Annotated in this window: 54 protein-coding genes (1 of these 54 only partly in view); 35 read left to right on the top strand and 19 right to left on the bottom strand. The window is 53.4% G+C overall.

Annotated features, from left to right (window positions below):
* Window positions 1-2,002, top strand: the 3' portion of a protein-coding gene (locus NTH01S_RS06160) for a heavy metal translocating P-type ATPase (protein ID WP_068171085.1). Its footprint begins 392 nt before the window's first position; the window shows 2,002 of its 2,394 coding nt (coding positions 393-2,394); the start codon falls outside the window, past its left edge; the stop codon is at window positions 2,000-2,002.
* Here NTH01S_RS06160 and NTH01S_RS06155 read toward each other — a convergent pair.
* Together NTH01S_RS06155 and cysK are read right to left on the bottom strand one after the other, a co-directional pair.
* Window positions 1,953-2,675 carry an RBBP9/YdeN family alpha/beta hydrolase gene (locus NTH01S_RS06155; protein ID WP_084367061.1) on the bottom strand — a complete coding sequence of 241 codons (723 nt, stop codon included), beginning with the start codon at window positions 2,673-2,675 and terminating at the stop codon, window positions 1,953-1,955. The genes NTH01S_RS06160 and NTH01S_RS06155 overlap by 50 nt on opposite strands.
* A gap of 93 nt (window positions 2,676-2,768) precedes the next feature.
* Window positions 2,769-3,782: a cysteine synthase A gene (cysK, locus tag NTH01S_RS06150; RefSeq protein ID WP_068171079.1), complete on the bottom strand. Its 1,014-nt coding sequence runs from the start codon at window positions 3,780-3,782 to the stop codon at window positions 2,769-2,771.
* Window positions 3,783-4,073: 291 nt separating this feature from the next.
* Here cysK and NTH01S_RS06145 point away from each other — a divergent pair, with 291 nt between their 5' ends.
* The 3 genes from NTH01S_RS06145 (at window position 4,074) to NTH01S_RS06135 (ending at window position 5,623) form a co-directional block, all read left to right on the top strand.
* The gene (locus NTH01S_RS06145; RefSeq protein WP_068171077.1) at window positions 4,074-4,268 is read left to right on the top strand and encodes a hypothetical protein; all 195 of its coding nucleotides are present in this window, start codon (window positions 4,074-4,076) and stop codon (window positions 4,266-4,268) included.
* 73 nt (window positions 4,269-4,341) lie between these two features.
* Window positions 4,342-4,860 (top strand): Fur family transcriptional regulator, encoded by a 519-nt coding sequence (locus NTH01S_RS06140; RefSeq protein ID WP_068171074.1) that lies wholly within the window; start codon window positions 4,342-4,344, stop codon window positions 4,858-4,860.
* Window positions 4,861-5,041: 181 nt separating this feature from the next.
* Entirely contained in the window at window positions 5,042-5,623 is a 582-nt protein-coding gene (locus NTH01S_RS06135; protein WP_245642223.1) for a glycine zipper family protein, read from the top strand.
* A 78-nt stretch (window positions 5,624-5,701) separates the two neighbouring features.
* Here NTH01S_RS06135 and NTH01S_RS06130 read toward each other — a convergent pair whose 3' ends face one another.
* The 3 genes from NTH01S_RS06130 to NTH01S_RS06120 form a co-directional block, all read right to left on the bottom strand.
* Window positions 5,702-6,835, bottom strand: a complete 1,134-nt coding sequence (locus tag NTH01S_RS06130; protein ID WP_157070885.1) for a hypothetical protein — start codon at window positions 6,833-6,835, stop codon at window positions 5,702-5,704.
* 71 nt (window positions 6,836-6,906) lie between these two features.
* On the bottom strand, window positions 6,907-7,245 hold the full coding sequence (locus tag NTH01S_RS06125; protein ID WP_068171068.1) for a DUF4282 domain-containing protein: 339 nt from the start codon (window positions 7,243-7,245) through the stop codon (window positions 6,907-6,909).
* 29 nt (window positions 7,246-7,274) lie between these two features.
* On the bottom strand, window positions 7,275-8,822 hold the full coding sequence (locus NTH01S_RS06120) for a DUF4852 domain-containing protein (RefSeq protein WP_157070884.1): 1,548 nt from the start codon (window positions 8,820-8,822) through the stop codon (window positions 7,275-7,277).
* A 244-nt stretch (window positions 8,823-9,066) separates the two neighbouring features.
* Here NTH01S_RS06120 and NTH01S_RS06115 point away from each other — a divergent pair, with 244 nt between their 5' ends.
* From NTH01S_RS06115 to NTH01S_RS06105, 3 genes are all read left to right on the top strand, one after another.
* On the top strand, window positions 9,067-10,152 hold the full coding sequence (locus NTH01S_RS06115) for an asparaginase (RefSeq protein ID WP_370664306.1): 1,086 nt from the start codon (window positions 9,067-9,069) through the stop codon (window positions 10,150-10,152).
* Window positions 10,149-11,573, top strand: a complete 1,425-nt coding sequence (locus NTH01S_RS06110) for a sugar porter family MFS transporter (RefSeq protein ID WP_068171061.1) — start codon at window positions 10,149-10,151, stop codon at window positions 11,571-11,573. The genes NTH01S_RS06115 and NTH01S_RS06110 overlap by 4 nt, the downstream gene beginning before the upstream one ends.
* A gap of 64 nt (window positions 11,574-11,637) precedes the next feature.
* A complete protein-coding gene (locus NTH01S_RS06105) occupies window positions 11,638-12,069 on the top strand; it encodes a hypothetical protein (RefSeq protein ID WP_157070883.1) in 432 nt (143 codons plus the stop codon).
* Window positions 12,070-12,279: 210 nt separating this feature from the next.
* Here NTH01S_RS06105 and NTH01S_RS06100 read toward each other — a convergent pair whose 3' ends face one another.
* The 5 genes from NTH01S_RS06100 to NTH01S_RS06080 all read right to left on the bottom strand — a co-directional run bounded on the left by NTH01S_RS06100 (window position 12,280) and on the right by NTH01S_RS06080 (window position 17,939).
* Entirely contained in the window at window positions 12,280-12,981 is a 702-nt protein-coding gene (locus tag NTH01S_RS06100; protein ID WP_084367059.1) for an RluA family pseudouridine synthase, read from the bottom strand.
* Window positions 12,971-15,706, bottom strand: a complete 2,736-nt coding sequence (locus tag NTH01S_RS06095; RefSeq protein WP_068171055.1) for a DNA translocase FtsK — start codon at window positions 15,704-15,706, stop codon at window positions 12,971-12,973. Before NTH01S_RS06095 ends, NTH01S_RS06100 begins: the two co-directional genes overlap by 11 nt.
* A gap of 122 nt (window positions 15,707-15,828) precedes the next feature.
* Complete coding sequence (gene rsmD, locus NTH01S_RS06090; RefSeq protein WP_068171052.1) at window positions 15,829-16,461, bottom strand: 16S rRNA (guanine(966)-N(2))-methyltransferase RsmD; 633 nt, start codon at window positions 16,459-16,461, stop codon at window positions 15,829-15,831.
* Window positions 16,462-16,464: 3 nt separating this feature from the next.
* Window positions 16,465-17,247, bottom strand: coding sequence for a pseudouridine synthase (locus NTH01S_RS06085; RefSeq protein WP_068171049.1), 783 nt, complete (start codon window positions 17,245-17,247; stop codon window positions 16,465-16,467).
* Window positions 17,244-17,939, bottom strand: coding sequence for a gamma-glutamyl-gamma-aminobutyrate hydrolase family protein (locus tag NTH01S_RS06080; RefSeq protein WP_068171045.1), 696 nt, complete (start codon window positions 17,937-17,939; stop codon window positions 17,244-17,246). The genes NTH01S_RS06085 and NTH01S_RS06080 overlap by 4 nt, the downstream gene beginning before the upstream one ends.
* 99 nt (window positions 17,940-18,038) lie before the next feature.
* Here NTH01S_RS06080 and NTH01S_RS06075 point away from each other — a divergent pair, with 99 nt between their 5' ends.
* Both NTH01S_RS06075 and NTH01S_RS06070 read left to right on the top strand, forming a co-directional pair.
* Window positions 18,039-18,536 (top strand): nucleoside deaminase, encoded by a 498-nt coding sequence (locus NTH01S_RS06075; protein WP_370664305.1) that lies wholly within the window; start codon window positions 18,039-18,041, stop codon window positions 18,534-18,536.
* A gap of 147 nt (window positions 18,537-18,683) precedes the next feature.
* Window positions 18,684-20,222 carry a Do family serine endopeptidase gene (locus NTH01S_RS06070; protein ID WP_068171042.1) on the top strand — a complete coding sequence of 513 codons (1,539 nt, stop codon included), beginning with the start codon at window positions 18,684-18,686 and terminating at the stop codon, window positions 20,220-20,222.
* A 122-nt stretch (window positions 20,223-20,344) separates the two neighbouring features.
* Here NTH01S_RS06070 and NTH01S_RS06065 read toward each other — a convergent pair whose 3' ends face one another.
* Window positions 20,345-22,696 carry a TonB-dependent receptor gene (locus tag NTH01S_RS06065; RefSeq protein WP_068171040.1) on the bottom strand — a complete coding sequence of 784 codons (2,352 nt, stop codon included), beginning with the start codon at window positions 22,694-22,696 and terminating at the stop codon, window positions 20,345-20,347.
* A gap of 233 nt (window positions 22,697-22,929) precedes the next feature.
* Here NTH01S_RS06065 and NTH01S_RS06060 point away from each other — a divergent pair, with 233 nt between their 5' ends.
* From NTH01S_RS06060 to NTH01S_RS06035, 6 genes are all read left to right on the top strand, one after another.
* Entirely contained in the window at window positions 22,930-24,099 is a 1,170-nt protein-coding gene (locus tag NTH01S_RS06060; RefSeq protein WP_068171039.1) for a phosphatidylinositol-specific phospholipase C1-like protein, read from the top strand.
* A gap of 186 nt (window positions 24,100-24,285) precedes the next feature.
* Complete coding sequence (locus tag NTH01S_RS06055; protein WP_068171037.1) at window positions 24,286-24,732, top strand: RrF2 family transcriptional regulator; 447 nt, start codon at window positions 24,286-24,288, stop codon at window positions 24,730-24,732.
* A 14-nt stretch (window positions 24,733-24,746) separates the two neighbouring features.
* A complete protein-coding gene (locus NTH01S_RS06050) occupies window positions 24,747-25,169 on the top strand; it encodes a GNAT family N-acetyltransferase (protein ID WP_068171035.1) in 423 nt (140 codons plus the stop codon).
* Between the two features lie 163 nt (window positions 25,170-25,332).
* Window positions 25,333-25,665, top strand: coding sequence for a DUF2849 domain-containing protein (locus NTH01S_RS06045; protein WP_068171033.1), 333 nt, complete (start codon window positions 25,333-25,335; stop codon window positions 25,663-25,665).
* Entirely contained in the window at window positions 25,662-27,335 is a 1,674-nt protein-coding gene (locus tag NTH01S_RS06040; protein WP_068171031.1) for a nitrite/sulfite reductase, read from the top strand. The genes NTH01S_RS06045 and NTH01S_RS06040 overlap by 4 nt, the downstream gene beginning before the upstream one ends.
* Complete coding sequence (locus tag NTH01S_RS06035; protein ID WP_068171029.1) at window positions 27,322-27,756, top strand: DUF934 domain-containing protein; 435 nt, start codon at window positions 27,322-27,324, stop codon at window positions 27,754-27,756. The genes NTH01S_RS06040 and NTH01S_RS06035 overlap by 14 nt, the downstream gene beginning before the upstream one ends.
* Before the next feature lie 221 nt (window positions 27,757-27,977).
* Here NTH01S_RS06035 and NTH01S_RS06030 read toward each other — a convergent pair whose 3' ends face one another.
* A complete protein-coding gene (locus tag NTH01S_RS06030; RefSeq protein WP_068171026.1) occupies window positions 27,978-29,003 on the bottom strand; it encodes a magnesium transporter CorA family protein in 1,026 nt (341 codons plus the stop codon).
* A 31-nt stretch (window positions 29,004-29,034) separates the two neighbouring features.
* Window positions 29,035-30,144, bottom strand: coding sequence for a glycosyltransferase family 61 protein (locus tag NTH01S_RS06025; RefSeq protein ID WP_068171020.1), 1,110 nt, complete (start codon window positions 30,142-30,144; stop codon window positions 29,035-29,037).
* A 257-nt stretch (window positions 30,145-30,401) separates the two neighbouring features.
* On the opposite strand from NTH01S_RS06025, the gene trpB reads away from it, so the two are divergent.
* Window positions 30,402-31,646: a tryptophan synthase subunit beta gene (trpB, locus tag NTH01S_RS06020; RefSeq protein WP_068171016.1), complete on the top strand. Its 1,245-nt coding sequence runs from the start codon at window positions 30,402-30,404 to the stop codon at window positions 31,644-31,646.
* Entirely contained in the window at window positions 31,643-32,458 is an 816-nt protein-coding gene (gene trpA, locus NTH01S_RS06015; protein ID WP_068171014.1) for a tryptophan synthase subunit alpha, read from the top strand. The genes trpB and trpA overlap by 4 nt, the downstream gene beginning before the upstream one ends.
* A 10-nt stretch (window positions 32,459-32,468) precedes the next feature.
* Here trpA and NTH01S_RS06010 read toward each other — a convergent pair whose 3' ends face one another.
* Window positions 32,469-33,023: an HdeD family acid-resistance protein gene (locus NTH01S_RS06010; RefSeq protein ID WP_157070882.1), complete on the bottom strand. Its 555-nt coding sequence runs from the start codon at window positions 33,021-33,023 to the stop codon at window positions 32,469-32,471.
* Between the two features lie 258 nt (window positions 33,024-33,281).
* Here NTH01S_RS06010 and accD point away from each other — a divergent pair, with 258 nt between their 5' ends.
* The 3 genes from accD to NTH01S_RS05995 all read left to right on the top strand — a co-directional run bounded on the left by accD (window position 33,282) and on the right by NTH01S_RS05995 (window position 37,120).
* Window positions 33,282-34,154, top strand: a complete 873-nt coding sequence (gene accD / locus NTH01S_RS06005) for an acetyl-CoA carboxylase, carboxyltransferase subunit beta (protein WP_068171009.1) — start codon at window positions 33,282-33,284, stop codon at window positions 34,152-34,154.
* A 6-nt stretch (window positions 34,155-34,160) separates the two neighbouring features.
* The gene (locus tag NTH01S_RS06000) at window positions 34,161-35,504 is read left to right on the top strand and encodes a bifunctional folylpolyglutamate synthase/dihydrofolate synthase (RefSeq protein ID WP_068171006.1); all 1,344 of its coding nucleotides are present in this window, start codon (window positions 34,161-34,163) and stop codon (window positions 35,502-35,504) included.
* 107 nt (window positions 35,505-35,611) lie between these two features.
* A complete protein-coding gene (locus NTH01S_RS05995) occupies window positions 35,612-37,120 on the top strand; it encodes a replicative DNA helicase (protein WP_068171003.1) in 1,509 nt (502 codons plus the stop codon).
* A gap of 140 nt (window positions 37,121-37,260) precedes the next feature.
* Here NTH01S_RS05995 and arfB read toward each other — a convergent pair whose 3' ends face one another.
* Complete coding sequence (gene arfB / locus NTH01S_RS05990; RefSeq protein WP_068171000.1) at window positions 37,261-37,686, bottom strand: alternative ribosome rescue aminoacyl-tRNA hydrolase ArfB; 426 nt, start codon at window positions 37,684-37,686, stop codon at window positions 37,261-37,263.
* 112 nt (window positions 37,687-37,798) lie between these two features.
* On the opposite strand from arfB, the gene NTH01S_RS05985 reads away from it, so the two are divergent.
* Window positions 37,799-37,981, top strand: coding sequence for a hypothetical protein (locus NTH01S_RS05985; protein WP_157070881.1), 183 nt, complete (start codon window positions 37,799-37,801; stop codon window positions 37,979-37,981).
* 98 nt (window positions 37,982-38,079) lie between these two features.
* Here the strand turns inward: NTH01S_RS05985 and NTH01S_RS05980 are convergent, their stop codons facing one another.
* The 4 genes from NTH01S_RS05980 to NTH01S_RS05965 all read right to left on the bottom strand — a co-directional run bounded on the left by NTH01S_RS05980 (window position 38,080) and on the right by NTH01S_RS05965 (window position 44,900).
* On the bottom strand, window positions 38,080-39,702 hold the full coding sequence (locus NTH01S_RS05980; RefSeq protein ID WP_068170995.1) for an efflux transporter outer membrane subunit: 1,623 nt from the start codon (window positions 39,700-39,702) through the stop codon (window positions 38,080-38,082).
* Complete coding sequence (locus NTH01S_RS05975) at window positions 39,699-40,880, bottom strand: efflux RND transporter periplasmic adaptor subunit (RefSeq protein WP_068170991.1); 1,182 nt, start codon at window positions 40,878-40,880, stop codon at window positions 39,699-39,701. Before NTH01S_RS05975 ends, NTH01S_RS05980 begins: the two co-directional genes overlap by 4 nt.
* Entirely contained in the window at window positions 40,880-44,044 is a 3,165-nt protein-coding gene (locus NTH01S_RS05970) for an efflux RND transporter permease subunit (RefSeq protein WP_068170988.1), read from the bottom strand. The genes NTH01S_RS05975 and NTH01S_RS05970 overlap by 1 nt, the downstream gene beginning before the upstream one ends.
* Window positions 44,045-44,507: 463 nt before the next feature.
* Window positions 44,508-44,900: a helix-turn-helix domain-containing protein gene (locus NTH01S_RS05965; protein ID WP_068170985.1), complete on the bottom strand. Its 393-nt coding sequence runs from the start codon at window positions 44,898-44,900 to the stop codon at window positions 44,508-44,510.
* A gap of 100 nt (window positions 44,901-45,000) precedes the next feature.
* Here NTH01S_RS05965 and NTH01S_RS05960 point away from each other — a divergent pair, with 100 nt between their 5' ends.
* The 14 genes from NTH01S_RS05960 (at window position 45,001) to NTH01S_RS05895 (ending at window position 55,986) form a co-directional block, all read left to right on the top strand.
* Window positions 45,001-45,306, top strand: coding sequence for a hypothetical protein (locus tag NTH01S_RS05960; RefSeq protein WP_068170982.1), 306 nt, complete (start codon window positions 45,001-45,003; stop codon window positions 45,304-45,306).
* A 35-nt stretch (window positions 45,307-45,341) separates the two neighbouring features.
* Window positions 45,342-45,851, top strand: a complete 510-nt coding sequence (locus NTH01S_RS05955) for a hypothetical protein (protein ID WP_245642221.1) — start codon at window positions 45,342-45,344, stop codon at window positions 45,849-45,851.
* 123 nt (window positions 45,852-45,974) lie between these two features.
* Entirely contained in the window at window positions 45,975-46,415 is a 441-nt protein-coding gene (locus tag NTH01S_RS05950) for a hypothetical protein (protein ID WP_157070880.1), read from the top strand.
* Between the two features lie 36 nt (window positions 46,416-46,451).
* Window positions 46,452-46,904 (top strand): hypothetical protein, encoded by a 453-nt coding sequence (locus NTH01S_RS05945; protein ID WP_084367057.1) that lies wholly within the window; start codon window positions 46,452-46,454, stop codon window positions 46,902-46,904.
* Complete coding sequence (locus NTH01S_RS05940; RefSeq protein ID WP_068170976.1) at window positions 46,885-48,201, top strand: phage terminase large subunit; 1,317 nt, start codon at window positions 46,885-46,887, stop codon at window positions 48,199-48,201. The genes NTH01S_RS05945 and NTH01S_RS05940 overlap by 20 nt, the downstream gene beginning before the upstream one ends.
* A 42-nt stretch (window positions 48,202-48,243) precedes the next feature.
* Window positions 48,244-49,680 carry a phage portal protein gene (locus NTH01S_RS05935; protein WP_068170973.1) on the top strand — a complete coding sequence of 479 codons (1,437 nt, stop codon included), beginning with the start codon at window positions 48,244-48,246 and terminating at the stop codon, window positions 49,678-49,680.
* On the top strand, window positions 49,677-50,174 hold the full coding sequence (locus NTH01S_RS05930) for a phage scaffolding protein (protein ID WP_245642219.1): 498 nt from the start codon (window positions 49,677-49,679) through the stop codon (window positions 50,172-50,174). The genes NTH01S_RS05935 and NTH01S_RS05930 overlap by 4 nt, the downstream gene beginning before the upstream one ends.
* Window positions 50,175-50,239: 65 nt before the next feature.
* The gene (locus tag NTH01S_RS05925) at window positions 50,240-51,619 is read left to right on the top strand and encodes a hypothetical protein (RefSeq protein ID WP_068170968.1); all 1,380 of its coding nucleotides are present in this window, start codon (window positions 50,240-50,242) and stop codon (window positions 51,617-51,619) included.
* A 54-nt stretch (window positions 51,620-51,673) separates the two neighbouring features.
* A complete protein-coding gene (locus NTH01S_RS05920; RefSeq protein ID WP_068170964.1) occupies window positions 51,674-52,075 on the top strand; it encodes a hypothetical protein in 402 nt (133 codons plus the stop codon).
* An 11-nt stretch (window positions 52,076-52,086) separates the two neighbouring features.
* A complete protein-coding gene (locus tag NTH01S_RS05915; RefSeq protein WP_068170961.1) occupies window positions 52,087-52,686 on the top strand; it encodes a hypothetical protein in 600 nt (199 codons plus the stop codon).
* A 9-nt stretch (window positions 52,687-52,695) separates the two neighbouring features.
* Window positions 52,696-53,676, top strand: a complete 981-nt coding sequence (locus NTH01S_RS05910) for a hypothetical protein (protein ID WP_068170958.1) — start codon at window positions 52,696-52,698, stop codon at window positions 53,674-53,676.
* A gap of 81 nt (window positions 53,677-53,757) precedes the next feature.
* Window positions 53,758-55,242 carry a phage tail protein gene (locus tag NTH01S_RS05905; RefSeq protein ID WP_068170956.1) on the top strand — a complete coding sequence of 495 codons (1,485 nt, stop codon included), beginning with the start codon at window positions 53,758-53,760 and terminating at the stop codon, window positions 55,240-55,242.
* Between the two features lie 2 nt (window positions 55,243-55,244).
* Window positions 55,245-55,670 (top strand): hypothetical protein, encoded by a 426-nt coding sequence (locus NTH01S_RS05900; protein WP_068170954.1) that lies wholly within the window; start codon window positions 55,245-55,247, stop codon window positions 55,668-55,670.
* A 1-nt stretch (window position 55,671) separates the two neighbouring features.
* Window positions 55,672-55,986, top strand: a complete 315-nt coding sequence (locus NTH01S_RS05895; RefSeq protein WP_068170951.1) for a hypothetical protein — start codon at window positions 55,672-55,674, stop codon at window positions 55,984-55,986.
* Window positions 55,987-56,277: the final 291 nt, after the last annotated feature.

Genomic DNA, 56,277 nt, shown 5'->3' with positions numbered 1-56,277 from the left:
AGCAATCGAGAAAGCCGGGTTTGGGGCTATGACGCTCGGTGCAGGGGAAGAGCGTGCTGCGGGGGCGGTGCGTGATGATGAGTGGCAGAGGGAGTTACGGCGCTTTGGTATCATGAGCGTGCTAGCGCTGCCGCTTATTGTGTCCATGTTGGTAATGCTGGTGACGGGGCGCATGGTTGTGCCGGTTATGGCGCAGTTGGTGAGTGCTGTGCTGGTGATCGGCTGTGCGTTTCCGGTGTTTCGGCGGGCGTATCAGGCATTACGTGCGGCGGCACCGAATATGGATGTTTTGGTGGCGCTGGGGTCTGGTGTAGCGCTGATTTACAGTGTGGCTGTCGTGGTTTTGGGCTTACATACTCCGGTTTATTTTGAAGCCAGTGGGATGATTTTAGTCCTGATTTCGCTTGGTAAGCTTCTGGAGTTCCGGGCGAAGCAACGTACATCGGCGGGGTTGGAGAGTTTGTTAAAGCTTCAGCCGAGTGTTGCGCATGTGGAGCGCGATGGGGTGGTGGTCGATTGTGCTGTGGCCGATTTGAGTGTGGGAGATGTGTTTACGGTACGACCGGGGGAGAGTGTTCCCGTTGATGGTGTTGTCCGAGATGGCGCGTCAGATGTGGATGAAGCGCTGCTGACGGGAGAAAGTGTGCCGGTGCGTAAGGCTGAAGGTGCTGCTGTGAGTGCGGGCACCGTCAATGGGCATGGTGTGTTGCGGGTGCGGGCAACGGGTGTTGGTGCTGATACGGCGTTGGCTCGTATTGTCACGATGGTGGAGCAGGCGCAGGGATCACGCGCACCGGTGCAGAGGATTGCGGATCGGGTTTCGGCGGTATTTGTACCGGTGGTTCTGAGCTTGGCTGTGGTGACGTTATTGGTGAATGGCCTGATAACGCAGAGCTGGGTATCGGGCTTGATTGCGGCGGTATCGGTTTTGGTGATTGCTTGCCCGTGTGCTTTGGGTTTGGCGACCCCTGCGGCCATCATGGTAGGAACGGGCCGTGGGGCGCATCATGGGATTGTGTTTCGTTCTGCTGAGGCTTTGGAACAGGCTGGGCGTTTGACACATATTGTTTTTGATAAGACTGGGACGCTGACGGAAGGGCACCCTGATGTGGTTGGGGTGTATCCTGCGGCGGGTGTGACACATGATCGCTTATTGGCGGTGGCGTCTTCGTTGGAGCAAGGCTCTGAACATCCGTTGGCTCGGGCTATTGTGGCTGCTGCGACCGGTGTTTCCCATGATAACGTGCAGGAGTTTCAGGCCGTTCCGGGGCGTGGCGTGCAGGGTATTCTGCGTGGGGAGCAGGCTGTTTTAGGTACGGAAACATTTTTGAAGGAGAGCGGGTGTGTTTTAGGGGCGGAGATGCCCGGTTTTGATGTGCGTTTAGAAGAGGCACGAGGCCGTACGGTCGTTTTGGTGGCGCATGGTGGCGTTATACTCGGCGCGATTGCGCTGTCTGATACGGTGCGGGCTGATGCGGCGCAGGCATTGGCTGCGTTGAAGGCGCGTGGTGTGCGCTTGAGTATGTTGACGGGGGATAATGAGCGTGTTGCGGCGCTTGTTGGTCACGCTTTGGGCGTGGATGATATTCGGGCCGGTGTATTGCCAGAGCATAAAGCGTTGATTCTGGAGGCGTATAAAGCGGATGGCGGGCGTGTTGGTATGGTGGGGGATGGGGTGAATGATGCCCCTGCTTTGGCTACGGCAGATGTCGGGTTTGCTTTGGGGGCTGGATCTGCTGTAGCGGGAGAGACGGCAGGCGTAGTGTTGATGCGGAACACGCTGTGCTCTGTGGTGGATGCGATGGCGTTGTCACAAGCGACGTTGCGCAAGATACGTCAAAATCTTTTCTTTGCCTTTGTGTATAATATGTTGGGTATTCCACTGGCTGCTTTCGGGTTTTTGAGCCCGGTTTTAGCAGCAATGGCAATGGCGCTGAGTTCAGTGTCCGTGATTACGAATGCGTTGTTGTTAAATCGTTGGCGCCCGATGTGGAGTGAGTGAGGCGTGTTTGGGCGAATGTAAATAAGGCCTGAGCGCCTTCTTCCCAGAGGCCGAGGGGCTCATTCGATCCGATATGGCCACGTGGGCCGATACATCTGAGGTTAGCCTTCCAGAGTGCTGCGAGTGTTTGTGCGCGGTCACGATGAAGCCAAGGGTCATTTTCACTCGCGATGATGGTTGTTGGTGTGTTGAGAGGCGCATTGGGTAAGGGGGCGAAGGCACGAATACGGTCGCTCTCGGGTGTTTGGGCCTGTTCGGCATCGGCCGGAGCAACGAGAAAAGCACCCGCGACTGGGGTGGCAGCTTTTTGTGTTTGGTTTTGGTGCAGCCAACGGGCGCAGAGAATGGCTCCCAAGCTATGACCAATGAGGAGAATGGGTTTATCCGCCCGCTCGGGGGCGTTGATGGCACGTGACAAGGATTGGTCCCATGCTGCGGGGGCTGGGTTATTCCAATCATGTTGTGTTAGGCGATCAAGAGCGAAGGCATGGGACCATTCACTTTGCCAGTGTAAGGGGCCTGAGCCAAACAGGCCGGGGACCAGCAAGAGGTGAAAGCGTTGTTTCAGGGCGATGAATTCTTGACGCAATGCTGTGCGCCCATGAAGTTCCAAGGATGGCGCTGGGGCAGAAAGAGGGGGAAGCCCCTTCTGTGGTGTAGCGATTCTTCTCATGGCTTTTCGCCTTCCAATTAACCACGAAACAAATAGAGGTTAATTGGAAACAACGAAAAATGAAAGTTTTATTTCTCAGCTTTCCGTGAAGTCTTAGGATAAGCCATCAAAAAGTGGGGTAGACAGGTAGCGCTCAGCGAAAGAGGGCGCGATGACGACGATGGTCTTGCCTCGGTTCGTCGGTTGTTTGGCGAGTTCGAGGCCTGCATGGAGGGCAGCACCTGAAGAAATGCCAATGGGAATGCCTTCGACTGCAGCGCAAAGGCGTGCCGTTGCTAAGGAATCATGCTCTGACACTTCGATTATGCTGTCCATGGCACGAAGATCGAGGGTATCTGGCTGAAATCCCGGGCCAATGCCTTGAATACCGTGTGGGCCGGGTTCATCGCCGTGGAGAACTGCGCTTTCGCGGGGCTCGACGCCGTGAATTTTAATGGATTTTTTGTGCTTTCGGAGGCCGTGTGCGATGCCTGAAGCGGTGCCGCCTGTACCGAGTCCTGCGATCACGATATCGACATTGCCTTGTGTATCTGTCCAGATTTCTTGTGCGGTGGTGATTTCGTGGACGGAGGGGTTTGCGTCATTTTCGAACTGCGCGGGCATCCATGCGTCAGGCAGGGTTTCGAGTAATTCGTGGGCACGGTTAATGGCGCCTGCCATGCCTTCTTGGGCTGAGGTGAGTTCTGTTTCCCCACCGATGAGGCGAATCATTTTCCGGCGTTCGGTTGAGGCGTTTTCTGGCATAGTCACGATGAGGCGATAGCCAAGGGCTACGGCGGCGAAAGCGAGAGAGATGCCTGTATTGCCGGAGGTCGGCTCGACCAAGATGGTGCGCCCTGGTGTGATAAGGCCGCGCTCTTCTGCATCACGCAGCATTGCAACGCCGATACGGTCTTTGACAGAGCCGAGTGGGTTGAAGAACTCTAGCTTGATTAAGAGGCGGGCATGCAAGCTCTCTCGATCTGTTAACCGTGGGAGCGCAACGAGCGGGGTGCCGCCGACAGTCTCTAGGAATGAGTTATAAACGCGGCCACGAGGTGCAGCGTAACACTCAAACGGAGCAGGAGGGGCGAGCGGGGCGGTGGGTGAAGGAGCCTTTTTCTTCATGGTGTAATGATAGCATAAAAAACGATGTAGAGGGCAGAAGAATGATGGAAATGAAAAATAACTATATAAAAAAGTAATTACAAATAAAAACCATGCTTTTTAATATAATTGTTGACTCACCTTTTGTGGTGCGTATTATGTTGAGTGTTATCTCTTCATACAAAGGTGCAGATCGTGATGATCCGAATGTGTAGGCGATGTTTGAGCGGTGCGATGCCGAAGAGAAATTTTAGTTTTTTATAATTGCCCGGTGAGAATGATGGCCGGGCGTGATGACGGAATGATACGATCATGCTTGGTTCAACAATTATCGAAAATAATGGTGTTTTTCTTGGGGTGGCTATCCTCATGAGCCAATCAGGGCTACGTCGTTTTTATGCGGCACATGATAGTGTGCGTGCGTTGCATAATGAAACAGTGGATGATTTGGCTACGCTACAAAAGCGGGTTTTACCACTGGCCCGCCGAGGGGCAGCACAGGCGTAATTGAGGCGTCGCACTTAGACGCGGTGCGAACATTTTGTAGCCTGATGCTGGAGAATATCATAAAAACCGTTCCATGGTGGATTCGATATATTCTTCAGTTTCAGGTCTTGGCTTTACGCGTGCCGTTGATGAGCAATTGGAGCGCGCGGTACAGCGTTGCCGTTCTCGTGGTGCGCGTTTAACGGATACACGCCGTTTAGTTCTGGGACTGATTTTGTCTGCCGAGCGTCCAACTGGGGCGTATGATATATTAGCGCAGCTTCGTCCTGTGCAGCCCAATGCGGCTCCGCCGACTGTGTATCGTGCCTTAGACTTCCTGTTGGAGCAGGGGCTTATTCATAAGCTGGAGCGTTTGGCGGCGTTTGTAGGGTGTACGCACGCGATGCTGTGTGATGATGGATGTCATCATCATGACGCTTGGGGGGTGCATCGTGCGCAGTTTCTGATTTGCCATAGCTGCGGCAAGGCATGGGAATTGGAGCAAGAGAAAATTGTTCCTGTTTTAATGGATGCAGCACAGCAAGTAGGGTTTGCGGCAGAAACAGCAACAATTGAAATTGAAGGCGTTTGTGCTCAGTGCAGTGCGGTATGAAGTGAAATTAATAAGGTTCTTTGGGCGACGGGAACGTAATTTTACAGTTTTAGTGTGAGGTTCCCCTCTGATGAAGGGGGGTGCTAAAGGGGTAAAGTAGAATATACGAAAAGCGTTTAATATGTTTTTTTTAAAAGACCGCTATGGTTATAATGCCATATGACTTTATGGAGATTCGTAGATGCTTAATCGTACATGCGTAACGGCTGTGACATTATGTTTAGCTCTGGCTGGTTGTGCCGAAACTCCTATGGGGCCGACAGTACAAGTGTATCCTGCACCGGGTAAAAATTATCAAACCTTCTTGCAGGAGCAGCAATTCTGTAAGACGCAGGCAGAAAGTGCGGTTGCGGGGCAGGCATCACACGAAAATCAACGTGCCCTTCTGGGAGCGGTTGCAACGACGGCTTTGGGTACGGGGTTGGGTGCTGCTCTTGGTGGCGGTGCTGGTGCTGGTATTGGTGCGGCTTCTGGTGCATTGGGGTCAGGTTTGGGTGGCGGGATATACTCGCGTGACCAGCAGGGTGGTATTCAAACGCAGTATAATAATGCTTTCGCGCAATGCATGCTGACCTATCATAATATCCTGCCGGGCTATAATACGCCTGTAAGACCACAAAGCGTGACGATTATTACACGGGAGCATGAGACGTACCGTACATCAGCGCCGCGTCATGGTCTGTCTAAGACGACAACGGATAAAACTGCCGTGACGACGGCAGCGCCAGCGTCATCCGGAACGGCACCGATTAATTTAGACTGAAGATATTATACGGTCTGTAATGATAAAAAAGGCGGCCTTAGAATGGCCGCCTTTTTTGTGGTGATTTTCAGTAAAGAATTAATCTGTAGAGATGTCGGCGTGTATGGCCTGAAAGAATTGATTAGGTGATTCAAAGAGTTCCTGAAATTCAGGGTTGGGAGTGGGAACCCCAAATATTGTGCGTATCAGTGGGATGCCACTGTCCATGTTGCTCTTAATGTTGAGGCGGCCACCGTTTTGTTCCCACCGACCTAAGGGTGTATCGGGCGTATTCGAAGTATCCGTTATTGGGAGCGGGGTATCAGGAACGGCTTTGAGGCGTTTGGTAATATCGCTCGTGTCAATGTTGATTGTGATATTTGACAGTTCGGCGTTCTGCATTTGGTTGAAGAAACGCATAACTTGCAGGGGGGCTTGCATGTTTATGAGTGTAGGCACCGTTTCTAGGACATCATCCGGAACGCCGGAGAAAGATGCATTGAAGTTCCAAGAGAAGCCGTGTTTTAGTTCACCATGGGTTTCGAGGCTGAAATGCCCATTATGGAGGTGATATGACGCGCTCATATCACCCGTGAGTGAGGTGTATCCAAGGGCGAGCAAGGAGGCTCTGTCTCGTGGTGCTATGATAGGACATGATGTCGCTGTCGTGAGGGAGCACTCAATGCCTGAAGCAGCGATCTGTATGTTTGCCGGGAGGGTGCTGCCTATATCTGCGTGTGTAATGGAGAGGCGTGAAATCCCGACTTTGTCATGTGTTGGGGTGAGGATCGTGACGTCGTGCAACGTGACGTGCCCCCATGGAGACGCTGATACAGAAGCATATTGAAGACGGGATGATAATCCGTTTTGCACTAAGAAGCTGTGTATTTTTTGATCCGCGATTCGACTTGCCTCATGTGAGACACCCCAATAGGCGATCACTCCGATAGCCAGAATTGCTGCGGCGCCAATTTTAAAGGTTTTTCCATACCGTTCTAGGAATTCACGTCGCTTTTCAGGGTTGGAAAGCGTTTTTTGTGCCCCTTGCGCGGCTGTGCTGCCCTGTTGGTAAATATGGGTGGCGATGTTGTTGAGTTGCGCGCCTTTTTCTCTCCCCAAATCGGCCAAGCGGCTGGTTTGTTCAGCCCAATCAATATCGGGCTGTGTAGAGCTGGAGGGTGCAGAGTGTGATTTGTGTGATGTGCTGTCAGTGACCTCTGAGGGTATAAGCAAGGAAGAACAGGGAGAGCCTTTAGCAAGGGGAGACGTGTTTTTTTTGGGATGCTCTGTCATCGCTTTGGGCCTTAGTCACCAGATGGTGTGATATGATCGCGGTGGTGTTCACGCTGCCATGCAAGTTCGTCACGGATCATGAAAATGACGAGCGTGAGTTCGCTGGAAATACGTGTGAGGATAACACCGATAATAGTCACTAGCGTGCCACTGATGAGGCCAAGGAAGACGCCAAGAAGTGCAGCGAGGATGGTTGAACGGCCAGTGGCTTCTGCGCCGCCGATCATGGCGGTGATGACGGAGGCGAAGGTGACGAGGCCACTCAAGCAGCAGAAAATAACGCCGACATAGAACAGAAACTTAATAAACTTTGGTGTGATGAGTGTATCGAAGGTTAAAAGTGCACGCATGATGTTTATGTCCTTATAAATAGAATGGTTTATTGAGAGGATACATGGTTATTTTGCAAATACTCACAGAGGGCTTGCACGTTCGCTGCATCTTCACAGGTGGAAGATGTGCATGTGTGCAGGTTGGTCACTGTCATTTCAGCCGGTGGAAATGTGTCTTTTGAAGAGACGCTGACAGTACCATGCACGATATACCATGTATCGTTCTTGAGAGCTTCATGCCCTTTGGGGAGCGTGAGGTTCAAGTGTCCCGGCCATGCGGTGGACACGTGTTGTGTGCCACTGTCATCTGTATGGACGAGTAAAATAGCGGGTACGGGTTGTTGGTTGCGTAAGGCATTCGCTCTTACGTTGCGCATGGTATCGAGTGCGGGAAGAGAAAAGCCATTACTCTGCGTGACCCATGCGGCTAATTTTTGGGATTTTGACGCGTATTGTAAGGAGTTTGTGAGGCGCTCTAGTTTTTCGGCGCGTTCTGCTGCGGCAGCGTGAGCGGCTTCGGAGGCTTTTTCTTCTACTTGCTTTTGCAAAATAGCAGCAATCGCAGAGTGGTTGACCTCTGATAAAAGCGCCGTTTTTTGGTCATCACGATAAAATTTTACGTCATCCAAAGGGGCATCAAGGGTGGGGTCTTGGTTGTTATTGAGTGTGGTGAGGTCTTGAGGGTTAATGGTGAAAGTAAACGTAGTCACGACATCACGGTTTACATATCCATAATGCGTACGGCTTTTGATGAATTGGGCGGCATCTTCGGCAGAAATGGGGGCTTGTAGGGTCAGGGGAGTCTGGGAAAAATTGAGTGAGATGCTGTTGGGGAGTGAGGTATTGTAGGTCGAGCAGGTGGGGCGGAGTGTTAAATGTGTTCCGTTAAGCTCTACGGGAAAGGATTGGGTATTAAAATTATACTCTCCGAATGTCGTGCTGAGAGTAATGCTGATGTGCCCTTGGGGCATGTTGGATGCTGTGTTCGCGAGTGAAGCGCGGGCCGTATTTAAAAGGCCATGCAGGCGGAATTCATCTTCATGCGTGTCGTTCCACTCGTGCCGGAAGAAGATATAAGCCCAGCATTTTTGAGCGTTCTGATCATCAAGTAAGGCTGGGTTTGCGCGTGCCATAAGCGCGAGAACGGCCATATACCCTTCGGGAACGGGTGTGTAAGGGGGCGAGGCGAGGGGTTGCGTCGGCGTAGGCGGTGTGCTCGCCGTTGGTGTTGGTGTTGGTGTTGGTGTTGGTGTTGGTGTTGGTGTTGGTGTTGGTGTTGGTGTTGGTGTTGGTTGGGGGGAGCTGTCAGAAAGGGTGAATTGCCAGCCCGTGGCACTGGTTGCGTTGAGATGTCGTGGGATTGTGCCGTTTTGAACAACGGCAATATCAATGGTCTGGACGTCGTGACAGTTTGGGTCTGCTGCGAGGCGACGCCCTAATTTTTGCGCGAGGGTTAATTGCTGCTCTGGGCTGCTGATGTCACGGCTGTCGGGTGTAATTAGCATGGTGAGGTGTAATGTCGAAACACGACAACGTGTTGTTGGGTCTATATAATTAATGTCGATATTATGTTGAGCCGAATGCGCAAATGTCATGTCGTCTGCCGCAGCAGGAAATGCGCTTAGGCAGTAAATACTGGATCCAATAAGGCTAAAAACAAGAAATTTATTAATTTTTTTGTAAAAGCGATGTGACATTAATAACCCCGCATCAGTGCAAATATCATAATTTTCTTATCTAATTTTTATATGGTTTCATATTGTATGAAGCAATCATTATTTTTCCAAATAGAGAGATTTAAGTGGAGGTGGTATTCTGTCTGGGTATTGAAACTGTGCTATGGGCGCAGTTCAGTACGAATGTGCAGCAGGGTATAAGGTGATGGTGATGGAGAGTGTCGGTCTTCTTGCGGAAGTAACGCGCGGTAACCGCGTTGAATCCCAGCATTTTGGTCGTGCTGTTGTGGTGGACGCGCATGGTCAGGTGGTGTGGTCCTGTGGTGACCATGATGCTGTGACGTATCCACGTTCTACGGTGAAAGCTCTTTTAGGCTTGGAACTGGTGGAGAGTGGCGCTGCGGAGCGTTTACAATTGTCTGATGCGGAGTTGGCTCTGACCTGTGCGTCTCATGGTGGTGAGGCGGCGCATGCGGAGGTTGCTTTACGCCTTTTGCAGCGCGTTGGGCGCGGGGTGGAGGCGTTAGAATGTGGAGCGCATTGGCCGACTTATGAACCTGCGGGGCGTGCATTGGCTCAAGCGGGGCAGCAGGCTTGCCCACTGCATAATAACTGTTCTGGTAAGCATGCGGGGTTGATCTGTCTGGCGTGTGATTCGGGGGTAGATCCAGAGGGGTATATTGAGCCCGACCATCAGATCCAAAAACGGGTGACGCGTGTTTTGGAAGAGGTGACAGGTGCTGCGCATCGTGAAGAAGAGCGCGGAACAGATGGATGCTCTATGCCGACTTATGCGATCCCGTTACGGGCTTTGGCGCATGGTTTTGCTCGTTTTGGAAGTGGCGTCGGTTTAACGGCAGATCGGGCGCGTGCGGCGAAGGTTCTGCGGGAGGCTGTCGCAAAAGAGCCTTTCATGGTCGCGGGAACGGGACGGTATGATACTGCGTTGATGAAGGAACTCGGCTTGGGGGCGTTTATCAAAATGGGGGCAGAAGGCGTCATGGTTGCGGCTTTGCCTGATGAAGGCCTCGGAATCGCGATTAAGATCAATGATGGTGCTAATCGGGCTGCTGAAGTGGCCATGTCTGCGTTAATGGCACGTTTTGGTGGTTCAGCTTTGCTGGGTAAGGCCGCTTCTAGTGGTGTGTTAGAGCAGACGGCGCATCAGTCTTTGCGGAATTGGCAAGGGCGAGATGTCGGTATCATTCGGGCAGCGTCAATTTTACGGAGGAGTGATAGTTCAAAATGACAGAACAAACTGAGACGACCCCTATCAGTCCGGTGACGGATGAGGATGCGTCCTTATTTGATGCAACGCGCTTTAAAATTATTGCCATTGGCGTGATTGCGGCTTTGGCAGGGCTTATGTCTGGCCTAGACATCGGCGTTGTCGCTGGGGCTTTGGATTTGTTCGGGAAAGAGTATCACGCCTCGACCATTGCTCTGGAATGGGTGGTGAGTGCGATGATGGCGGGGGCGGCTGTCGGCGCGTTGAGTGCGGGTCGTATGTCTCATAGCTTAGGTCGTAAGCGCTCTTTGATCTTGGGGGCTGCGATTTTTGTGGGGGGTACAGTTGGCTGTGCGGTGTCATGGTCTGTGCCGTCTATGATTGTTTTTCGCGTGATTATGGGCGTTGCTGTCGGTATTTCAGCCTTCACGGCACCTTTGTACTTGTCTGAAATTGCGAGTGAAGAATCGCGCGGTGCGATGGTGTCGACCTACCAGCTAATGGTGACGGTTGGGATCTTCATTGCTTTTTTGTCCGATACGTATTTTTCATATTCTGGGAGCTGGCGTTGGATGTTCGGTGTGGCTGGTATTCCGGCTATACTCTTTCTGGTCGGCGTGTTGTTTCTGCCGTATAGCCCACGTTGGTTGGTGATGCAGGGGCGGCATAAAGAAGCACGGCAAATTCTTTTGGATTTGCGGAATGATCCGTTGGAAGCGTCTAAAGAGATCCGCGCTATTCGTGAGCAGCTTGAAACGAAGCAGGAGGGGTTCAAGCTTTTTCGGACGAACCCAAATTTTCGCCGTTCGGTCGCTCTAGGGGTAATGTTGCAGGCGATGCAGCAACTCGCAGGCATTAACATCGTGATGTATTATGCGCCAAACATTTTGGCGGCTGCGCATTTTGATCAGCATGCACAAATGTGGTGCACGGCGATTATCGGTTTGGTCAATATGTTAGCCACGTTTGTTGCTGTGGGGCTTGTTGATCGCTGGGGCCGTAAGCCTATTTTGTATTGTGGTTTCTCGGTGATGGCTGTGGGTATGGCTGTGCTGGCTGTGCTGCTGAGTGGCGGGATGCATACGCAGTCCTCACAGATTGCGGCTGTTTTCTTGCTGATGATTTTCTGTGCTGGGTTTGCGATGTCCGCAGGGCCGTTGATGTGGGTTCTATGTTCTGAAATTCAGCCTCTTGGCGGGCGTGATTTTGGTATTGCCGTGTCCACCTTCACAAATTGGATGACCAACCTTGTCGTTGGTGTGAGCTTTCTTTCCCTTATGGAAACTTTTGGAACGGCTGGCACGTTTTGGCTCTTTGCCGGCCTTAACGCGTTGTTCCTCTTGCTGACTATTCTTTTTGTTCCTGAAACCAAGGGGATGTCACTGCATAGGATTGAAGATCGTTTGATGAAGGGAGTTAAGCTTCGTCGCCTTGGACGTTGAGCGCCGGATATGGAGTGCAGTGCATGCTGCACTCCGATGACGGTCTTTGTCGGAGGACATTCAGGTGAAATGGATTAATGCGCTTCTGGATCGTTTAGGTTCGTTATTGAATGCATACAGAAATCAGTGTGTTTATTTACTTTATTATTTATTTTTATTGAGATTTTTGACATTATTTACATCTGTAATTGTTTTTTTTATAGCCCTTATTTTAAAGAGGAGGGCTGTTGATTCTGCTTTGTTTCATATCGAGCGCTTGTTGAATTTTTTTTATATTGATGTGATTATTTCTTGCACGACCCTAGGGGTTTTTGGGTTGTGTTATTATATTGCTCCGCCAAGTGAGCCGGGTATGTGGGAATTGGTGTATATTCTGCCCGTAGGTCTTTTCTTGGCGTGGAATGTTGTGCTTTTAGTCTCACTGGTGAATGGTATCTGCGCGTTTTCAGCGCGGCCCTCGGAGAGGCCGGCGAGCATGCGTACAGTACGTCTCTGATCTCATCGGGGATATGTCCTAAGGTGGTGTTAGCGGGTTTCGGCTTGTGCTGCCACATGATCTGAGCACCTTGAACAATGTGGTGTTATTGCGATCTTCAGGCGGAAGAGGCATGCGCTTGCAGTGGATTTTGAGCATAAGAGCTGGTCGTATCTTCGGTGAGGTGGTCACCTAGTGATCCGCACGAGATCTGGTATCGTGGCAGGTGTTTCACGCGTGAAGCGTATGATCAAAAATGGCTAAAAAGTGCTCAGGCAGGGGAGCTTGTGCAGTTAAATTTTCCTCTGGAAGGGTGACAGTGAGGCCGCGCGCGAGAAGGTGGAGGCCATGTGAGTGCTGCTGGCCATAGACGTTGTCTCCGAGGATGGGGGTGCCAAGGATGGCGCAGTGAATACGCGCTTGGTGGGTGCGTCCTGTTTTTAGGTCAAGCTCCAGAAGGCTTTTGCCGTCTTTATGTGTGAGCACGCGCCAATGTGTTTCAGCATGATCTCCCTCGGGGTCACTGATCATGCGCCAGCCTGTTGGTGTTGTATGTTTTTTGAGGGGTACTGTGAGGGTGCCTTCTTCGTTGGGAGGGCGTCCGTTGACAATGGCCCAGTAGGTTTTGTGTACATGGCGTTGTGTGAAGGCATTTTGGGCCGCGATAAGCGCAGTTTTCCGCCGTGCGATCAAGAGGCAGCCTGATGTATCTCGGTCAAGCCGATGGACGAGCCACGGCCCCCCGCGAGGATGCGGGACGAGGCGGGTTTCAACGCTATCTGGTGTGCGGGGGCCGGGATGTACGGCAAGGCCACTGGGTTTGTTGATGATCAGGTAGTGTGGACTGGTGTAGAGAAGAGGGAGGTCTTGTCCTGCCCGGAAGAGGGCAGGGCTTTTCTTGATGCCTGTTAAGGAAGGGGGTTTAGTCTTCATCAGTTTGGCGGCGGACTAGAATTTCGCGCTTCCCGACGTGGTTTGCGGGACCGATGATGCCTTCTTTTTCCATTTGTTCAATCAGCTTGGCAGCGCGGTTATAGCCGATTGAAAGATGGCGCTGGATGAAGCTTGTGGAGGCGCGGCCTTCACGTGTAACGATCTCAACAGCTTGGTCGAAGAGGTTATTCTCACCATCACCGCCACTGGACGCACCACTGCTTGCGCGTGGGGCTTCTTCTTCCTCTCCAGAGACGACGTCATCATTATAGATTGGATCGCCCTTGGTACGGAGATCGGCCACGACGGCTTCAACTTCATCATCAGCGACGAAGGGGCCATGGACACGGGTGATGCGGCCGCCGCCTTGCATGAAGAGCATATCGCCTTGTCCCAGCAGTTGTTCAGCGCCTTGTTCTTGTAGAATGGTACGACTGTCGAACTTACTGATGACTTGGAAAGAGATACGGGTTGGGAAGTTGGCCTTAATCGTGCCGGTAATGACGTCAACTGACGGGCGTTGTGTGGCCATGATGACGTGGATACCGGCAGCACGGGCTTTTTGAGCAAGGCGCTGTACAGCAGTTTCAATTTCCTTGCCTGCGACCATCATGAGGTCTGCCATTTCGTCAATAACAACCACGATATAGGGGAGGTTTTCGAGCGGGACTTGCTGTTCGTCAAAGACGGGTTTGCCGGTTTCAGGGTCAAAGCCGGTTTGGACGCGGCGTGTGACCATTTCGCCGGTGCCGCGGAGTTGTGCAACGCGGTCGTTGTAGCCCCCGATATTACGCACTTGTAGATGCGCCATAAGGCGGTAACGGCGGTCCATTTCCTGCACGGTCCATTTGAGCGCACTAACGGCTTTTGTGGGTTCTGTTACGACGGGCGTGAGGAGATGCGGGATGCCGTCATAAATCGACAATTCGAGGATCTTGGGGTCAATCATGATCAGGCGGCACTCTTCCGGGCTAAGGCGGTAGAGGAGTGACAAGATCATAGCGTTCACGCCGACGGATTTACCAGAACCTGTCGTACCAGCCACCAGAAGGTGCGGCATTTTTGCGAGGTCTGTATAAATCGGTGCGCCGGAAATGTCTTTGCCGAGAGCGATTTTGAGGCGGCCTGGTGCGTTCTCCCATTCGGCTGAACGGAGGAGCTCTGAGAAATAGACGGTTTGGCGCTTCGCATTTGGCACTTCGATGCCAATGACGTTACGGCCGGGGACGGTGGCGATACGCACGCTCAAGACGGAGAGAGAGCGTGCGATATCATCGGCCAAGCCAATGACGCGTGATGAACGAATACCCGGCGCAGGTGTGAGTTCGTATAGTGTAACGACGGGGCCTGCGTGGATGTCACCAATCTCACCTTGGACGCCGTAATCAGACAACACGCCTTCGAGCATGCGGGCTTTGCGTTGTAGATCTTCGTCTGACGGGGCGTTGTTGGCGGCATGTGGAGGTGGTGGGTTTAGGAGTGCCATGGGGGGGTGTTCCCAGCCGCTAGACACGGGCGTGCGGGTGGTTGCGGCGGCTGGCGTGGGTGATGGTGCTTGGGTCTGATGTTGTGGTGTCACAGGTGCAGGGCGCTCTGGGCGTAGGCGTTCCAGAAAGCTGCGCTTAGGCTGTGTGGTAGGGGAGGGGGCACCAAGTGGGGTTGGGGGTGCTTCATCTTCTCCCTCATCAATGGGAGAGCGGGTCTCTGGAGGTGTTGCGCGGTGCCGTTCAATTTCTGCCAAGCGTTCAGCGTAACGGTTGGCGGGTGCTTCCACGATAATGGGTTCTGAGGGCGGTTGATGTGTGGCTTCGGGCGTGGGGGGGAGGTCATGTGGTGTGGTGTCTGCTGGTGGGTGCATCCAGCCTGTATTCTGCGGCACGAAGGGTTCTGGGGCGTTGACGGGCGCTGCGCGGTTGAGATTACGCTTTAAGAATGACAGGGGGGCTGTGTTGGGGGCTGGTGTTGAGCCGTCAGCATTTTTGCGTGTGGGGGTATTGGGTGAGTTATAATACTCATAATCACGCGGATTAGGGGGGGCGGGTGTTGTGTCCGGCGCTGTATGTTCTCCGCTTATGCGGCGTGCGAGGAGGATGGGTTGACGTGCGAGGGTGAGAATACCGTTGCCGAGGGCGCGCCATTCACGCCATTGAAGGCCCATGGCGAGGGGTAGTAGCATGCCCATCAGTAAGAACACTAAGAAGAGTGCGATGGTGCTACCGGCGCTGCCGGCTTCTGCACGGGCGGCATCGAGTAAATGTGTTGCACAGGAGTGCCCGAGTTCTCCGCCGAGGCGCGATTCTGTTGGCCATGGGATGTCGAGACCGGGAATGAGTTCGGCTAAGGTACCGATAAAGGCGGCACCTGCAGGGAGAAGGGCAAGAGCGGCAAAAATACGGATGACGGCCATGCCAAGGTGGTGGTGGCGGACCATGCGCCATGCCCATGCCAGCAGTACGATAATCGGGAGACCACTGCCAAGGCCGAACCATTGGATCAGAGCGTCCGAAATGGTGGCGCCAGTTCGGCCCAAAAGATTGGTTGGGCTTGTGCCGGTGGATGTGTTGAAAGATGGATCGAGTGGATTAAAGCTCCACAGTGCCAGTGCAATGCCGACGGCCAATATGAGGAATACGAGGCCTAGAAGCTCAAGTAAGCGGGCATTGACTGCAGTACGAAGGCCGGGTGGCATGGAGCGTTTGCGGGCTTCGTTCAGTGTTTCACGCATCGCGTTGGTCGATCGGCTGAACACGGCCAAGTTTTTCACCCCGTCTTTTAGAATGTATCCGTCATCTGTACGGCCACACCGCTCATGATGAGCCTGTGTAGCCTCTGCATACAGAACGTATCTTAAGAAACAATGCTTGAATATTTCCAGATTGTCACTTTTGCAGCCCCAAAGCGACGTTCTGCCAAAATTTCAGGTTTGTTTGTCTCATCTGGCTCGGCATTTCCCTGCACTTTGGCCAAAATATTGTGTCGAGTTAATGGCGTAGGGGGAACGAAGTCCTCTTTCGCGCCGGTTTCGGCGACGATGAGTGCACCCTCAGCAAGCCAGCCGGTACGGCGCAGTGCGGCGATACCCGATTCGACTAAGTTTTTCCCGTAAGGAGGGTCAAGAAACACAAGGTCGTAGGGGCGTTCAGCGCGTGGAGGGTGCGTGGTGCTGCATGATAGGACGCGGCTGCGGTCCCGGAGTTGGAAGGCGGTTAGGTTTGCGCGGAGGGCATTGAGTGCGTTGCGGTCCCGCTCAATGAATGCAGCATGTTCAACGCCGCGTGATAGGGCTTCAATACCCAGTGCGCCCGTGCCAGCATAAGTGTCCAGGACGGTCGCGTTTTCGAGGGCTTCGCGGCCATACCATGGGGCATGAACCAGCATGTCAAAAATAGCCTGACGTGCACGGTCTGATGTGGGGCGTGTGGTGTTGCCTGAGGGCGCAATGAGTGCGCGCCCTTTGAGTGAGCCGCCGACAATCCGCATAGATTAGTGGCTCCCTTTTGAGGTGTGGAGTTCGGGGATTTGTTCACGCAGCGTTTTACCCGCAACTTCAGTCAGCTCACGCGCTTTTAATGAACCGAGCTGGAAGGGGCCGTAGGAAAGGCGGATCAGGCGGCTGACATGGAGGTTGAGACCGCGCATCACGTTACGAATTTCACGGTTTTTGCCCTCACGGAGGCTGACCGTGAGCCATGAATTATCGCCCTTACTGGAATCGAGTTCAGCTTCGATGGAGCCGTAGCGGATGCCTTCAAACTCAAAGCCATCGATCAGGGATGCAAGGCGCTTTTCGTCCACAACACCGAAGACACGTACGCGGTAGCGGCGGATCCACGCATTGCCGGGCAGTTCTAGGCGGCGGGCCAGTTCACCGTCATTGGTGAGGAGCAAAAGACCTTCCGAATTAATATCCAGACGCCCGACGCTAATGACGCGTGGTAGGCCGGGGGGCAGAGATTCGAAGACGGTCGGGCGGCCTTGTGGGTCTTTATGCGTGGTCATCAGGCCGTCTGGCTTGTGGTAACGCCACAGGCGGGTGCGGTCTGGGTGGTCAATGGGTTTGCCATCAACGATGACGATGTCGCCGCGCTGCACAAAGGTCGCGGGATGCTCAATGGTTTTTCCGCCAATGCGGATGCGGCGCTCGGTGATCATACGCTCAACATCACGGCGGCTGGCGACGCCGGCGCGGGCGAGATATTTGGCAATACGTTCGCCACGAGGTTCGTTAGTGTTTGAGTCGGTGTTTGGATTGGTGTCTTCGGTCATCGGCTTGCCTCCACGAGGGCCGCATACAAGCGTTGGTCCCCGGGGTCGAGAGAGAATTCAGGATGCCATTGTACACCAATGGCAAAACGGGCGTGTGTTAACTCGATTGCTTCAATAACACCATCAGGGGCATGGGCGGAAATGCGGGCTGTTCCGGCATGGTGTACTGCTTGATGATGGGCAGAGTTAACGTTCATCGTTGTGTTGCCAACGATGGATGCGAGGAGGGTATTTGGCACGAGCGTGACGGTATGTCCTGGCTCATGGCGTGGGTTAGGTTGTTCGTGTCCAGCCTCGGGCGGGAGGTGTTGAATGAGTGTGCCGCCAGCTTCAACGGCGAGAAGCTGCATGCCGCCGCAAATGCCGAGGATAGGGATGTCACGCTTGAGCGCTGCTTTGAGCAAGGCGTGTTCTGCACGTGTACGCTCAGGGCGCGGGCTTGTTTCGGGGGCTGGTGGTGCGTTGTAAAGCGCGGGATCCACATCGAACGCGCCGCCTGTGATGACGAGTGCGTCGAGGCGCTCCACCATCGCGTCTGCAGGGGCATCGTATCCGAGGCAGACGGGGAGTGCACCAGCATGGGAGAGGGCCGTTAGGTAGTTTTCACGGATGGCATGAAATGGATAGCGGGAAAAAGAGTTTTCGCCACCGCTTTCATGATCAAGTGTCAGGCCGATAAGGGGTCTGTGCATGGTGTTCTTTTGAACTGTTTGTGCCGGAATGTCTGTTCTTTTTTGTAAAAAATGCTCAAAAAATCATCGTGTCGTGATGTGTAGAAGGCTGGTGTGGGGATGAAAAGGGAGCGCTTGGACGTTGAGGGGGTAGTTTGCTCTGATGTTGGGGCCGTGATGGACCATGCTTTGGTGTATGCGCATGAAGCGGCTTTGGTTGGTGAAGTGCCAGTGGGGGCGGTGGTTTTGGGGCCAGATGGGACGGTTGTGGCCGTTGGGCGGAATGAAGTGGAAGCGTGCCATGATGCGTCTGCACATGCGGAGCTTTTGGCGATGCGCCGTGCGGCCCAGCGTTTGGGGACGCCGCGTTTATTGGGTTGTACGGTTGTGGTGACGTTAGAGCCATGTGCGATGTGTGCTGCGGCGATGGTGCATTTTCGGTGTGAGCGTGTGGTGTTTGGGGCTTATGATCCGAAAGGTGGTGGGGTGGAACATGGTGCGCGTGTGTTTGAGCGGCCGGGGTGTTTGCATGTGCCGGAAGTGATTGGTGGTGTGCGGGAGCGTGCTTCAGCGCAGATATTGCGCGATTTTTTTCGTCAATTACGTGCGAGGTCGTAATAGCTTACGGAGTTTTCACGCAGCGGCCAGCTTGCAGAATGGTGTGTGTCTTCATAACTGTAGGGAAGGATACGGCTGAGTGTCTGTAAGCGCTTTGTCGGCGGTTTACGACTTTCACTGTTATGTAAAAGGACAATCGGAACAGCTATGACCCAACGTTTCCGTTCTTCTCTTGCTGCTTTTGCTGTGAGCACGGCGCTTTTGGCCACGACGGCTATGGGTGGTGTGTCCAGTGCTTATGCGGATACAGGGGCCATTAAGCCGCAATCAACGGTGCAGGCGCTGCCGAATTTTGTGAACCTCGTAAAGGAAGTGAAGCCTGCTGTTGTGTCGATTACGGCGCATATCAAAGCAGATGTGGCTGAGCAGGAAGAGGGTGGCCCAATGGGGCAAGGTGGCGGCGGTGGCATGCAGGAAATGCCTTTCCCCTTCCCTTTTCCGTTCCAAATGATGCCTCAGCAGCAACAGCCAAACCGTACGGTTGAAGCGCGAGGGTCAGGGTTTATCATTTCCTCTGATGGTTATGTCGTGACGAATAACCATGTGGTGAATGGTGCGACGAAGGTAAGCGTAACGCTGGATGATGGCACCACGCTGCCTGCTAAGGTTATTGGGCGTGACCCTAAGACCGATGTGGCGTTGTTGCGCGTGAAGCCAACGGGCAAGTTGCCGTTCATTGAACTGGGTGACTCGGACGATGTTCAGCCGGGTGAATGGGTGATTGCTGTTGGGAACCCTTATGGGCTGGGCGGTACGGTGACGGCTGGTATCGTGTCGGCTCTGGGACGTGACCTGCATTCTGGTGCATATAACGACTTTATTCAGGTTGATGCGCCGATCAATCACGGGAACTCGGGTGGTCCGCTCTTTACGCAGGATGGAAAGGTTGTGGGGATTAACTCCATGATCATTTCACCGAATGGCGGCGGCTCGATTGGTATTGGCTTTGCTATTCCGTCCAACACGGTGAAGTCTGTGGTCGACCAGTTGGAAAAGACTGGTCATGTGATCCGTGGATATCTGGGTGTTGAAGGCCAAGACATTAGCCCGACGATGGCGCAAGCACTGAACTTGAAGCCTTCTGAGCCGGGCGCTCCGCCGCATGGTACGCTCGTGGCGTCGGTTATGAAGGGTAGCCCTGCGGAAAAGGCGGGCGTTAAGAGCGGTGATGTGATTTTGACGCTGAATGGCCATGATGTGAAGAATGGTCATGACTTGGCTGTGCGCGTTGTGGGTATTGTGCCGGGTGCGAAAGCGACGCTGGGTATTCTGCGTGATGGTAAGACGGTGGATGTGCCGTTTACGGTCGGTAATATGGCCGCGCAGGACCATGCGCATGGTGACAGTGAGTCTTCTGCATCAGAAGGGACGGGTAAACTTGGGGTTGCTCTGGCGGCATTGACGCCGCGTGCGCGCCAAGAGCTTGGGCTGGATGAAAGTGTGCAAGGCGCTGTGGTGGCGGACGTGACCCAAGGTTCACCCGCGGATCAGTCCGGTATTCGTCCGGGTGATATTATTGTAGCAGTTGGTAATCATGTGACGCCGACGCCGAAATCGGTTGTGGCGCAAGTGCATGATGCTCTGGGGCATAAGCAGCCGCCGCTGTTGCGTATTTTGCGTGATGGGCAGCAGTTGTTTGTTGCTGTGTCCCCCAATGGCAGTGGGGATGATGATTCTGGCGAATAAAACGCTGGTTTTAGAAACGTAGAAAGGGAAGCCTTGTGGCTTCCCTTTTTTTGTTGGGTTCTGATTCTAATTCGGCTTTGGTTCCTCGGGCCAGAGGGGGCCGAGGAAGGGGTATGAGGCGATTATTCAAACGTACCAGCAACGGTGACGATGGTGGCAAAGCCTGTGCCTACGCTGTAAGAGGGCTGTGATGCGGACAGGGTTTTGCCATTGACGCCGCGTGTTGCGTTGGCGGCACCTGAGAAGCCGTTGACTTGTGCCAGATAGTGGCTGTCCCCCACATTCATCATGCTGAGCATGGCTTTAGGATGAATGCGCCCGACTTGTGGCAAGTAGCGGCCCAAAGAGACGTCAGATGTGATGTAGGAGGGGATGGATTGGTCGTTCATGAGGGTGGAGTATTGTGAATCTGTGTAACGCAGGTTGAAGTTCCCGAAATTGGTGCCGTCATCATAGGTTAGGCCCAATGATCCGGTGAATTTCGGGGAGGCGACTTCCTGCTTGCCTTTTGAGGCGAGGTAATCCCCTTGATATGCGACGTTATTGCCGATCCGTGTATGCATAAACTGCCCGGCGGCATAGGCACTGATATGGTGCCATGGTGCGGTGGAGAGTTCGGCTTGGATGCCTTGAGCGCTTTCACCGCCGGCGTCAATCGGCTGGGAGACCATGATGCTGGAATTGGGCAGGTAGGAGGCGCTGGTGATCTGGTGGTGGGTTAGATTGTAATTAAAGAGCGCGAGGTTGAACATGACGGGGCCATAATGGCGGAAGCCGATTTCTTCTCCGATCATGTATTCTGGGCGGAAGTTTTGGAGAGGGACAGAGACTGGGACTGGGGTTGTGAAGGTGTAGACCGGCACTTGTGCTTGGAAGGATGATGGAGCGCGGTAGCCAGTGGTGCCATTGATATAGACTTGGTTTTGGTCGTTGATTTGATAGCTGATCAGGACCTGCGGGGTGGGTACGAAGATATTTTTGACGGATTTGATATTGGCCGCGCCCGGTAGGTCTTGGCTGAAGCTTCGTGAGATCATGTTTGTCCGCAGGCCAGCGTCAATCGTCAGGCGATTATTGAGCAGCTTAATTTGATCTTCGAGGCCGATGGCGTTGAGTTGTTGGAAGCCATTAATGTTGTATTGGCTTACGGAGATGTCGTTAAACGCGGTTAGGTAGCCGTTATTTTTGGTGTACTGACCGGTGGCATCGACGGGGTAGTGGTTCTGGTATTCTGTATGAACGGCGTATGAGTACCAGTATGAGAGTTTCAATGTGTTGTTGTTATGATGCCATGCGCCGACAAGATTAAGCCCGCTGGAGGTTTGGACCCATGGGTGAATACTAATGGCGGTGACGGTGCCACTTTGTGCGGAATATCCGTTCAGTGTGGCGTATTTCTGGGTGCCAACATAGCCGTTTGCGATGGGGATATTGGCGCCGTAATTGTTCGGGCCGAAGGTTTCAATGGCGTATGGTTCTGCATCAAGGCTGAGGCCTGAGCCGAAGTCAAAATGGTTTTTGAGGGCGCCGACAACAGCGTTGGTCGCTTTCGTGTTGAGTTTATAGAAGAAGGTATCACCCTTCGTATATGTGGCGTGGGTGGTGTAGCTGGTGCCGTAGGTGCGCCATTGTGCCAGAGTTGGGTACACCCATTCGGTTTGGTTGGCCTGGTTATAGCTGAAAATCAGCTCTGAGCTGCTGGCGGGTGTCCAATGTTTTTCAACGGCGGAATCAATGTGCCAGCGGTCCATTTGGCCGGGGCCGCGCCAGAGATTAGCGCTGGAATAGGAGCCAGAGGCAAAGGCGCGGAAGCCGCTATTATGAATATCCCCGGTATCAAAGCGGATAAATTCTTTGTTGGTGCTGTGTGTGCCGCCTGAGGCTTCGGCATAAACGGCCATTTTGTCCGATGGGTGGCGCAGGGACATGCTCATTTCTGCGCCGTCCGCATTGTAGGTTGGTGCGGTGAGGTCTGAGGAGCCTTGGCTTACGGAGACGGAGCCGAGGTTTTCGTTATCGACCATGGCGGAGGTGTAGGCGCCGTATGAGAAGGGGTCAGCCAAAGGGACACCTTCATAGACGAGGCCAATCTGCGTTTGGTCTAGGCCACGAATATGAATGCCTTCAGAGGAGGTGCTGAGGGGGCCTTCATTGGTTGTTTGGACGCCGGGTAAGCTGGAGACGAGTGTGCCCGGTGAAACGGTGGGGGATTGTTTGGAAATATATTCTTGGGTGACGGCGCTAATGGATTTGGGTTCTGTCTGACGGACCATCATGCCCCCGCCGAGAACGTGGCGGTGGCCGCGCACGCTGTAATTATCAGCCTGTGTGCTGTTCATGTCATGTGGAGCACTGTGTTGTGTTGGCTTTTTCACGGTATTTTTTGTGTTTGGTGCGGCGTGCAATGTGACGACGGGGAGAAGGGCGGAGGCACAGAGCAGAAATGATGTATATTTTATTGTACGGCGGGTCATGAAGTGGTCTTTCTGAAATGATGTGTCTTGCGCTGTTGTGTCAGCGAGACGTCACGATAAGGACGAATTAAATGGGGCTTTAGTATTAAGGAGAATGTATTTCAAAAGATGTTTTTATTAACATAATATGACACATATGCGATGATGGCTTAAATGTTTCATATTATTTTTATTGTTTTATTATTGGTTTAGATATTTTTATGCGCCCTAATTTCAAAATTAGGTTTTGTATTATGAAGTATCGTCTGGCGTTTTTGTCTGTAATCGGTTCTTTGGTGACACAATCCGCTTTTGCAGCGGGTATCCCACAGGATGTTCGTCTTAATCAGATACAGGTAGTGGGGACGCATAATAGTTACCGCACTGATATTTCACCGGCGACTTTGCAGTGGTTAACGAAGTTTTCGCCGCAGGCTGCGGAAGCATTGGATTATAAGCACACGACGCTGGATCGGCAGTTGGATAGTGGTGTTCGTCAGCTTGAAATTGATATTTATGCGGATAGTAAAGGGGGGCAATATAGCCACCCGCGTGGTGCAGAATGGGAGCGCAAAAGCGGGATTACGCCAGATGCTCCTTCAGGATCGAGTGCTTTGATGCAAGGGCGTGATTTTAAGGTCATGCATATTGTCGATATTGATCAGCGCTCAAATTGTGAGCCATTTGCGAAGTGCTTACAGATTATTCGTGATTGGTCCGCAGCGCATCCGCGTCATTTGCCTGTTTTTATTGATATTGAAACGAAGCAGGATATTCCGCTGAAAAGCGATAAGCTGCAATTTACCGTTCCTGAGCGTTTTACTACGGCTACGTATGATCGGTTGGATCAGGAAATTGTGCAGGTTATTGGGCGCAAGAATTTGATTCTGCCGGATGATGTGCGTGGGGATGCGCCTTCGGTGAATGAGGCTATCCGTACGAAGGGTTGGCCGTCGGTTGAGTCTGAGCGTGGTAAAATCATGTTCGTTCTGGATCGTCCGCAGGATACGGAGCGTTATGTGGCGAACCATCCGGGGTTACGTGGGCGTGTGTTGTTTACCAATGGCCGCCCGGGTGAGCCTGATGCGGCTTATACGGAAGTGAATGAAGGATTTGCCGGTCAAAAAGGGGCGACGTTTGATAATGCGGAAGCTGCGCATAAAACCCCTGATTTGGTGAAGCAGGGTTATTTGGTGCGGACGCGTGCGGATGCGAATACGGTGGAAGCGCGTACGAATGATGTGACGCGGCGTGATGTGTCATTTGCCAGTGGTGCACAGATTATCAGCACGGATTATCCGGCGTTGGAACCTGCGCCTTGGCATGGTTACACGGTTGAGTTCCCTGATCATGCCGTTGCGCGGTGTAACCCGGTGAATGCGCCGAAAGATTGTAACAATGCGGATTTTATCCACGAAAAGTAATTTTGGGCTTTGTGATGTTTGAGCAGAAGAGGCGCTGTGAGGCGCCTTTTTTGTGTTTTTTATAGTGGGTAATGGGTGGGTAATCGCTTTTTATTGACAAGGTGAGGGTATTTGTAAAAAATACGAATAGCAATCGGGCCTTATGTGGCCTGTTTTTTCTGTTTTGGTTTGGAATACGGATTTTTTATGTATTTGCGCCGCGATCGTGCTTTGACGGCTGTTTCGATTATGCTGGATGTTGCGTTTCATGCTGGGCGAGCGGGCGTTGTGAGTGGCGCGGATATTGCGCGACGTGGCGATATGCTGCGGCGCGGGATTGAGCCAGTGTTGCAAGCCTTGTCTCGTGAAGGGCTGTTATCCAGTGTGCGTGGCCCTAAAGGGGGGTATCGGTTGGGGCGTCCGCCACGTGCGATCACGTTGCATGATATTGTCAGTGCTGTGATGGAAGAGCGTGACGCGAGTGAAGAAGAGTCAAACCCACTCTTGGAAAAGGTGCTCTCACCGTTTTGGCAAACATTGGATGGTGAAATAGCCACGCGTATGGATGCTGTGACGCTGGAGAGCTTGCTGCGACAGGCGGAAGAGGCCGGTATGCAGCGTCCGAGTCGTGCTCCTATTTCGTTTTCTATTTAAGGGGGAAAAATTTTATGTCTGTGAGTGTAACGCTACGTGATATTACGGTCGATGATTGTTTGCCGTTGCGGCAGCAGGTTTTATGGCCGAATTTGACGCAAGATGAATGCCGCGTTGAGCATGATGAGACGGCGGTTCATCTGGGGGCTTTTGACGGTGATACGCTCGTTGGGTGTACGTCGCTTTTTGTGCTTCCTGATGGTGAAATGCAACTGCGGAAATTTGCTGTTTCGCAGGAGTATCAGGGGCAAGGTATTGGCTCTGCCCTTTTGAGGGCATCTTTTGAGCGTTGTGCTGCGTTAGGTTTGAAGACGTTTATGCTGAGTGCACGTGTTTCAGCCATTGGTTTTTATGAAAAGCACGGGCTTACGGCGGTTGGGGATGTCTATTTCAAGGGTCCGATTCCGCACCGAAAGATGGTGTGTGTTGTTGGGTAAGTGCGATTTAAAGTTAATTTTACACTAAAATAATTCGTTATATAAAGACGATTTAGCGACGAATTTCAGTGAATCCTCTTCCATAATTCACCATTATCAATCATTATACCGTTCAATTTCGGTAATTCTGCGTTTGGCAGAAGGTTGATGAGGGGAAGGCACCATGAAGCGCGCGGTACGCGTCGGAGCGGGAGAGGGTTTGGTGATTACAGCCAACCGCCTGCTGGATGGAGCGATTGTCTGGCTGTCTGCTGATCATACATGGCAGACGGCGATTCAGCGTGCTGAGGTGTTGGTGTCGGATGCCGTTTCTGAGCGCCTTGAAGGGGTTCAAAGCCGGGCGCAGGCTGATGGTGTTGTGGGAATTTATGAAATTGCGGTGCGCCCTGAAGTGGGTGGACCCGTACCTCTGACAATGCGTGAGCGTATTCGTGCATTTGGGCCGACGGTACATCCGCAATTTGCGTATGAGCAGCAGGAAGGAGCCGGGGCATGACAACGGCTATTGGGCAATATCAGTACGATCAGGTTGATCGGGATTTTTTGGCCGCGCGTATTGAAGAGTTTTCGGAGCAGGTTGCGCGGCGTTTGGATGGTGCGCTGACTGAGGACGAGTTCAAGCCGCTCCGCCTGATGAATGGTTTGTACTTGCAACTGCATGCTTACATGCTGCGTGTCGCCGTACCGTATGGCACGTTAAATGCAGCGCAGGTGCGTGCGTTTGCGGATGTGGCGCGGCGTTATGACCGGGGCTATGGGCATTTTACGACCCGGCAGAACATTCAGTTTAATTGGATACGCCTTGAGGATACGCCAGATATTCTGCGCCTTTTAGCGGATGTGGACATGCATGCGTTGCAGACATCCGGTAATTGTATTCGGAATGTGACGTCCGATGAGTTTGCCGGGGCTGCGGCGGATGAATTAGTGGATCCGCGTGTGCATGCTGAGATTTTGCGCCAATGGTCCACATTGCATCCGGAATTTACGTTCTTGCCGCGTAAGTTCAAAATTGCGATTTCGGGTAGTCCGAATGACCGAGTGGCGGCGCGTTTCCATGATATTGGAGTTATAGCGCGGCCTGGTGATGATGGGCGTGTCGTCTTTCAGATCTTTGTGGGGGGTGGCTTAGGGCGTACGCCGATTGTGGGGCAGGAACTGTATGATTCTGTGCCGGAGGAGCGTTTGCTCGCTACGCTTGAGGCGATTATCCGTGTGTATAATGCGCATGGGCGGCGCGATAATATTTACAAAGCACGAATCAAGATTCTGGTTCAGGCGTTGGGGGTTGCCGCTTATCGTAACGAGGTTGAGGCGGAACTCGCGCAGATGGATATTGCGCGTTACCGTTTAAGCCCGGAGATGGTGGCGTCGATTGAAGCACGTTTTGCTGCGCCCGATTTGCAAGCGCCGGAGGGGGCTGCTGCAGTTTTGGCGGAGCAGCGCGCGCAGAATATGGTGTTTGACCGTTGGGTGCGGAGTAATACGCATGCTCATCGTTCAGAGGGGCATATCATTGCGGTTGTGTCGTTAAAGCCGCCGGGAGAGATTCCGGGTGATGTGACGGCGGATCAGTTGGATCGGTTAGCTGGGCTGTCTGAACGTTTTGCGTATGGTGAATTGCGGACGACGCATTTGCAAAATGTGGTGTTTGGCCATGTACGGCAGGATCAGCTTTATGATTTGTGGCGTGGATTGGTTGACGTGGGGCTTGGCGCACCGAATGTTGGCTTGATTGGGGACATTGTGGCGTGCCCTGGGCTGGATTATTGCGCTTTGGCCAATGCGCGTTCGATTCCGATTGCGCAGAAACTGGGTGCGCGTTTTGCGGATATGACGTTGCAGGAGCAGATTGGTGCGCTGCAAATTAATATCTCTGGCTGCATTAATGCCTGTGGGCATCACCATGCGGGGCATATTGGCTTGTTAGGTGTTGATAAGCGCGGTGAAGAGTTTTTCCAGATGACGCTGGGTGGTCGGGCTGATGATCAGGCTACTGTTGGGAAGATTTTGGGGCCAGCCTTGCCGGAAGATGACACGGTGGATGCGATTGCGCGGATTGTGGATCGGTATTTGCAGGAACGCTCAGGGCAGGAAAGTTTCCTTGAGACGTTGAAACGTGTGGGTGAGGCTCCGTTTAAGGAGGCAGCGTATGACACTGTTTAATCTTGGGGCGCGTGAGGCTGGGCATTATGCCGAGCCTGTGACGCTGGCGGACTTGGTTGAGCAGGGTGAAGCGCGTTCGGTGGTGTTGGAGAGTGGGGATGAGGTTGCGGCGTTGAAGCCGTATCTGAACCGTTTGGAATTGGTGGTCCTGCGTTTTCCGATTTTTCGTGATGGACGCGGGTTCACGCAGGCGCGCGAATTGCGGGAGTATTTGCATTTTGGCGGTGAAATTCGTGTTGAGGGGCATGTATTGCCGGATCAGGCGGATTTTTTGAAGCGCTGTGGTGTGGATAGTGTTGTCCTGCCGGAGGGGAGTGATGTTAGGCCGTGGGAGCGGCAGTTGAAGCGTTATTCTGTATCGTTCCAACGCTCTGTTTTGCCAGAAAAAGTCTTGGATGTTGGGACGCGGGTTGCTCGGTGAGGCGCGTTTTTACGTCAATGGTGCAAGGCCCTGTCTTCGTTAGAAGATGGGGCCTTTCTTTTTAGAGCCTTTTTGACAATGGGTTATCTGACACCACATCAGTCTTTCTGGCGTGCATATGGCGTCAGAAAATAGCGGATCGGATTACCGCCATTTTCATGATGAGGCGGAGTTCTTCTCGGGGTCCGTTTCAGCGCTGCCAATCTTTTCCAAAAGGGCTCTTAAAGTCGGGTGAGCCAGCCGCGCCGCCAGAACCAGAAGAGGGGGAGGGCGATGGAGCTGAGCATGAGGAGTATGGCGAAGGGGTAACCGAAGCTCCAGTTGAGTTCTGGCATGATGCGGAAGTTCATGCCGTAAATACCGGCGATGAGGGTCGGCATAATACCGATGGAGCTGGCGACGGTGAGGATTTTCATGCCGTCATTTTGTTCGATATTGATGAAGCCTAATGTGGCGTCCAGTAGGAATTGCACTTTATTGTTTATCTGTGTGTTGAACTCGTTGAGTGAGGCGATGTCTCGCCCTGCGGTATCGAGACGATTGTGGATGAGATCTGTGGTGAGGGCGTGATCTGCTTTTGGCGGTGTTTGGGTGTGTGCGAGGGTGTGAGCGGTTATTGTGTCTAGATGTAGGCGGATACGATCAATGGATAAGAGGGAGTCTCGGATCATGGAGGCGAGGTCCCCGGTATTTCCAAGGTGGCGTAGTGTGGTGCGGAGGGTTGCGCCACTGCGGGTGTGATGGCGCTGCCGGTCATCACTGCTGAAAATACAATGTGAGAGTGTATCGAGGGTATGGCCGACATTTTCCAGTAAGTCAGCCAAGCGGTTGATGATGTCTTCGATGAGGTCCGTGAGGAGATTTGTCGGTGTTGGGGCGGGGTTTTCTGCGGTGTGTTCCGCCAGAGCGAGGCCGATACGGTCAAAGGCTGGGTAGTCTGCGTAGCGGATGGTGATGAGATGTGTGGGGGATAAGATGAAGCCTACGGGCCGGATGACGGGGCCAGTCTCGTAACGGCGGACCAGTGGGCCGGAGAGATACAGGGCGCCGTCACGTTCATAATGGCGCGATGAGCTTTCAATTTCGCTGAGTTCTGCCCGGCTGGGGATGTGGATGCCGAGTTTTTCGGTGGCGCGTGTGATTTCGTCTTCTGTGGGGTTGAGCAGGTCAACCCATGGGATGCTGTCGAGCCGGGTGTGTGGCCCCATTTCATAGGCGGGTGTTCCAATGGGGCGGGTGAGGAGCATGAAGGGCAGCCATAGGGTGTGGGGGCATCTATTATTTCATAGAAGAGGCGTAATGTATCATTTCTTTGGCGCGTTGCACAATTTTGGGGATGTCGAACCCTTTTTGGGCGGGGGTAACGTGACTGGCGATTTCGACGCCTGTTTCGATGGGCTCTCCCCAATAATGGAGCTGCATTTGCATTGCTAAGGCTAAGGTGCAGGGATTGATGTGTTGTTGTGGCACGAGTTCGCAGATGATTGTGCCGGGTTTGCACCATGCGAGGTTAGCCATGCCGGCGCCGAGAGAGCCTATAACGATGCGTGCTTGTGAAAAGAGGTGTATTTGCTCGGCGATGTTTAAGGTTTCAGGTTTTACAGTGGTGAAACCGATTTCGGTGAGGGCTTTAGCCAGTTCGGGTTCGTTGTGGATGAAGCGGTTAGGGGCTTGGCCTCGTTCAATAAAAAGATGGGGCGAGGTGGTTGTGTGTGCGGGTGGGGGGCATGTTTGGGCGAGGGTGTGATAGGCGCGTCGTGATGATGTGAGGGCTGAGAAATCGGCAGTTCCTCGGACGCAATCGGTATAGAGGACGGTATGAAAGGCGTATTGTTCCCCCGGTTTTGTGCGTGTGCTGTGCGAGGGATCAAAGCCGAGTAAGCGAATGGTGTCTTCTTGCCATGCTGTGAGGGGGGGCAAGATGAGGCCGTCCTTGTAGTGGCTGTTTTTGAGATGAAAAAGCGTTGGAATTGTGTGGGTAATCCAGTGGTAATAATTTTGATGCCAGTGGTCAAAACAGGCAGCCATTACGTCTTGTCCGGGCGGGGCGGGGATGAGGGTGTCTTCTCGTATGGCGAGGGATGGAATGATGTCGGGCGATTGGAGGTAAGCGGTATCAATGATGGGTTGGCCATCTTTGAAAAACATCATGGAAGCGGTGTCTAAGACGACATTTTCCAGTGTGTATTGGCGCAATGTGCAAGGGCTGGTGGCCCAGTCTTGGAAAAGTGAGTGTGTGTTGGCGTTTAAAGAGCCGTTATTGAGCAAAGCGGCGGGATAAGACGGGGCTTCCTCAAGGGTTGTGACATGTGTGGCAATGTCTGCGAGTGTGAGAGGTTTGGGGGGGTGGTGTGGGCGACGGTGGAAAAGATGTTTGAGAAAAAACATGAATGGCCGCACCTGCACAGAATAGGGTATGAGCTCAAGAAAATTGAATAAAAATTATGTTTGAGCAAGGTGTATAATGGGTTGATTACTGTTCCAATATAAAAACGTTTAAGCAGGTTCTTTTATGAGGGCGCTCGAGTGTCTGCTGTGGTTGAGATGTATTTTATTGTGTGGGTTGATGGCGCTTCCTTGATGGACGGCGGGGGCAGGAATTGGTATCGCAGAAGGGTATTGTTTTTGAAGTGAGTGTTAGTGCGATGTCTGCTTCTTCTACCGCCACACCGGCGCAGGTTACTCTTCCGAACTCGTTGCGGTCAGGGCCTGATGGGCGTGGGTGGTTTGGAGAATTTGGCGGGCGGTTTGTTGCAGAGACGTTAATGCCGTTGATTTTGGAGCTTGAAGAGGCCTATCGGGCGGCGCAGGCGGACCCGTCTTTTCAGAAAGAGCTCGCATTTTATTATAAAGATTATGTTGGCCGTCCGAGTCCGTTATGGTTTGCGCGCCGCCTGACGGAAAGCTTGGGTGGAGCGAAAATTTATCTTAAGCGTGAAGAGTTGAACCATACGGGTTCGCACAAGCTGAATAATGTGATGGGGCAAATTCTTGTTGCGCGGCGTATGGGGAAGACCCGTATCGTGGCGGAGACGGGTGCTGGTCAGCATGGGGTGGCGACGGCCACGGTTTGTGCGCTGTTTGGCTTGAAATGTACGGTTTATATGGGCGCGACGGATGTTGAGCGCCAAAAGCCGAATGTGTTTCGTATGAATTTGTTGGGTGCTGAGGTGCGGCCGGTTACGGCGGGGGCTGGTACGCTAAAAGATGCCATGAATGAGGCCATGCGTGACTGGGTGGCCAATGTGGAAGATACGTATTTCCTTGTAGGGACGGTGGCTGGGCCGCATCCTTACCCAGAAATGGTGCGTGATTTTCAGTCTGTTATTGGGACAGAGACGAAGGCGCAGATTTTGGAAGCAGAAGGGCGTTTGCCGGATGCGATTGTTGCCGCGATTGGTGGCGGTTCAAATGCGATGGGTATTTTCCATCCGTTCCTTGATGATGTGGATGTGAAGCTTATTGGCGCAGAAGCGGCTGGTTTGGGGCTGGATTCTGGGAAAACGGCGGCGTCTGTTTCGCGGGGGCGTCCGGGTGTTTTGCATGGTAATCGGACATATTTGTTGCAAAATGCGGATGGTCAGATTGATGAAGCACATTCTATCAGTGCGGGGCTGGATTATCCGGGTATTGGGCCTGAGCATTCTTGGCTGAATGATATTGGGCGCGTTGAATATGTTGGGGTGACGGACCAAGAAGCGTTAGAGGCGTTCCAGCTTTGCTCACGTCAGGAAGGGATTCTGCCTGCGTTGGAGTCTGCGCATGCTTTGGCGCATGTCATTAAAATTGCACCGACGATGGGTAAAGATCAGATCATTGTTATGAATTTATCGGGGCGGGGGGATAAAGATATCTTCACGGTTGCGAAGCATGTGGGGGTTGAGCTGTGAGCCGTATTCAAGCGCGTTTTGAGGCATTGAAAGCTGAAGGTCGTGGTGCGCTCATTCCTTATTTGCAGGCGTATGACCCGGATTTGGAAACGTCCTTGGCGTTGCTGAAAGCGATGCCGGAAGCCGGTGCTGATATTATTGAAGTGGGTGTGCCTTTTTCAGATCCTTCTGCAGATGGTCCAACCATCCAATTGGCAGCGCAGCGTGGTTTGAAGGCTGGGGCCACTCTGGCGGGTGTGTTGGAGATGGTGCAGCGCTTCCGTGAGCATGACCAGAGCACGCCGATTGTGCTGATGGGGTATTTGAACCCGATTCATACTTATGGTGCGGATGCTTTTTGCCGTGATGCGGCGCAAGCGGGTGTGGATGGTGTGATTTTGGTGGATCTACCGACGGAAGAAGCGCAGTGGTTGCGGCCACATGCTGAGGCGCATGGGCTGGATATTATTGCATTGGTTGCACCGAATACGACGCATGAGCGGTTAGTGCATGTACTGCGTGAGGCCAGTGGGTTTGTGTACTATGTAAGTATTACCGGGATTACGGGGACGGCCAGTGCATCTGCCGAGCAATTGGCTGCGGCAGTACCGAAGGTTAAGGCGGTGACGTCGGTCCCGGTGGCGATTGGCTTTGGCATTTCAACGCCAGAGCAAGCGCGGGTGGCGTCTCAAATTGGGGATGCGGCTGTTGTGGCGTCTACGCTGATTAGAACTTTGGCGGGAACCTTGGTGGACGGGAAGGCTACAGGGCAGACTGTGCCTGCTGTGACGCAACAAATCAGTGCATTGGCTGCGGCGGTACGGGGCGTTTAACGCCTCGCGTTTAGTCAACGAAGCGTACGGTAAAGGCGAGGATGAGGGCGGCCGTCCCTGCGACAAGAAGTTCGAGTGAGAGTAGCCCTCCGAGCAGCCATGATGTGGACCACGGCAGGCTGAGATATAATAAAACGCCTGTGAGTGAGGTGAAGCATCCACTGATGGCGATGATGAGCCAGTTTCGAATATCTCGGTGGGTGCAGGCCCAGAACATGCGCGCTATCCCTGCAAACGCAAGGCAGGTGAGTAGAACAAATGTGAGCAATGTGGAGCCGCCATCTGGCTCGTCAATCAGTGCGGCCCCTGCTGTTAAGTAAAATGTTGCGGATAAATTGGTGAGCCAGCAGGTTGAGTAAGAGAGTTTTTGGTGCTTTTGCCCGAAGATGATTTGCATACAGCCGCGTAGAAGTAGGGTGGCGGCTAAGATCATATTGTTAGTTGGGTCTGTTAGTATAGTCGTGAAGGTGTCAACGGCACATAATGAGAGCAGAAAGAGGCCAACATGGAAGCTGCCGTGGATTTGAACGCCGGATTTTAAAAAATGGATTCGTGAGGGTGACATGAACGATCTATGGAGTTGAGAAAAGGGTAAGGTGAGTATAACGCGCCGTGAGCCTTTTGTTTGTAAGCGTATTTGTCTGAGCGAAGTTTTTTGGCTTTTCGTCTGGAGGGTGGCGTAAATGCTGCGTGAGGGCTAGAACGCGCATAACAAGACCGAGGGGCCCGGTTGGTGGTCCCGATATATATGAAACCTGTTAGGGCTATTTTATGGTGTTAGGGCTATTTTATGGTGCTAACAGGAAGAGAGTGACGAGGCACTATGAGCTGGTTAACTGAGTATGTACGCCCGAAGCTGCGTGGCCTTTTGCAGCGCGAAGTTCCGGATAATTTGTGGGCGAACTGTGATTCCTGTTCGCAGATGGTCCTAGTGAAAGAGCTGGAGCGCGCGCAGAAAGTGTGTCCGCATTGTGGGCATCATATGCGTGCGACGGCGCGTGAGCGTATGGCATGGACGTTTGATGGTGGGGAATATACCTGCATTGACGTGCCGAAAGTACCGGTTGATCCGTTGAATTTCCGTGATTCTAAGCGGTATACGGACCGCTTGAAGGATGCGCGTAACAAGTCTCAACTGGATGAGGCCTTGTTGGTAGCGCACGGCAAGGTGCAGGGGCAGGACGCGGTTGTGGCCGTAATGGCGCCTGAGTTTTTGTTGGGTACGATGGGTGCGGCATTGGGTGAAGCCTTTGTGGCGGCCTGTCGTTTGGCTGTGCTGCAAAAGGCGCCGTTGATTGTGTACACGGCATCAGGTGGTGCGCGTATGCAGGAAGGCGCTGTGAGCTTGATGCAGATGCCGCGCACGACGATTGGTGTGCAGATGCTGCGTGAAGCTGGTCTGCCTTATATCGTGGTGTTCACGAATCCGACGACGGGTGGTGTATCGGCATCGTTTGCGATGTTGGGTGATGTACATGTTGCTGAGCCGAATGCGCTCATCGCATTTGCGGGGCCGCGAGTGATTCAGGATACAGTGCGCGAGAAGCTGCCAGAAGGCTTCCAACGTTCTGAATATCTGCGTGAGCACGGTATGGTTGATATTGTAGAGAAGCGCTCTGAGTTGACGGCCCTGCTTGGGCGTTTGATCGGGATGCTGACCAAGCAGCCTGCCCCTGTTTCTGAAGCAGCTGAGTAAAACATTATGGCGGGTGAGGGAGCGCCGGCGGTGCTGGCAAGTGAGTATCGTGGGCGCCCTGGTGCTGTGTTGGCGCGGCTTCAAGCGCTGTACCCAAAGCTGATTGATCTGTCTTTGGGACGTTTGGAGGCGCTTTTGGCGCGTTTAGGTAATCCTGAACGGCATCTCCCGCCTGTGGTGCATGTGGCAGGTACGAACGGTAAGGGCAGCACCTGCGCTAATCTGCGGGCTATTGCTGAAGAAGCCGGGTGGCGCGTGCATGTCATGACTAGCCCCCATCTGGTGGATGTGACCGAGCGTTTCCGCGTGGCGGGGCGTTTGGTCTCGGAAGATGCGCTGGTTGAGGTTTTGGAAGAGGTCGAGCGCGTGAATGACGGCGCGCCGATTACGGTTTTTGAGGTTCTGACAGCCGCTGGTTTCTTGTTGTTTTCCCGGAATCCGGCAGATTTGGTCGTACTGGAAGTCGGGCTTGGTGGGCGTTTAGATGCGTCTAACGTGATCCCGTCACCACATATGTGTGTGATTACGCCGATCAGTTTGGATCATCAGGCATTTTTGGGCGATACGTTGGAGGCGATTGCAGCTGAAAAAGCTGGAATCATTAAGCAGGGTGTTCCTGTGGTGACGGCACCTCAGCAGCCGGAAGCACTGGCTGTTATTCGTGAGAAGGCGGCGGCGATGAATGCTCCGCTTTATGTTGTCGGGCAGGATATTACGGTTTCGGACACGGTTGATGGTTTGGTGTACCGGGATGCGTTCGGTGTATTGCCCTTACCGCGTCCGGGGCTGTTGGGGACGCATCAGGCATTAAACTCTGCGGGGGCTGTTGCGGCGTTGCGTCACTCTGGCCTGGCTGTACCGGAAGCGGCTTATGCGGGGATTGCGAAGGCGGTATGGCCTGCGCGCTTGCAGTCTTTGCATGGGACACTCGCTCAGCTTTTGCCTGAGGGGTGGGAGCTTATTTTAGATGGTGGGCATAATCCCGGTGCAGGTGCTGCGTTGGCGCGCGTGATGACGGGATGGAACGATCAGCCGATCCATGTGATTGCGGGTGTAAAGCAAAGCAAGGATGTGGGTGGTTTTTTGGAGCCGCTTTTAGAGTCTGCGACGAGTGTGTGGGCTGTCTCGGAGCCGGGCCAGCATATGGCGACCTCTGTCGATGAGGTTATTGCAGCATCTGGTGGGCGTGCGAAGGCTGGACCCACGGTGCGTGAAGCGCTGTTAGCATTGTCTGAGCAGGCTCAGGCTGAGAATGTTGGGCGCGTTGTGCCACCAGCACGGGTGTTGGTCTGTGGTAGTTTGTATTTGGCAGGTGTGGTTTTGCAACAAGATGGTTGGGTTGCTCAATAAGGGCGGCTAAAGGCCATGCTCTGTTTCTCTTGCTGCGTTCGTAATGGAGGACGTGGCTACGTGTTGATGTTTGAGATGTCTTTTGTGGTGAGTGGGTGTCAGGGCGTATGAGTGAAGCGAATGTGGTGGCTGCTGGGCAAGATACATCAGAAGGTGGGCTGACAGCTCTTTTACGGCGTGCGCTTCCGTCCAGCATGCAGGCAGAACATGCTTTGCTGGGTGCGATTCTGACCAATAATAAAGCGTATGAGCGGGTTTCGGACTTTTTGGAGCCGGGGCATTTTGCGGATGCGGTGAATGGCCGCATTTATGAAGCGATTGCGCGGCGAATTGAGCGTGGGCAGTTGGCTGATCCCGTGACCATGCGTGCAGAGTTTGAGCATACGGGTATATTGGACGCCGCAGGTGGGCCGGCTTATTTGACGAAGTTGCTCACGGCGATGGTGGGCATTGTGAATGCGGGTGATTATGGCCGTGTCATTCATGATGCATGGATACGGCGTCAGTTGATTGAAATTGGCGAGACCACCGTGAACAATGCGTATGGTGCGCGCCCGGATTTGGATGGTGCGGATCAGATTTCGGCCTCAGAAGAAGCATTGTTCAGCTTGGCGACAGAACGCGGCCAAGATGGTGGGTTTGTTTCTTTCGGCGGTGCATTGACGACGGCTGTTAAGATCGCGGAAGAGGCCTTTCAACGGACGGGCGATGTTGTTGGCCTGACCTCTGGTTTGCGTGATTTGGATAAGCGGACGGGTGGCTTGCATCCTTCTGACTTGTTGATTCTGGCGGGCCGTCCTGCGATGGGTAAGACGGCTCTGGCGACGAAAATTGCCTTCTCTGCTGCGCGTGCGTTGATGCGGGATGCGCAGGAAGGGAATACGAAGCCTAAGGGTTCAGTAGCGATTTTCTCTTTGGAAATGTCTGCTGAGCAGTTGGCGACGCGTATTTTGTCCAGTGAATCGGCCGTCTCGGGCGAAAAGATTCGTCGTGGTGACATTGGGCAAAAAGAGTTTGATCGTTTTGTGCGCGTCTCGCGTGAGTTGCAAAGCTTGCCGCTTTATATCGATGATACACCGGCTATTTCGCTCTCGGCGATGCGGACGCGGTGCAGGCGTTTGTCTCGTACGCAGGGTTTGAGCCTTGTGGTGGTTGATTATTTGCAGTTGATGCGGCCAGCGATTGGGACGCGGCCGGAAAGTCGTGTTCTAGAAATCTCGATGATTACGCAGGGTTTGAAGGCTATCGCGAAGGAATTGGCGGTACCGGTGATTGCGCTGTCTCAGCTATCGCGTCAGGTGGAATCCCGTGAGGATAAGCGGCCGATGTTGTCTGACTTGCGTGAATCGGGCTCGATTGAGCAGGACGCGGATGCGGTGATGTTTGTGTATCGTGATGAGTATTATCTGCAGCAGCGTATGCCGAAGGATAGTGCGTATGACAGCAATGATAAATTCCAAGTGGCAACGGAAGAGTGGCAGCGCAAAATGGCGCTGGTGCATAATAAAGCTGAACTAATCCTTGAGAAGCAACGTCATGGACCGACGGGTACGGTGCAGTTGTATTTTGAGGGTGAATTTACCCGTTTTGGGGACTTGGATGTGATCCACGAGTGATGGGTTGAAGATGTGGTTTATGTGTGCCCCGTACAGGTTTGTGCGGGGCTTTTTTATGGGGGTATGAAGTAAAAAGGCGGTTAAACATTGAGAGGAGAAGTTGTTGGGGCGATTGGAATGTGACGCGAAGAGGTTTTCCGTTAATCATCCAATCGTACGCGGCGGTTCTTTTTAATGCCGGAGCGGTGGGATTTGCCGTCTAGGCGGCGTTGACGAGCGGCTTTGCCGGGGCGGGTGGGGACGCGGAAGGCTTTACGGTGGGAAGCCTCACGGATCATGTCTGTTAATCTGTTGAGGATGTCTTCACGGTTGCGGAGTTGAGTGCGGAAGCGCCGACCAGTAAGGACGATTTCGCCATTTTGAGTGCCCCGGCTTCCCGCGATTTCGAGTAATTTTTGTTTGACGCGGTCTGGTAAAGCGCAAGCAGTGTGTACGTTGAAGCGTAGCTGTGCTGCGGTGGCGACTTTATTGACGTTCTGGCCACCTGAGCCGGTGGAGAGGATATAGGTTATTGTGACTTCTTCCTCATAAAACCCGATATGGGGCGCAATTTCGCGATAGCCCATTGTGAGGGGTCCTTTAGAAGAGAGTGCGTTATTTTAACGGCGTGTTTTGATAATGCGTGTGGGTATAATGTGCTCTCTCTGAAATTGTAAGAGTTTGTTTGGCTTGTGCGGTGTGGCTTTTGATGGGGCCATTGTGCCTGTGCCTGTGCCTGTGCCTGTGCCTGTGCCTGTGCCTGTGCCTGTGCCTGTGGGCCTATCGCTGGGTTCTGATATTGGTGGGGGCTTTGTGCTCTGTTTGTGTATGGAAATTATCTATTGGGATTTTTTCTGGGTGTTTGTTTTTGTGGTGGAATAATCCGAACGATATTCTTTTTTAGGGGGCTGTGGTGGCGGTTTATAAAAGACTTAAGGCCGGGAAGACCCGGCCTTAAGGAAGAAGCATTACAGGAAAAGTTACTGAGGGAGTGCCCCAGTAGGGAGGGGGGCGAGTTCTGCCCCGGTGCCTTTGCCTGGTGTTGACGGCGCGGGGGCCGCGAGGTTTTCAAACTGCTCTGGGTGTTGGGAGGCTGTGACATCGCCAACGGAAGCAGGGTGATGCAGGCCATCATACTGGAAGGGTGTGATGGAGAGGGTTTGATCCATTGTCGGCAGGAGTTTGACGTTCCAGCCGCCGCCGAGGCTGCGGATGAGGTCCACATCGGCTTGGTAGAGGCGTGTGGCAATCTCGACCTGATGGATGCGGCTGTCCAAGGTGTTTTCTTGGCTGAAAATGGCATCCAGATAGGTGCCGACGCCGCCTTGATACAGGGTCATGGTCATGCCCTGAGTTTGGAGGTTCGCTGCGACGGCTTGTTGGAGTGCCTTGTTTTCGAGATTTAGGCGCTCGGTGCGAGAGAGGCCGTCTTCCACTTCGCGGAAGGCAGCGAGGACGGTACCGCGATATTCGTCTCGTGTTTCACGGTAGGCCGACCATGTGCGCTGAAGTTCTGCGCGGCGGAGGCCACCATCGAACAAGGGCATGTTAAAGCTGGCGCCGTAGGTCCAAAGTGAGTTTGCGAGGTTTGCGAGGTCAAACCCGTTGGACTCAAAGCCACCGCCGAAATTGAATGCGATATGCGGGTAGAACGCAGCGCGTGCGATCCCGATTTCGCGGTTGGCTTGGGCCATTTCACGTTCGGCTGAGGCGATGTCTGGGCGGCGTTGCAGCAGTTCAGACGGGATGCCTGTGGGGATGGTGGGTTGGTGGAAGCTCAGCTTGTCAATTTGTGGAATATGGAAGCTGGACGGAGAGGTATTGGTGAGAACAGCGATGGCGTGTTCTGTGACCTGGCGTGCAGCTTCTACATCCAGCTTAGCCGCTTGAGATGTGTAAAGTTGTGCTTGTGCGCGGGCGAGATCGAGGCGAGGCGCGGCTTTGAATTTTAGCTGCGTCTCGGTGATTTGCATGGCGCGCTGATAATACGCAATGGATTGTGTGTAGATCGCGATTTGGGCGTCATAGCCGCGCAGTTCGATATAATCCCGGGCGAGTTCAGCTTGGAGGCTGAGGCGTGCCATGGCGTAATCAGCCGCGCGCTCTTGTGCTTTTTGCTTTTCAGCGCGGACGTGGTTGCGGATGGCGGACCAGAAATCCGGCTCCCATGAGGCGAGGCCTTGGTAGATTTCTTGCGTTTGCGTCAGGGTGGCGCCGTTACGGAAAAGGCGGTCTGCTGCTTGTTTATTATCCGATGCCCCAGCGTTCAGGCCGAGATGTGGGAGCAACTCGGAGCGGGCTTCAACAACGAGCGAGCGTGCTTGTGTGAAGCGTTCTGCGGCGGCTTGAAGGTCTGCATTTTCTGTAACAGCGCGTGTTTCAAGCGTGTTGAGCAGGGGGTCATCGAACATGGTCCACCAGTCCGTCGGCAAGGTATTATCTGCCGGGGTGGCGATGCCGAAGGGGCCTTGGCCGTGCCAGGATTCTGGCACGACGAAGGTTGGTGGCGTGTAGGTAGGGGCAAGGTCACAGGCGGACAGACCCAAGAGCGATAGGGCTGTTCCGCCAGCGAGGCTAAGGCTTTTGAGGCGGCGCAGGGTCATTCTGATTTCCCAAATCCTGATTCGTTGTAGCCACGTTGTGGGGTAACAATGTGAACCTGATCTCCTTCGAGAAGGTCTGCTGGAGGGTTGTCGATGACGCGGTCTTGGCTATTGATCCCGGCTTGGATTTCGGTGGAGCTATCGGCCATGCGGCCAACGACGACCTTTTTGTAGTGAACGCGGCTGTTGGCGTCCACCGTGGCGACGGTCATGCCTTTTTCTTCAAAGACGAGAGAGGATGAAGGCAGTTCGTAGAGTTGGGAGTGTTCATTATTAGCTTTGAGGGCTACGGACGCGAAGGTGCCGGGCCAGAGTTCTTGCTTGTCGTTTTCCATCGTGAATTCGGTGATGGCGGTACGGGTGTTGGGGTCGAAGCCTTGTGAGGTGGTGAGGAACTGAGCCGTGAATTTACGGTCCGGGTATTGGGGGACGGTGACTTCTGCGGTCAGGTCCGGCTGTAAGACGTAGGAGAAGACTTCAGGAATGGAGACGAACATACGCAGGCGGTGCGTGTCCGCTACGGTGAACAGTTCGGATGCGCCGCCTGAAGAGTCTACGCTACCGCCGCCGCTATTGACGTAGTCACCTACGCTGACGTTACGTGCTGTGACGACGCCGTCATACGGTGCGACGATGGTTTTGAAGCGTTCGAGAGCTTCAAAGTGGTCCACGTTATGTTGGGCTGCGTTGAACTCTGCGAGGGCGGATTGTTCACCGGCGTTAGAGACGGAGACAGATTGGCCGGAGACGGCTTCTGACCGGCCCATGGCGCGCCAACGTTCTGCCGTTACGGTCGCGAGTTTGTATTTTGCCATGACGGAGGCGAGATCTGCTTTGGCTTGTGCGTATTGGGCATCAAGTGCTGGTGCGTTGATCTCGGCCAAGACGTCACCAGCTTTGACGTGGGCACCGTAATCTTTGTACCACATTTTCACGTAGCCAGAGACTTGTGCGTAGATTGGGGCTTGGTACCAAGCGTCAATCGTGCCGGGCAGAGTCAGGGCGACTTTGGTCGGTGATTTTTGCGGTGCGATGACCGAGACATTCGGGATCGCGTTTGCGTCCGTTTCTTCCGCAAGTGCGGAAGAGGCGTGGACTTTATCAATGACGAGATAGCCGGCGTAGAGCGCCAGGAGGCAGCCACCCGCGACGGCGACGAGTTTAGGAGAAGTGGCCATCAGACGGTTTCCTTCTGACGCGATGAGCGATTATGGAGGATAGCGTAAACGCACGGTACGAAAAGGAGTGTGGAGATAGTGGCCACGATAAGGCCACCGATCACGGCACGTCCGAGTGGTGCGTTGGTGGAGTTGGATGTTGCCATTGGGATCATACCCACGATCATGGCCAGTGCGGTCATGAGAACGGGGCGGATACGGCCAAACCCGGCTTCGATGGCGGCCTTGAGGGCGTCACCGTGAATTTCGATCCGCTCACGGGCAAAAGAGACAATGAGGATGGAGTTTGCCGTGGCGGTACCCATGCACATGATGGCACCTGTAAGGGCAGGGACGGAGAGGCGTGTGCCTGTTAGGAACAGCGCCCATGCGATGCCGCCCAAGGCACCGGGCAATGCGGTGATGATGATGAAGGGGTCCAGCCAAGACTGGAAGTTCACCACGATCAGCAGGTAGATCAGCACGATGGAGACAAGCAGGCCCTCGACCAATTGGGTGTAAGCGCCGTGCATGGTAGTGGCTTGTCCGTGGACGGTGACGTCTGACGTGCGTGGGACGTTGTGTTTGTCATGGGACAGCACATCGTTCACGCCATTCAGGACGGAGCCGAGATCGGTGCCTTCTGCGGAGACGTAGATGTCAATTTCAGACATCGAGTTAAAGTGAGACACTTCGCCCGGTGTGCCGGTGGCGACAACGTCAGCCAATGCGCCGAGAAGTTGTGTTTTATCGTTCGGGTCACCATCGCCCTTATCAACAGGAATGGTCAGCAGGTCTGTCAGGTGAGTGAGTTGATCCTGTGACGTATAAACGTTGAGTGGGAAGGTAACGTTGTCTTCAGGGTCAAGCCAGAACTGGGGATCAACAACGCCGGAACCGGAGAGGGTCAGGAGTTCGTTGGTGGCCAGATCGTTTTCGGTGATACCGGTGGCCTGACTAAAGGTACGGTTGCCATTTACCATCAGTGTAGGCGTTGCCATCGTTTGTTGGATGGTGACGTCGGCTGCGCCGGGGACGTGGCGTAGTTGGCCGATGATGTGGCGTGCGTAGCTGTAGTTGTCTGAAATGCTCGGGCCTGCGATTTGGATATCGATTGGGGCAGGTGAGCCGAAGTTCAGAATTTGGGTGGTGAGGTCAGCCGGTTGGAAGGTGAAGACTGTGCCGGGGAAGCGCGCAGAAAGATCTTTACGCAGCAGCTTGCGGTAATCCCAAACCGGTGACTCTGGGTCTTTGAGAGCGATTGTTAGGTCACAATCCTGCGTGCCGACGCTTGGTGTGGGCATGAAGGCTTGGTTATGGGGGCCTTCAGGAAGGCCGCAATTGGAGATGATGTTGGCCACTTTACCGGGGAGGTCTTGGTGGATGCGATCATCAACGAGTGCCGCGATACGGCCAGCAACTTCAATACGCGTTCCGAGTGGGGTGCGCATATGCATTTGCAGGGCGCCAGATTTGACTTCGGGGAAGAAGTCACGGCCCGAGAATGCGTAGAGGGTGAAGGAAGCCAGCGAGCAAATGAGGAAGATGCTCACGAAGGCTTTACGGCGTGCGACGCAGCGTGTCAGCACATCGTTATAGCCGTTACGGAAGGCTGTGAAGCGGCGCTCGAAGCCCTGTTGAAAGCGACCGAAGAATGTTTTCGGTGCTGGTGGGTGAGTGTCGTGCCCATGGGCGTGGTGGACCTGACCGGCAAGAAGGTACTTGGCCATGGTTGGGACCAGAGTACGGGACAGGATGAAAGACGCAATCATCGCAAAGATGATGGCCTTTGCCATTGGCATGAAGAGGTAACCTGCGACGCCGTCCAGCTCAAAGAGAGGGAGCCAGACGATACAGATGCAGGTTGTTGAGACGAAGGTTGGAATAACGATTTGGTTGGCGGCATCAATGATGGCGAGTTCGAGATCTTTACCCATTTCGAGATGGGTATCGATGTTTTCGATCATCACGGTCGCGTCGTCCACGAGGATACCGACGGCGAGAGCGAGGCCACCAAGGGTCATCACGTTGATGGATTCACCAGCCCAGCCCAAGCTAATGATGGAGCACAAAATAGCCAAGGGGATGGAAGTGGCGATGATGACGGTGGAGCGCCATGAACCGAGGAAAAGCAGCACGACAATGCCGGTGAGCAAAGCGGCTGTGACCATTTCTTGAACCACGTCGTGGATCTGGTCTTTCACCAAGATAGAGGCGTCAGACAAAATGGAGACGTGGACGTCTGGTGGGAGGATGGCGCGCAGGCGTGGGAGGAGGGCTTTGGTTGCGGCCACAACGTCGAGTGTTGAGGCGGAGCCGCTCTTTTGCGTGATCATTTCTACGCCTTGGCGGCCTTTGACCAGCACAAGGTTTGTTTGGGGGTGACCGCCGCGATAGACTTCAGCGACATCACGGACATAAATCACAGCGTTACCGACGCGTTTGACCGGGATGTTGGCGATGTCATCCATCGTTTCCGGTGTGGCGTTGGTTTGGACCATCCAATCCGTTTGGTCGATTTTTTGGTCACCTGCCGGCAGAACGATGTTCTGATCACGCATGGCTTGTTGGACGTCTGCCGCAGAAAGGTGATGGGCGCGGAGCTGATTCTGGTTCAGCGCGATCATCACGAAGCTATCCATACCACCGTTAGGGTGGGCCACGACAGCGCCGGGGACGGTGGCGAGAAGTGGGCGGATGGCGATGACGCCGAGTTTAAACAAATCCGACGGGGTTTGTTTTTGTGAAGTCACCTGAAGAGCAATGACCGGAACCTGTGATGGGTTCAGGGCCATGATCATAGGAGCAGGGACTTTTGGCGGCAGGCCCAGCAAGATTGTTTGGGCGATGGCTGTGACTTCAGCCTCTGCTGTGCCGACTTCTGTGCCGGGTTGGAAATAGATTCGGACGATGGAGCGGCCGTAATAGCTATCCGACTCCATATGTTCGATGCCCTGTACCGTCGTGGTGACGGAGAGCTCGAAGTTATAGGTGATTCGTCCGGCGAATTGCTGTGGCAGCAGACCTGGGTAGGTCCAGACGACAGCAACGACGGGAACTTTAATGTTGGGGAAGACGTCTGTCGGGGTCTTGAAGATCGACATGACCCCGAACATGACAATTAAGATCGATAAGACGACGAATGTTAATGGTCGTCTTAGCGCGGTCACGACGATGGCATTCATGGAGCGGTAGTTCCAATCCTGTGACTAGCTATGAAGGAGTGCTGCCAAAGCTAATCGTTTCATGCGATTTAGTCTCATAAATGATGCTTTATATTGTGGATGAATGATTACCGCTTTGTCATGATTGAGAGTGTTCTTCAGTTTTGGTGGTCTTGGATTTGGGTTTTTGAAGGGTATCTGGGTGTGTGGGGGGGGTATTGCCATGAGGATGGGGAAGGTTTTGAGTAAAGACATTTGGCATTAAGCCACATTTCTTCCTTGACCCCATGGCATATTGCCATTAATTTATCGTTAATCGCTGGGTTTCATGGTGACGTTCAGTGTTTAGGTAGGGGGGTTCTTTGGCGATGTCGTTTCGAGAACCGCACTCTATCTCGTTGATCTTTTTCGTATCGGTGCGGAAGGGATTGGTCATAGCGGTCAAAGAAGTCCTGAGGGCGTATGAAGAACAAGCAACCCACAATCAGTGCATCTCTTCATCTGGTTTCGTGGGCGGAGCAGGTGTGTCAGAAGGACTGTTTCTGTCCGTGTGCGACGCCGTGTCTTGTCGCTGGAGCACCAACTCTGGGTGCAGGGCGGCCAGCCTCAGGGCCAATTCTTCGTCGGTACGACCGTTCAGGACGCCTTTCAGAAGAAAGTCAGTTGAAACGCGAAGCCGGTTCGACAATGCGGCAATGAGGAACACGTTTGGGGCGCGGTCCCCGCGTTCAATCTTATTGAGTGTGGATGCGTCAATACCCAGCAGGCGAGCACATTCGCTCTGGTTGGGGATAACGAGTTCTCTGGCCCATGCAATGCGCTGTCCAATCGCGCGTTGGAGTACCGTAAGAGAATCTGAGCGTTTTTGTTTGGCCATGAGGCTTTTTTAGCAATGGCTTTATGCCAAATCTAGTCTCTTCTTGTTTCATATAAATTATGGCATTTTGTCATAAATTTGATTTTGTAAGGATTTTTTTATGTTTCATCAGACAAATATAGGTGGGGTTGGTGCGCGGGTTTCATCGGGGGCATTGGCAGCTATGCTTGCGTCTGATGGTTGGGTGCCTAAGAAAAAGACGGAAGGGGCGGCATATAAGGCCTTTGCGGCGAAAAAGCCGATTAAGGCGCGTATCGCTCGAAAAATGGTGGAGCGTGATACGATGGAGGCCTTGCCGGCGGGGCACTCTGTCACTTGGGCTGCTTTGTGGGGGGCGGATAAAGTCCCGGCGTTTCCTGGCTTGGTGCCGATGGGTGGGCGCGAGTTGGTGACGGGTATTCACTGATGTTGGCGCAAGGAGAGAAAGTTCAGGGCGTGAAGATGGGTGGGCGCCCGTTGGATGAGGCCATGATGGCGCCGACGAAAGAGAGGCACCAGCATAATGCGTTGCATGAGAAAAAGGGAGTGTATCGTGTCGTGAATACGGTGCAGTCCATGTATGACGCGCAGGATATTGGGGATGATGAGCTGGCGGCTGCGGATCGGTGGTATCGGGAATATCTGTTTGCCACGATGGGTGTGGTGGAAGAGGTGCCGTCTGATGGGCGGTTTCGTGAAAAGGGTGATATGCATACGTGGATGCTTGGGCGGGGAAAGTGTTCTGCTCGGATATCGGCTATTCGTGATGCGCTTGGTTTGGCGGTGCACGTTCGGCTGGAAATGCTTTTGGCGCGTGAGATGACCTTTTCAGCGATGGCGCGGTATATTTATCCGGGTTTATCGGAGGGGCGTGCACGAATGAAGGTATCGGCTCAATGTGCTTTGGTATTGGAGCAGCTGGTTCATGCTTATGAAAATTTAAAATGCATGAATAATAAAAAATATCATTAACGTTAAATTAACTATTGCATTGTGAACGCGGTTTATTTATATAGAGACTATATTGAAGATTTGTATTGATTAACAAAAGCCGCGCACCTTCTGGGTGGGTGGCTTTTTTTATTGGAGTTTTTTGTGAGTTTATTGAATTCTATTCAATGCGGGGCCGTTGTTTTTGTGGGTTGGCAGACCATGGTTGTTTTGGAGGTTTGCCGTGGTCAGGCGGTGTTGTGTCCTTTGATTTATGATGATGAGGCTCATCATCGTGCGGATGTTGTGTTGCATTGGTCAGAGTTGGTCGAAGCGGGTTTGAACCGTGTAGATGTGCGGTGCCGTGCTATTCCGTGTCAAAGGGATGTGCGGAAATTACGACTTTTGGGGCGGGTGGGGAGTGATGTGATGGCGCGCATCGTTCCGGCGGCTTTGCAAGAACAAAAAAGGCGAGTGGCTGAGCGGCGCGGTGCAGAGGGGTGGGCTGATATACGGTCGCAGCAGGCTGTAGCTCGGGCGCGGTTGGTGCGGGAAGGTCGTGATGTTCGGGGGGCTTATCAGGGTGTGCGGCGGCGGGTTGGTTGAAGATATGCGGTACGGGCTTGGGTAAGGGGGTAGGGTATGGTGAGTGAACGGTCAGTCAAAAAAATGCGGTCAGGCGGTGGGCGTACACGGAAGCGACAAGAGAAATTTCTGGCGCATTTGGCATTAAGCGGAAACATTTCTGAAGCGGGGCGTGTAGCGGAAGTACAGAGGGGGACGTTGTATAAATGGAAAGACACGGATCCGTCTTTCTGTGTGCGCTGGGAGGATGCTCTGGAAGAGGCGGCGGATTGCCTTGAGGCGGAAGCGCGGCGGCGGGCTGTGGATGGATATGATGAGCCGGTTACATATGGTGGGAAGGTGGTGTGTAACCCGGAGACGGGACACCCTTTGATCCGGAAAAAATATAGTGATGGGCTGATGGCGTTTTTGCTGAAGGCGCATCGTCCTGCACGGTTTAAGGCAGCTGAAGGTGCTGCGGTGTCTGGCGCAATTTCAATTAATATTAGCCATGACGACAACGCTCTTTAAACTTAATGACGGGCAGCGTGAGGCTGTGCGGCTGTTGGGGGGGGAGGCACGGCATATTCTTTTGCGGGGTGGATCTCGTTCTGGGAAGACGTTTGTTCTGATGCGTGCGGTTATTATTCGTGCGTTGAAGGAGCCGGGGAGCCGGCATGGGGTATTTCGGCATCGTTTGACGGCGCTGAAGGCGTCTGTGTTGCGGGATACGTTTCCGAAGGTCATGCAGAAATGTTTTCCGCAAGTGGCGTGGAAGCTGGACCGGCAAGAATGTGTGGTGACGTTTCCGAATGGTTCATCAATTTTATTCGGCGGGTTGGATGATGAGCAGCGCACGGAAAAAATTCTTGGGTTGGAATTTTCAACGGTTTATTTGAATGAGGCGAGCCAGATTAGTTATGGCGCGCGGAATATGCTGCTGACGCGGCTTGCGCAGAAAACGGGTTTGGTGAACCGGGAATATATTGATGCGAACCCGCCGAGTGTAGGGCATTGGTTATATTCATTATTTGAGACAGGTATTGAGCCGAAATCGGGGGAGCCTCTGGGTAATCCCGCATTATATGCGACGATGATTTTAAACCCGCACGCTAACCGGGAGAATTTAAGCCCGGAGTATTTGGCGGCTTTGGAAGCGCTGCCGGAGCGGGAACGGCGGCGTTTTTTGCATGGTGAGTATCAGGTGGCTGTTGAGGGAGCGTTGTGGCGCTTGGAGATGTTCCGGCGGGAAGCGGCGGTGACGTCTGTGACCCGGCAGGATGTGGCGGCACGGATGCGGCGCATTGTGGTGGCGGTTGATCCTTCGGGGGCGTCTGGGCCGGAAGATACGCGCTCTGATGAAATTGGGATTGTTGTGTGTGGTGTGGATGCGCAGGGGGTTGGCCATGTTTTGGAAGATGTGTCTGCGCGGGATAGTCCGGCGGGTTGGGCTGGACGTGCGTTGCGTGCCTTGGATGAATGGGGGGCGGAGCGCATTGTTGCGGAGCGTAATTTTGGCGGTGCGTTGGTGGAAGGCACATTACGGAGTGTGAGGGCGCATGCACCGGTGAAAATGGTAACGGCGGCGCGGGGCAAGGCGGCGCGAGCTGAACCGGTTGCAGCGTTATATGAGGTTGGAAAAGTTGTTCATCATGGGCGTTTTGCGGCTTTGGAAGAGCAGCTCTGTTATTTCTCCGTGAGTGGTTATCGTGGGGCGCGATCACCGGACCGAGCGGATGCGATGGTCTGGGGATTGAGTGAAGTGATGTTGTCATCAAGTGGGCAGGTAGCGAGTTGGGGTTCGTCTGGTTTTTCCTTGATGCGGTGATGAACGTTACGGGCTTTTTTCCTTTTTAAAATTGGAGAACTCATGGACTGGTTGTCTCTGCAACAGCGTTATGCTGTGCCGGCGGGTGCTTCGGCGCGTACGGCACGTTTGTTGGCGCTTCGTCGGGTGTTGGATGGTACGCAATATGATGCGCTATCGTATCCTTTTGCGCAGGAGCGTTCGGGGGCGGGGGAGTATATTCCGCTTTCGAACCGTCGTCCTGCGGTGCGGACGAATATGTGTCGGACGGTTGTGGATGATGCGGTGTCGCTTTTGTTCGGTGACTCACATTGGCCGAGTTTGGTGGCGGATGACCCGCGCGTGGCGGATGCCATGGGGATGTTTGCGTCTCAGACGCGGTTGGCGTCTTTGATGATGGAAGCGGCGACGTTGGGCTCTGTTGGGTCTGTGGCGATGCTGTTTGAGGTATCTGCTGGGGTACCGAGATTATCAGTGTTGGATACGGCGTATTTAACACCGTTTTGGGATGATGCCAGTGGTGAGCTGCTGCGGGTTGAAGAGCGCTTTTTGGTTTATGGGCGTGATTTAGCGGCGCAGGGGTATCCGATTGCTCAGGATTTGTTGGGTGCGCAGTTCTGGTGGCAGCGCATTTGGACGCCGATGGATTGTATTGTGTCCGTTCCTTGGATGGTGGGGATGGATGGTGGGGCGCGTGATGAGCGGCGCTCTGTGCATCATGGGTTGGGGTTTGTTCCGATCGTATGGATGCGAAATTTGGGCGTGCATTCTGGGCGTGATTCAGAAGGTGAGTGCACGTTTGAGCGGGCTATTGATACGGTTATTGAGGCGGATTATCTGCTTTCGCAGGCGGGGCGGGGGCTGAAATATGGCTCTGATCCGACGCTTGTTTTGAAAACAGGTGGTTTGGCGGAAGGGGTGGCGCATCAAGGGGGGGCGGCGGCGGCGCTGACTTTGCCGCCTGAAGGTGATGCTAAGCTTCTGGAAATTAATGGCAGTGCAGCGGGAGCAGTGCTCGATCATTATCGGGAGTTGCGCCACATTGTTTTGGAGCAATTGCACGGTAATCGGGCGCATGGTGATCGACTGTCCGGAGTGCAATCGGGGAGAGCGATGGAGCTGATGTGCCAGCCTTTGATTTGGTTGGTGGATCGGCTGCGCCATTCTTATGGCGAGGGGGCTTTGCTTGAAGTGTACCGGATGGCGTGCCGCTTTTCGCAGGTGTTGGACAATGGGTTGCGGCTGGGTGGTGTGTTGGTCAAGGACCTGCCGCTTTGTCGGTTGAGTTTACGTTGGCCGCCATGGTTTCCAGTTGCTGATCAGGAGCTTCAGGCTTTGGCTCAGGGCTTGGTCACGGCGGTGTCGAACGGAATTGTGAGTCGGGAAACGGCGGCGAAAATGTTCGCTACGGCGTCTGGTCATCCAGATCCCGGCTTGGAGTGGGCTGCGCTTGAGCGGTGTTCTGCATCTACGGGTGCTTTTAATTCGATGAGGAAATGATGTCGAATTCTCGAGAGAAATCCGTAAGCGATGATGCGCTGCGGCAAGCGTTGGAAGCTGCGCAAAATGAAGTAAACTCTATGCGTGGTGAGATGGATGCGTTGTTGGCGCGCCAAGACGCTATGACACGGACGCATGAAGAAGCTTTGTTGCGTGTGAAGGCGGAGAGTAATCGTGAGGTTGTGACTGCGGCTTTACGTGCGGAGGCGATGCGGATGGGGGCGCATAACCCGGATGATGTTGTACGTTTGCTTGATGTGAGTGGTGTGCGGCGTGATGATGGTGGTGCCGTTATTGGTGTGACAGAAGCTTTAGAAAGTGCTCGGCGTGAGCGGGCATATTTGTTTGGTGAGCAGGTACGGCCGGGTGTGGCTCTGGGTACGACGATGGCGCATGGAGCGCCGCGCCCTGGGGGGCTTGAGCCTTTTGATGCGCGTTCGGCATCAAGTTCGGACTATGAAGCGCGTAAGTGGCAGTTTTTAGCGCGTTCTTAAAATATTTTTGACGTATTTGGCATCTTTTTACGTGTGTTGAGCACGGTATTTTACGGGATATATTTATGAGCATTGATAATTTTCCAGTTCAGCTTCAGGCCGCAATTCAGCAAGGTTTTCTGGCTCGTGAGTTCGAGAACGGTTTGAAATCTCGTTTGGGTTTTCGTCAGGTGGCAGATCGAGAGGTTTTTCCGAACGCTATTGGTGAAACGCTGACGAAGACGCGTAAAAGTTTGAAAGCGCCGGTGACGACGCCGATGAACCCAACGGCGAACACGAATTTTGATAATGGTATGAGCCCATCGGGTTGGTCGGTTGAGCAATATACGCTGGGGATTAACCAGTATGGCGATACGATTGACCTGAATATGGTGACGTCCGGTGTTGGGATTGCGTCACAATTTTTGGCGAATGCGAATACGAATGGTATTCAGGCGATGCAGTCTTTGGATCGTCTGGCTCGGAACACGTTGTTTGGCGGCGCGCCGGGCGGTGTTGGTGGTTATCTGGGCGGTAATACGCGTGTTATTACGACGCTGGGTGCGGCTGCGACGGCTGTGCAAGTTGATGATGTTCGTGGTTTCCAGTCGGTTATTCTCGGCGGTCAGGTTGTTCCGGTCGGTACGAGCAGTGGCATGACGGTGACGGTTGGTGCTGGCTCGTATACGCTGATTGCCGTTGTTCCAGATGCTGTGAATGTGTCCACCGCGCCGGGTGGTGTGTCGGGTGTTCTGCAATTCTCGGCAAATGTATCGGTTTCGGATGGTACGGCGGGTCAGGCTGTTGTTGCGGCGACGGCACCTATGGTTATTCGCCCTAATGGTCGTTTGACGACGGCGGCGCTGCAAACGGCGAGTGTGCAGGGTTTGGCGGATACGTTGGGACTGCAACAGGTTTTGGCTGGTGTGGCGACGTTGCGGCGTAATAACGTGCCGATGATTAATGGTGCGTATCACTGTTATTTGGATGATCTTCAGCTTTTGTCTTTGTTCCGTGATAATGATTTTAAGCAGCTTTATCGTGGTGCGTATGGCTCGGAAGAATATCGTTCTGGTCAGGTAATTGAATTGCTCGGTGTGCGTTTTATTCCGACGACGGAAGCGCCGCAGCAGGCGTCTTTGGGGGCGGGAACTATTCATCGTGCGCTGCTGTTGGGCCAAGGTGCGCTGATTGAGGGCGATTGTGCGTTGACGGGGCATTCCGATATTCCGGATGCGGAACGTGCATTGATTGAGATGGTGGATGGTGTGGCGATGGTTACGCGTGAGCCGTTAGATCGTCTGCGTCAGATTATTGCGCAGTCTTGGTATTGGATTGGTGGCTTTGCGTTGCCGACTGATGTGACGGCGAATGTGAATGTGATTCCGACGGCGACGAACGCGTATTTGAAGCGTGGTGTTGTGATTGAGAGTCTGGGCACGGATGCTCTGGGTTTGACGTTCTAAGGGAGTTGGAAAGGCGGCGTGTTGAGCGCCGCCGTTTTTAAATGTGGAGTGGGGATGTCTGAATCTTTAGGTCTGTCTGTCGATTTTTTGGCAGATAGCGAGAAAATGGATGTGCGCCGCTTTTGTGGGTATCCGGCGATTGGGGCTTTGAATACAGGCCAAGAATCATGGCGCTTTTTCGAAGTCGAGGGAGCATTGGAGTGGCGGATGCAGAATTTGTCTGCGGTGGAATTGCAGCAAGTGCGCTTGTATTTGACGCAGCTTTATCCGTTGGAAAAAGCGGTATTAGGGGCATCAGATAATCTCGATACGGCGCAGGCGGCAAGTTGGATGCATAATGCGCGTGAAGTGCAGGACCGTATGGCGTTGTTTACGGTTTGGCGCAGGCGGTTATGTGCATTCTTAGGGGTTTCTGGCGGGCTTGAATTACAAGATGGCCGCGCTGTTGTCATCTGAGGGGGCGCGGTGTGCGATCTGATCTTTTGGCGCTTAAATTGGGGCGTGGTTCTGCGAAGGTGGCTCAAATTTTGGGGCAGTCTGGAGTGCAGTATCGGCCGGTGGATGGGATGTCTGCGCTGACTGCGCCGTATGCGTCACCGATGCTGGCGTTTGATGTTGATCCGTCTTTTTCGGGTGTAAAACCTGCGGGTTGGGGTGCTGTTGCGCGGTATGTTCTGTCTGACCGGTTGAGTGATACGCGGGTTGGGGATGTTTTGGTGTGTGGCGGGCAGAATTTTTTTGTGGCCGCGGTGGGGATGAATGCGCCGGCCTTATGTATTGCCTGTGATCAGATTGTGAGTGTGAGTGCAGTCAGTGGCGGCAGTGGGATGGTAGTGTCTGGCTGTCCGGCGGCAATTATTTTGCGCTCTAAAGGGGAGAGTGTGCAAAGTGGTGTGCCGGGGGCCGCACATCCGGGGCAATTTATATTGTATTTGCCGCATTTGCCGGGGGTGATGCTGCATCCTTATATGACGGTTATGTCGGATAATGGGGCGACATATATGATTAATTCGGCGGAAAAATCGGCGTGGGGGTTGCGCTGTATTTTATCGTTGCAGCAGGTTTGAGGGGTAGAAATGGCGGGTCTATCGCAGGTCGGTCAAGCTCTGGCTTATCAATGTGCGCAGTTGATTTACCCGCAAGGTTTGCACGCAGAAAGTGTGACGGGGCGTCAGGTGATTATTCGGCGAGGGTGGTTATTGCCGAATGATATTTTTGCGGTGCAGGGGATACGTAATAATGTCGATTACCTGACGATTACGATGGTGCCGCATAATACGCAGAGTAATATGCCGATTTTACCAGAGCCGTTAGGGCGTCCATGGAGGGTGAGGCAGCGTGTGGCGGCGACTGTTGACGCTGTGAGTCTGGGGGATGGGCGGGTGCGGCTTGTGTTTCCTTCAGTGGGTGCGGCGACTGGTGTGGTGGGTATTTGGACTGAGGATGGACGGTCAGCAGCGCGGGCGGTGATGGCGGGGGATACGCCAGTTTCTGTGGCGCAGGCATTAGCTACTCAATTAGATGGGGTTCTTGCTGAGGATGCGACTTTGTCAGTGCCGGGATGTTCTGTGTTTGCCCGCGTGGGGGGGTATGGTGAATCTGTGCGGACGGTGAGGCGGCAAATGCAGCGTTATCGCTTGTCTATTTGGACGGCTGATGCATCTGCGCGTGAGATCATTGGTGGGGTTGTTGATACGGCTTTGGCGGATATGAGCTGGCTTTCTTTCATTGATGGTGGGCAGGGACATATTCATTTTGCGGGTGTTGAGGATGTTGATACGATGCAAAATGAGACGTTGTTTCGGCGTGATTATTTCTACGATATTCAATTTGATGTTGAACAGGTGCAGTGGTCGTCAGAATTAATGTTTGGCGGTGGGCAGTTCGATCATGGGCATGCTGATATGTGGGGTGTGCAGGTGCCGCAATGTAATGCGGGGGTGGTTGAACAGGCTTTGCAGGCGATGAAAAATGCTGAGATGCAGCAGGTAGGGCAAGGTGTTTATCCGGGGATGGCTGTTGATGCCTTTGGAACGGTGAGTGCTGTAAACGGCTGATATTTTTTGAGTCCTCTTGAATTTTAATGTGCGGAACCTCTGCCTTTTGGGTGGAGGTTTTTTATTTTGGGAATGAAAAAAATGTCTTTGATTTATCAAGCTGGAGCGCTGAATACGACGGCCCTGACGGTTCCCAATCTTTATGTACAGATTGCACAGCCGCAGGCTTTGTCGTTAGCGGGGGCGGTCTCTTCTAGGTTAGGTATTGTTGGTACAGCGAGTTGGGGCCCGGTTGGGGTGCCGGTGACGTTGGGTAGCATGGCGGATTATGCTGCGGCGTTTGGTCCGAAGCAAAAACGGATTACGGATGCGGGTGTGGCGCTGAATATAGCGGCAATGCAGGGGGCTTCCGTGTTCTCTGTGGTGCGTGTGACGGATGGGAGTGATAGTGCCGCTACGGCTACTCTGGAGGGGGTAACGCTCCAGGCGGTGTGCACGGGGGCGGCGGGTAACGCGATTAATGCGGCTGTTACGGTGACGGGGAGTGGGTTTGCGCTGTCTGTTTCTCACCCGGTTTTGGGTTCGGCAAGTTATGCGGGGGAAGACTGGTTTAGTCTTGAAACTGCGGTAGGGCAGGATTTGTCTGCTCTTGTTAAAATCATATTGCCAGCGACGGTGCCGGCGCTCGCTGTGGGAAATGTGGTGCTATCTGGCGGGGGGGATGGAGGTGTGCCGTCTGCTTCAGCATGTGTTGGGCAAGATGGGGTGGTGAGGACTGGGTTATATGCTTTGCGGGGGCAAGGGTGTTCTGTCGGGCTGGTGCAGGGTGTAACGGATAGCACTTTGTGGGCAGCGCAGGCGGCCTTTGGCGCGAGTGAAGGCATTTATATGATTACCTCTACGCAGGTGTCTGACACGGTGTCTAATGCTGTGGCCGTGAAGGCTGCGAGTGGAGTGGATAGCGTGGCGCTGAAGGTGATGTTCGGCGACTGGTTGTATTGGAATGATGATACCTATGGCATGATGCTTGTGAGTGCGCAGGCTTTTGCAGGAGGAATGCTGGCGGCTTTATCACCTGAACAATCGAGTTTGAATAAGCCTCTTGCGGGTGTCATTGGCAGTCAGAAAGCGGGGTTGAATGGTGGCAGTACAAGTTATTCTACTGCGGAACTCTCAACGCTGTTTACGGCGGGTCTTGATGTTATTTGTAACCCTGCGCCGGGCGGTGCGTATTGGGCGGTGCGGTGTGGACATAATAGCTCTAGTAAGAGCGTTATTAACAGTGATGCCTATACGCGTTTGACGAATTACCTCGCGGCTTCTTTGGCGGGGGGAATGGGGCGGTATGTTGGTCAGGTGATTAACGATACGTTGTTTGGTGATATTCGCGCGACGTTATTGGGTTTTTTATCATCTCTTCTGGGGCAAGGTATTCTGGGCCGTCAGGGGGGAGTGTTGCCGTATAGTGTGGTGTGTGATGCGACGAATAATCCGCAGGCACGCACGGCTTTAGGGTATGTGCAGGCTGATATTGCGGTGCGCTACCAAGGCATCAATGAGAAATTTGTGGTGAATTTGCAGGGTGGATCATCGGTGAGTGTGTCTACGCTTGGTGGGAGTGTGTGATTATGGCCAATCCGTATAGTATTGGGCGTGATTGTCGTATCACGGTTCTGTGGAACGGTGAGCGCGTTGATTTGCGAGATGTGACGTCTTTTGGTGCGTCACAGGAAACACAAGCATTGCGGGCGCATCCGTTGAATGGCGTGCCAATGGAATTTAATGTTCCGGATGGTTGGCGTGGCTCATTTCAGATTGCGCGGGCTTCGGCTGCTTTGGATAATCTGGTTGCGTCGATTGAAGCTGCGTATTGGAATGCTGGGACAGTTGGTGCGGGTACTATTTATCAATACGTTTCCGAACCGGATGGTACGACGAGTACGTGGGAATATACGAATGTTTCTATTAAATTGAAGAATGACCCATGGCAGTCGGATCAAATGATGCATCAGACTGTGCAATTTTTTGCCTCAACACGTACAAAGGTTTCTTAAAATGCTGCCTAAAGATTTGGTGTTGGAAGATGGACGTAAGCTTATGCTGCGGGAGTTGGATCCGGCAGATATGCTTGATTTGATTGAAGCTGCGGGGGCGGCCGTAAACAGCCCTGCTGCGGGGGCGTGGCTGAGTTATGCGGAAATGATTTGTTCTGTCACGGCTATTGATGGGGTTCCAGTTCAGATGCCGGGGACGAAAGATGAAATTCGTGATTTGGCACGTCGTTTAGGAAAAGGTGGGCTTGTTGGGCTGCAACCTTTTTTTGAGGGTGTAGAAGATGAAGAAGCATTACGGGTTACGGCAAAAAACTGAGTAGGCACCCTGATTTTCAAGAGATTTTATATCTTTTGAAGGTGGGGGTGCCGTGGGATCAGGTGATATCTTGGTCACGTGCGCGGCGGATGGCTGCTTGTGTGGTGACGGCGGAGCGAGAAGGGTTTTGTTTTGATTGGGATGCTCTTAGGTATCGGGAGACGTCATGAAAATACAAAACTGGTGGGGTGTTTTTCTGAAGCCTAAACCGTTGGTTCGAGGGGTTTTGGACCGGCAAGCAGGCTATTTACGCTCATCGCATGTACCGAAGTTCGTGTCTTCACAGTCGAT

Origin of the sequence: Neokomagataea thailandica NBRC 106555 (genome assembly GCF_001598495.1) — a bacterium.
Lineage (GTDB): Bacteria > Pseudomonadota > Alphaproteobacteria > Acetobacterales > Acetobacteraceae > Gluconobacter > Gluconobacter thailandicus_A.
The sequence above is the reverse complement of the archived record's forward strand: the minus strand, read 5'-3'. Positions and strand labels throughout refer to the sequence as shown.

Excerpts from the sequence above, each read along its gene's own strand:
- arfB (WP_068171000.1), bottom strand. The coding sequence starts at position 37,686 with ATGGGCTATCGCGAAATTGCGCCCCATATCGGGTTTTATGAGGAAGAA.
- cysK (WP_068171079.1), bottom strand. The coding sequence starts at position 3,782 with ATGAAGAAAAAGGCTCCTTCACCCACCGCCCCGCTCGCCCCTCCTGCT.
- NTH01S_RS05965 (WP_068170985.1), bottom strand. The coding sequence starts at position 44,900 with ATGGCCAAACAAAAACGCTCAGATTCTCTTACGGTACTCCAACGCGCG.
- trpB (WP_068171016.1), top strand. The coding sequence starts at position 30,402 with ATGTCTGCTTCTTCTACCGCCACACCGGCGCAGGTTACTCTTCCGAAC.
- NTH01S_RS05895 (WP_068170951.1), top strand. The coding sequence starts at position 55,672 with ATGCTGCCTAAAGATTTGGTGTTGGAAGATGGACGTAAGCTTATGCTG.
- NTH01S_RS06060 (WP_068171039.1), top strand. The coding sequence starts at position 22,930 with ATGAAGTATCGTCTGGCGTTTTTGTCTGTAATCGGTTCTTTGGTGACA.
- NTH01S_RS06120 (WP_157070884.1), bottom strand. The coding sequence starts at position 8,822 with ATGACATTTGCGCATTCGGCTCAACATAATATCGACATTAATTATATA.
- NTH01S_RS06080 (WP_068171045.1), bottom strand. The coding sequence starts at position 17,939 with ATGCACAGACCCCTTATCGGCCTGACACTTGATCATGAAAGCGGTGGC.
- NTH01S_RS06110 (WP_068171061.1), top strand. The coding sequence starts at position 10,149 with ATGACAGAACAAACTGAGACGACCCCTATCAGTCCGGTGACGGATGAG.
- rsmD (WP_068171052.1), bottom strand. The coding sequence starts at position 16,461 with ATGCGGATTGTCGGCGGCTCACTCAAAGGGCGCGCACTCATTGCGCCC.
- NTH01S_RS06145 (WP_068171077.1), top strand. The coding sequence starts at position 4,074 with ATGCTTGGTTCAACAATTATCGAAAATAATGGTGTTTTTCTTGGGGTG.
- NTH01S_RS06155 (WP_084367061.1), bottom strand. The coding sequence starts at position 2,675 with ATGAGAAGAATCGCTACACCACAGAAGGGGCTTCCCCCTCTTTCTGCC.
- NTH01S_RS06010 (WP_157070882.1), bottom strand. The coding sequence starts at position 33,023 with ATGTCACCCTCACGAATCCATTTTTTAAAATCCGGCGTTCAAATCCAC.
- NTH01S_RS05980 (WP_068170995.1), bottom strand. The coding sequence starts at position 39,702 with ATGACCCTGCGCCGCCTCAAAAGCCTTAGCCTCGCTGGCGGAACAGCC.
- NTH01S_RS06035 (WP_068171029.1), top strand. The coding sequence starts at position 27,322 with ATGACACTGTTTAATCTTGGGGCGCGTGAGGCTGGGCATTATGCCGAG.
- NTH01S_RS06040 (WP_068171031.1), top strand. The coding sequence starts at position 25,662 with ATGACAACGGCTATTGGGCAATATCAGTACGATCAGGTTGATCGGGAT.
- NTH01S_RS05940 (WP_068170976.1), top strand. The coding sequence starts at position 46,885 with ATGACGACAACGCTCTTTAAACTTAATGACGGGCAGCGTGAGGCTGTG.
- NTH01S_RS05905 (WP_068170956.1), top strand. The coding sequence starts at position 53,758 with ATGTCTTTGATTTATCAAGCTGGAGCGCTGAATACGACGGCCCTGACG.
- NTH01S_RS06135 (WP_245642223.1), top strand. The coding sequence starts at position 5,042 with ATGCTTAATCGTACATGCGTAACGGCTGTGACATTATGTTTAGCTCTG.
- NTH01S_RS06065 (WP_068171040.1), bottom strand. The coding sequence starts at position 22,696 with ATGACCCGCCGTACAATAAAATATACATCATTTCTGCTCTGTGCCTCC.
- NTH01S_RS05930 (WP_245642219.1), top strand. The coding sequence starts at position 49,677 with ATGATGTCGAATTCTCGAGAGAAATCCGTAAGCGATGATGCGCTGCGG.
- NTH01S_RS05995 (WP_068171003.1), top strand. The coding sequence starts at position 35,612 with ATGAGTGAAGCGAATGTGGTGGCTGCTGGGCAAGATACATCAGAAGGT.
- NTH01S_RS05970 (WP_068170988.1), bottom strand. The coding sequence starts at position 44,044 with ATGAATGCCATCGTCGTGACCGCGCTAAGACGACCATTAACATTCGTC.
- NTH01S_RS05910 (WP_068170958.1), top strand. The coding sequence starts at position 52,696 with ATGGCGGGTCTATCGCAGGTCGGTCAAGCTCTGGCTTATCAATGTGCG.
- NTH01S_RS06140 (WP_068171074.1), top strand. The coding sequence starts at position 4,342 with ATGGTGGATTCGATATATTCTTCAGTTTCAGGTCTTGGCTTTACGCGT.
- NTH01S_RS05945 (WP_084367057.1), top strand. The coding sequence starts at position 46,452 with ATGGTGAGTGAACGGTCAGTCAAAAAAATGCGGTCAGGCGGTGGGCGT.
- NTH01S_RS06115 (WP_370664306.1), top strand. The coding sequence starts at position 9,067 with ATGGGCGCAGTTCAGTACGAATGTGCAGCAGGGTATAAGGTGATGGTG.
- NTH01S_RS06075 (WP_370664305.1), top strand. The coding sequence starts at position 18,039 with ATGAAAAGGGAGCGCTTGGACGTTGAGGGGGTAGTTTGCTCTGATGTT.
- NTH01S_RS06070 (WP_068171042.1), top strand. The coding sequence starts at position 18,684 with ATGACCCAACGTTTCCGTTCTTCTCTTGCTGCTTTTGCTGTGAGCACG.
- NTH01S_RS06050 (WP_068171035.1), top strand. The coding sequence starts at position 24,747 with ATGTCTGTGAGTGTAACGCTACGTGATATTACGGTCGATGATTGTTTG.
- NTH01S_RS05925 (WP_068170968.1), top strand. The coding sequence starts at position 50,240 with ATGAGCATTGATAATTTTCCAGTTCAGCTTCAGGCCGCAATTCAGCAA.
- NTH01S_RS06045 (WP_068171033.1), top strand. The coding sequence starts at position 25,333 with ATGAAGCGCGCGGTACGCGTCGGAGCGGGAGAGGGTTTGGTGATTACA.
- NTH01S_RS06025 (WP_068171020.1), bottom strand. The coding sequence starts at position 30,144 with ATGTTTTTTCTCAAACATCTTTTCCACCGTCGCCCACACCACCCCCCC.
- NTH01S_RS06000 (WP_068171006.1), top strand. The coding sequence starts at position 34,161 with ATGGCGGGTGAGGGAGCGCCGGCGGTGCTGGCAAGTGAGTATCGTGGG.
- NTH01S_RS06030 (WP_068171026.1), bottom strand. The coding sequence starts at position 29,003 with ATGCTCCTCACCCGCCCCATTGGAACACCCGCCTATGAAATGGGGCCA.
- NTH01S_RS06095 (WP_068171055.1), bottom strand. The coding sequence starts at position 15,706 with ATGCGTGAAACACTGAACGAAGCCCGCAAACGCTCCATGCCACCCGGC.
- NTH01S_RS06125 (WP_068171068.1), bottom strand. The coding sequence starts at position 7,245 with ATGCGTGCACTTTTAACCTTCGATACACTCATCACACCAAAGTTTATT.
- accD (WP_068171009.1), top strand. The coding sequence starts at position 33,282 with ATGAGCTGGTTAACTGAGTATGTACGCCCGAAGCTGCGTGGCCTTTTG.
- NTH01S_RS05900 (WP_068170954.1), top strand. The coding sequence starts at position 55,245 with ATGGCCAATCCGTATAGTATTGGGCGTGATTGTCGTATCACGGTTCTG.
- NTH01S_RS05920 (WP_068170964.1), top strand. The coding sequence starts at position 51,674 with ATGTCTGAATCTTTAGGTCTGTCTGTCGATTTTTTGGCAGATAGCGAG.
- NTH01S_RS06055 (WP_068171037.1), top strand. The coding sequence starts at position 24,286 with ATGTATTTGCGCCGCGATCGTGCTTTGACGGCTGTTTCGATTATGCTG.
- NTH01S_RS05955 (WP_245642221.1), top strand. The coding sequence starts at position 45,342 with ATGGGTGGGCGCCCGTTGGATGAGGCCATGATGGCGCCGACGAAAGAG.
- NTH01S_RS05960 (WP_068170982.1), top strand. The coding sequence starts at position 45,001 with ATGTTTCATCAGACAAATATAGGTGGGGTTGGTGCGCGGGTTTCATCG.
- NTH01S_RS05975 (WP_068170991.1), bottom strand. The coding sequence starts at position 40,880 with ATGGCCACTTCTCCTAAACTCGTCGCCGTCGCGGGTGGCTGCCTCCTG.
- NTH01S_RS06100 (WP_084367059.1), bottom strand. The coding sequence starts at position 12,981 with ATGAAGACTAAACCCCCTTCCTTAACAGGCATCAAGAAAAGCCCTGCC.
- NTH01S_RS06085 (WP_068171049.1), bottom strand. The coding sequence starts at position 17,247 with ATGACCGAAGACACCAATCCAAACACCGACTCAAACACTAACGAACCT.
- NTH01S_RS05935 (WP_068170973.1), top strand. The coding sequence starts at position 48,244 with ATGGACTGGTTGTCTCTGCAACAGCGTTATGCTGTGCCGGCGGGTGCT.